This is a genomic window from Caballeronia pedi (genome assembly GCF_001544915.2).
GTDB lineage: Bacteria > Pseudomonadota > Gammaproteobacteria > Burkholderiales > Burkholderiaceae > Caballeronia > Caballeronia pedi.
Genome location: NZ_FCOE02000019.1, coordinates 1 through 57,671, shown reverse-complemented (window position 1 = coordinate 57,671; position 57,671 = coordinate 1). Strand labels below are relative to the sequence as shown.

Here is a 57,671-nt window from a genome sequence, read left to right as displayed (position 1 = left end):
GCTGCACGCGCCGCGCGCACCGCGACGAGTTCGCCCGAGCCATCCGCTTTCGCCGACACGATCGAACTCGCGCGGATATACACCGGGCGAATGTCGCGCTTCGCCGCGAATGCCTCGGAGCAGATGAACACGGCCGCGCCGCCATCGCCGATCGACGAGCACATGAAAAGCGTCAGCGGCTCGCTGACCATGCGGCTCGTCAGCACTTCCTCGACACTCGTTTCCTTGCGGAACTGCGCGTGCGGATTGAGCGATCCCGCATGCCGGCTCTTCACGACGACGCGCGCGAAATCGCTCGCCTCGGCGCCGGTCTTTTCCATCCACTTGCGCGCCTTCGCCGCGTACAGATCCATGAAGAGCGAGCCGGTTCCCGTCGTCACGCCTTCGGGCAGCGGCTCTTCGAGATCGACGGCCTTGGCGAACGCGCCGAACGATACGGCCTTGTCCTCATGCGACAGCTTTTCCACGCCGACGACCAGCGCCGTCTCCGCCTGACCCGACGCCACCGCGAGCCACGCGAGATTCAACGCCGAACTGCCGGACGCGCAGGCGTTCTCGACGTTGAACATGGGTTTGCCGTCGAGGCCGGTGTTACGCAGCGACGACTGCGCGCGAATCATCTCCTGTCCGGTGACGACGCCCGCCGCCGCATTGCCGAAAAACACGCGGTCGACGTCGTTCACGGTGACGTGCGCGTCCTTCAACGCGAGCGACACTGCTTCCTCCGCGAGCGACTTCAGATTGCGTTCGAGAAACTTGCCGAAGGGCGTCATGCCGACGCCGCCGATCACTACCTTGCGCATGATTGTCTCCATTGCATGTAAAAGAAGAAAGTCTCAGTCGAGCGTCTTGCCGCGCGTTTCCGGCATGCGTGCATAGACGATGCAGCTCGCCGCGCACACGGCGGCCACGTAGATCCAGAGGTATTGCGAGAGACCGGCGCTGTTCATCGCGGTGACGATGGTCGGCAGCGTGCCGCCGAAGAGCGCAGCCGAAATCGCGTAGGGCAGCGCGACGCCCGTCGCCCGCACATGCGCGGGGAACTGCTCGGCCATGACCGTCGCGCAGGTCGCGGCGAACCCGGACGACAGCAGCATGCCGATGGTGACGATGACCGTCGCGCTCCAGTAATCGTTGTTGAGAAAGTGCAGCGCGGGATACGCGAAAAGCGCGGAGCCAGCGGCGAACGCGATCAGCACCGGCTTGCGGCCGATGCGGTCCGACAGCATGCCGAGCAGCGGAATCGCCACGAGCGACACGACGATGGACACCACGCTCGCGCTGAACGCATCGCGCAACGGCAGGCCGCGCATGTGGGCGAGCGTCGGGAACATCACGAGCCAGAGATAGATGCAGAGATTGCCCGCCATCGCGATGCCGATCACACGCAGCGCCGCGCGGCGATGCTCACGCACGATCGTGACGAACGGATGCCGCGTGTGCCGACGCGCCGACGCGCTACGTTTGAAGGCATCGGTTTCGGCGACGGCCAGGCGAAACCAGAGCGCGACGAAGCCCATCAGGCCAGCGATCGTGAAAGCGACGCGCCAGCCCCATGCGGCCATCGCGGGCGCATCGATCATCGATGTGAGCAGCGCGCCGATCGATGCCGCCACGAGCACGCCCGCGTTCACCGCGAAGTGCTGCCACGATCCCGCGAAGCCGCGCCGCGAGGGCGACGCCGATTCCATCAGGAACGTCGATGCCGAGCCGAACTCGCCGCCCGCCGCGAACCCCTGCACGAGCCGCGCGGCCACGAGCACGAGCGGCGCCGCGACGCCGATCGACGCATACGCCGGACACGCCGCGATCACGAGCGAGCTGCCCGCCATCAGCGCGACGGACAGCGCGAGGCCGTTCTTGCGGCCGTGACGGTCGGCATAGGCGCCGAGCAGCGCGCCGCCGATGGGCCGCATCACGAAGCCGACCGCGAACACCGCGAAGGTCGCGAGCAGCGCGATGCTGGCGTTGTTCGCCGGGAAGAACTGCCGCGAGAACAGCGACGCGAACGTCGCATAGATGATCCAGTCCGTGAACTCGACGATGGTGCCGAGCGTCGCCGCGACGATGGCTTTTTTCTGCGTGCGGCTGAGTGGCGTCGCGGCGGGTTCCGCGACGTTGGGAAGCGTGGTGTCCATGATGTCGTCTCCGTGTGTGTTCGTGATGGACGCATCGTAGGTTTGGCTTTTCGCGCGCTCAAACGACTTTTTCTGCGTTCTCGATTGACTTCTGATCAATCGAAACCGCGCGCACAAAAACTCAATCGATGCCGCAAAAAATGTCGTTTGAGCAGACGTGACGAGGCGGCCTAGCATCGGGGCATTCGTTCAAGGAGACAGCAATGAATGCTTCATCAACGGAAGTCGCGATCGTCACGGGCGGCGCGAAGGGCATTGGATTCGGCATTGCACAGGCGCTTGCACGCGATGGCAAAAGCATCACGCTCTTCGATCTCGATCGCGCGGCGCTCGACGAAGCCGCGACGAGACTCGCAGCATCCGGCGCGGACGTGATCGCGCTCGCCGTCGATGTGACCAAAAGCGAATCGGTGAATCGCGCGGTCGAGGCGGTGATCGAACGCTACGGACGTATCGACGTGCTCGTGAACAACGCGGGCATCGTGCGCGACAAGCGCATCACGCGCATGAGCGATGACGACTGGGACGCTGTCATCGACGTGAATCTCAAGTCGCAGTTTCTGTGCTGCCGCGCGGTGCTTGCGCATATGAGCGCGGCGAAGCACGGGCGCATCGTGAACATCTCGTCGCGCGCGTGGCTCGGCGGCGTGGGGCAGGCGAACTATTCGGCGGCGAAGGGCGGCGTGGTGAGTCTCACGCGCAGTCTCGCGCTCGAATGGGCGAAGGACGGCGTGACGGTGAACGCGGTCGCGCCGGGCATCGTCGATACGCCGCTTTTTCAGGCCTTCGATCCCGAGTTGCAGGAGAAGCTGAAGAAGTCGGTGCCGGTGCAGCGCATCGGTACGCCGGAGGATATCGCGGAGGCGGTGCGCTTTTTCGCGCGGCGGGAGGCGTCGTACATCACCGGGCAGACGCTTTATGTGTGCGGCGGGCGCTCGCTTGCGTCGCCGAGCGTCTGAGTCGCGGAGAAGATCATGACCATTCGCTACAGCGTGACCGATCACATCGCCGTCGTGACACTCGATCGGCCCGAAGCGCTCAACGCGCTCGATATCGATACGCTCGTCGAACTGCGTTCGCGTCTTTCCGAAGCACGCGATGACGACGATGTTCGCGTGATCGTCATCACCGGCGCGGGCGCGAAGTCGTTTTGCGTCGGCGCGGATTTGAAGCGCACGTTGCCGCCCTCGACATCGTTCGGGTCGTCGTTCGTGAAGTCTCTCGATCGCGCGGGCGCCGAAGGCATTTACGTGCGTTTGATGGAGCTGAGTTCGTTGCGCATCTTCAAGCCGATGATTGCTGCGGTCAATGGTTATTGCCTGGGCGGCGGCCTCGAACTCGCGTTGCAATGCGATCTGCGCATCGCGTCGAAGAGCGCGGTGTTTGGCTTGCCGGAAGCGATTGTCGCGAGCATTCCCGCTGTGTGCGGCATTCAGGCGTTGCAGCGCGCGGTGCCTTCCGCCATCGCGATGAAGATGCTGCTCACGGGGTGCAAGATCGATGCGGAGTATGCGCATCGCGTTGGTTTGATATCCGATCTCGCGGAGCCCGAAGCGTTGATGGACGAGGCGATGAAACTCGCGCGGGCGATCGCGGCGAACGGGCCGCTCGCGGTGCAGATGATCAAGAAAGTCATCGAGACGAGTGCGAACGTGCCGCTTGCGCAGGCGCTCGAATTTACCGAGCTGGCTTGGGGGGCGATGCGGGAATCGGAGGATCGGGTGGAGGGGCGTAAGGCGTTTGCGGAGAAGCGCATTCCGCGGTATTGCGGGCGTTAGATTTTTTGGCTTCTTCTATGGAATCCTGAATTCGCGTCGGTCTATTAGTGTTGCCCCTGTGCGGGGCGGCAGTCACTTTCTTTGCTGCTGCAAAGAAAGTAACCAAAGAAAGCAGCTCGAGACGCCCGCGGTCACACGCAATATGGGTGTTCTTCTCGTCGATCGTGGCGCTTGTAGCGAGTGCCCTCATAGGCCCCATCGGGCTTGGACCGCACACGGTCTGACTAGCTAGAGCTTCTAGCGCGCTGGTTCAGCGCGAAATAGCTTCGGCACAGCGCTACGCGCTGCCATTGGGTATGCAAGGGAAACCGACGAGAAAAGAGAAGCGCAGAAGCACATGCAAACCCGATGGACCCATCGGCCGCGCAGCGGGCCGGAGCCATTTCGTGCTGAACCGGCTACGCACGTGGCGCGATATGGCAGACCGTGCGCGGTCCAAGCCCGGTGTGGCCTTTGAGGGCACTCGCTACTGCTGTGCCCTAGCCTTTCGCCTGTGCCGGGGCCGGCATGAAGTACTTTGGATGGGGAAAGCTGCTTTCTTTGGTTACTTTCTTTGCAGCAGCAAAGAAAGTGACCCCCGCCCCGGGGAGGGGCAACACTAATAGACCGACACGAAATCAGGCTTCCACGAAAGCACTAGCGAAGGACCTGCAGGAGAACCCAAATGCATACCGCATCACCCCGAAGCTTCGCCGGTGGAAAGCAACCACGTTCGAAACGCTACGAACTCCGCACTCGAAAGATGCTCAGGCGGATAGATCAGGTAATACGTGAACGCCCCAAGATCGAGCACGAAGGAAAACGGCATGACGAGCGTGCCTGCGCTCAACTGATCCGCGACGAGCACCCGTTGCGCCATCGCGATGCCATGCCCTTGCGTCGCCGCGAAATACGCGAGGATCGAGCTCTCGTAGCTCAGCCCGCCGAGCGGATTCACGCCCTGAACGCCGGCCGCATCGAGCCACTTCGCCCAGTCCTCGCGGCGCGCGAGCGAATGCAACAGCGGTACGTCGCGCAACGCCTCGGGCGTCGCATCGCCGAGATCCGGATGCGCACGCAGAAACTCGGGACTGCATACCGGCACAAGCTCATTCGGCACGAGCCGGTCGAAGCCGAGATCGGAGGAAGGCGCATGCGACAGACGAATCGCCGCATCGACGTCTTCGGTGTTGAAGTCGACCGGTTGCAGCGATGTGGTCAAACTCACTTCGATATCCGGATGGTCACGATGAAACGTCGAGAGACGCGGCAGCAGCCAGTTCATCGAAAACGTGGTGTACGCGCGAATCTTCAGCGTGCGGCGCTTGCGGGCTTCGGTGAGATTGACGGTCGCGGTGCGCAAGGTGTCGAAGCTGCGGATCACATCGGCGAGATAGCGCGAGCCCATCGGCGTCAATGTGATCGCCCGATGTCCGCGTTCGAAAAGCAGCATGCCGAGCTGGTCTTCCAGCAGCTTGATCTGGCGGCTGACGGCGGCGGGCGTGACGTTCAGCTCATCGGCGGCGAGCTGGATGCTGAGCAGACGCCCGCAGACTTCGAAGGCGCGCAGCGCGTTGAGTGACGGAAGGGTTCGCATCGGACGATGGTAGCAACGCGGGCGCGGGCGCGCCAGCCGTGTAGATACGAAGGAAGGAGACGAAAATGCTGGAAGGTTTGCGAGTATTGGCCTGCGGCGCGCGCGACGCGGTGAAGCTGTGCGCGACGCTGCTCGAACGGGCGGGCGCCAGAGTCGATTCCGCCGCGACAGACGGCGCGGATTACGAAGTCATCGTCGTATCGTCCGATATGGACATCGCGCAGTGGAAGGCATCGGGCGCGCATATCGTGTGCGACATCACCGCGACCGGCGCGCAGGACTCGCGCTCGGGCACGCCCTGGACCGATGCGCAAATCCAGGCGATGAGCGGCCTCATGGACACCACAGGCTTTTCGAACGGCGCGCCGGTGCGCATCGGCATTGCGTTCGCGGAGATATCGGCGGCGCTCTATGCGGCGTCGGCGATCGCGTCGGCGGTGCGCGTCAAGCGCCAGCGCGGCATCGTGCAGAACATCGACGTGACGCTGATGGGCTGCGCGGCCAGCGCGCTCACGACCTTCCTGCCCGCCGCTTTCGCGCGACGCACGGCCGCGCGCGTGGGCAACCGCCATCCGGCGTGCGCGCCGTGGAACGCGTACCGCACGCGCGACGGCTGGATTCTCATCTGCACGAGCACCGAGGAACAATGGCGCAAGCTCAGGCAGGAAGCGCGCGTGCCGCAACTGGACGACGCGCGTTTCGCGACGCTCGCCGCTCGCGTGCGTCATGTCGATGAACTCGACGCGCTCATCGAAACCTGGACGACGACCCTCGCCACCGACGATTGCACGCGCCTGTGCGAGCGCATCGGCGTGGCGGCGGGACCGATCGTCGGCATCGCGGAGTTGCACGGCGAGCCGAATTTCCGTATGCGCCACGCGCAGGCAGCGCGCGCGATCGAATCGAACGGCATCGGCGCGCACACGTATCGGCAGGTTTCGATATTCGAAACGTTCGCGTTGAGCGAAGCGCGTGACGTCGTGAAGCCGCAAACGCGCAAAATCGACGACCACGCCGCGCCGCTCGCGGGCGTGAAGGTGATCGAAATAGGCCAGTACACGACCGCGCCGCTCGTCGGCAAGCACCTCGCCGCGCTCGGGGCGCAAGTCGTGAAGATCGAGCCGCCCGACGGTGAAGTCGCGCGTTCGTGGCAGCCGGGGCAGGGCGGCACGAGCTATTTCTTCGCGCTCAACAACACCGACAAGCAGACGATCGAGCTCGATCTCAAGCACGAAGCCGATCGCGCCCATCTGCGCGCGCTGCTGAAAGACGCCGACGTGCTCGTCGAAAACCTGCGCCCCGGCGCGCTAGCGAAACTCGGCTTCACGCGCGAGACGCTGGGCGCGATCAATCCGCGTCTCGTCTATTGCTCGATATCGGGTTTCGGCATCGCGTCGGCGTATCCGTCGCGGCCCGCGTTCGATACCGTCATTCAGGCGATGGGCGGCCTCATGGACCTCACCAGAAGCGACGGCGCACCGGTCAAGATCGGCGCATCGGGCGCGGACATTCTCGGCGGCCAGGCGGCGCTGTTCGCGATCGTCGCGCGCCTTGCATCGCCCGCGACCGAAGGCACGTTCATCGAGATTTCGATGCAGGACGTGGCCGCGTGGTGCGCGCTGTTCGCGGCGGGCCAGGACGCGCCGCGCGGCGAGGCGCTCGCCTGTCTCGACGGTCATGTGTGGATCGAAGGCGAGGTGTCCGACGCCGAGCGCGCACGCTGCATCACGTTGCCTAAAGCCGCGGCGGCAGCGAGCATCGCGGGCGCGGTCGCGGTGATGCGCGTGGACGAACTGCTCGAAGACCGCGACTTCCTCGCGGACGTGCTCTCCGCCGCGCGCGATGCGAACGGCGCGTTCTGGCCGGTCTTGAAGGTGCCGTATCGGCTGAGCAGAACGCCCGCCAGCGTGCGTGCGGTGCCCGGCGCGCCCGAATCCGTCAGACGCGCCCCGCCAGCGCCAGCACGCGCTCCAGTTCCGGAAGATCGACCGGTTTGACGAGATGTGCGTCGAAGCCGGCGGCGCGCGTGCGGGCCATGTCTTCGTCGGAGCCGAGGCCGGTCATCGCCGCGACGATCACGCGCTTCCGATCGTCGCGCATGCGGCGGATCACGTCGAAGCCGGTCATGCCGGGCATCGACAGATCCAGCAGCACGACCTGCGGCCGCGACGCCTCGAATGAATCGAGCGCGCCCGCGCCATCGTAGACGGCGCGCGCGCGATGGCCGAGCATGTCGACGAGCAGCGTCATGCTGTCGGCGGAATCGCGGTTGTCGTCGACGACGAGCACGTCGAGCGCACGCGTCGCGGCGGCGGACGGCGCCGCATCCGCCGGTGCGCCGCGCGCGGGCGCTTCGGCGAGCGGCAGCCACAGCGAGAACGCGCTGCCCTGTCCCGCGCCGCCGCTCTTCGCCTCGACATGTCCGCCGTGCAGTTCCGCGATCGCGCGCACCAGCGTGAGGCCGATGCCGAGGCCGCCTTCGTCGAGATGCGCGCCCGGCGGATGCTCCTGCACGAACAGATCGAACACCATGCCGAGCGCGTCGGAAGAGATGCCGCGGCCCTGATCGCTCACGCGCACGAGCACGGAACCGCCGCGCGGGCCGACTTCGAGCGTGATGGTCGAATCGGGCGGGCTGAACTTCGACGCGTTGTTGAGCAGATTGTTGAGCGCCTGCACGAGCCGCGTCGAATCGCCGTTGACGAAGAGCGGCTGGCCGCCGTCCAGCACGTCGATGCGCTGCCCGCGCTCGTCGCACAGAGGCTGGCTCGCTTCGACGCTCAGATGCACGACATCGGCGATATCGACGATGCCGGTCGCGAGACGTATCTTGCCCGAGCTTACGCGCCCGGCGTCGAGCAGATCGTCGACGAGCTTGGTCAGATGCGCAAGCTGACGATCGACGATCTGGCGGCTGCGGATCACGTCGGCGTCGTCGGATGATGTCAGCTTCAGGATGCTCACCGCGTTGCGGATCGGCGCGAGCGGATTGCGCAACTCGTGGCCGAGCAGCGCGAGAAACTCGTTCATGCGCCGGCTCGACGCTTCCAGTTCTTCGAGACGCCGCCGCGCGGTCATGTCGCGCGTGATCCTGACGAAGCTTTGCGCGCCGCCGTCCGGATTCGGCAACGCGCTCAGGATCACGTGCGCCCAGAACTCGGAGCCGTCCTTGCGCACGTGCCAGTCCTCGTGCTCGACGCGGCCACTTTGGGCCGCGCGCGCGAGATCGTCGCCGGGGCGGTCGCGGCCGTGTTCGTCGGAGGTGTAGAAGAGCGCGACGTGCCGGCCGATCGCTTCATGCGCCGCGAAGCCGTAAATGGCGTGCGCGCCTTCGTTCCACGAGCGCACGTGGCCGTTCTGGTCGAGCATGCAGATCGCGTAGTCGCTCACCGAGTCGATGAGCAGGCGCAGGCGCTCGTTCGCCTCGGTCGCGGTGCGCCGGTCGGTGATGTCGTGCACGAAACACGCGAACTGGCGCTGGCCTTCGTACCAGACTTCGCTGATCGTCAGTTCGGCCGCGAACTCGCTGCCGTCGCGGCGCAGCGCGGGCAGCTCGACGCGCTGGTTGATCATGCGCGCCTCGCCGGTCGCGAGATAGCGCGTGAGCCCGGCGCGATGCGCGTCGCGCAGGCGCTCGGGCACCACGAACGACGCCAGTTCGCGGCCCGCCACGTCCTGCTGCTTCCAGCCGAACAGCAGCGTCGCGGCCTCGTTCCAGTCGACGACCATGCCGGCTTCGTCCATCGATACGAACGCGACGTGCGCGTTGTCGAGCACGGTCTGACGGCGGCGCATGGCGTCGGCGAGCTTCTTTTCGAATTCGATCCGCAGCGACGACTCGACCGACAGATGCGCGGCGACGCTGGCGTTCTCCTTCAGAAGCGCGCGATTTTCCTGCCCGATTTGCTCGCGCGCGATGGTTTCGGCGATGCACGCGCAGAACGCATCGAGAATGCTGATATCCGATTGCCCGAAGTGATCGACTTCGCCGGAAATGAGCTTCAGCACCGCGACCGAGCGGCCTTCGTAGATGACGGGTGCGACGACCATCGACACCGCGCCGACGGCCTCGCACGCGGCGCGATCCACGCGATGGTCGGTCGCCGAATTGCGGCAGATGAGCGGCTGCTGGCGCGTGATGCACAGGCCGGACAGACTGCCGGATGTAGGCAGCCGAACGCCGATGTGCACCGCCGCCGCGCCGCTCGCCGCGCGATAGACGAGTTCCTCGCCCTCGATCCATTCGACCACGGCGGACCCGACGCCGGCGACTTCACGCAGGGTGTCGGTGACTTTCTGCAGATACTCGGGCAGCGGAAGCCGCGAATGGGCGAGGCTGGCGAAGGTGGCGAACCATCGCTGGAAGTGCGCCTGACGCTTGTGTTCCGCCTTGTTATGCTGGTCCGGCGTCGACGCCTCGAATTGAGTCCGCATGGGCCATTTCCAATTGATCGATCGCGAGGGTGGGTGGTGCGACCGATGATGGAGTCAATTGGAACACAAATGCGGGGGCAATCGTTTGCGCGGGATCGATTTCACGCTCACTCAATACGCATACCGCCCCACCACCTCCGCCACCCTTCCCAACGCTTCCCCCAACGTCCCCACATCCACCGACCCCAACGCCAGCCGCAACGCATGCGGCACATGCGTCGCGGTGCAAAACGGCTCGGCCGTCGATACAGAGATGCGCTCGTCCATCAGCGCGGCCGCGATGCGGTCCGCGCGGACTTCCTCGGGCATCGGCAGCCACACGAAGTACGACGCCGGGTGCGCCACGCGTTTCAGGCGACCCAACGCGCGACTCGCGATGACCTGCCGCATCGACGCATCCGCGCGCTTCTCCGCTTCGAGCCGCTCGACCGTGCCGTCCTCGAGCCAGCCGCACGCGATCGCTGTCATCACGCCAGGCGTGTTCCACGTCGTCACTCTGATCGCGCGCTCGATCTTCGGCACCCATTCCAGCGGCGCGGCGACATAGCCGACGCGCAATCCCGTCGCGACATTCTTCGAAAAGCCCGACACGTATACCGTCAGCTCAGGCGCGATCGCGGCGATGGGCGGCGGTGCATCGTCGGCGAGAAAGGCGTACGCGGCATCCTCGATGATGAAGAGGCCATGCTTGCGCGCAATCGACGCCAGTTGCCTGCGTCGCGTCGCCGTCATTACCCAGCCGAGCGGATTGTGCAGCGTCGGCATCGTGTAGATCGCGCGCACGCGGCGGCGCTTGCATAACGCGTCGAGCGCATCGGGATCGGGGCCCGCGCCCGACGCCGGCAAAGGCGCGAGTTCGAGCCGATGCGCCTCTGCCAGCAACTTGAAGCCGGGATAGGTCAGCGTGTCCACGGCGACCACATCGCCGGGCTTCAGAAGCGCCATTACGGTCGTCGCGAGGCCGTGTTGCGCGCCATCGACGAGCATCACGCGATCCGCGCTCACATCGAGCCCACGGCGCACCAGATGGCGCGCGACCGTCGCCCGGTCGCGCGCGCGTCCGCCATGCGGCTGATAGCGCAGCAGCGCTTCGAGATCGCCCGCCGATGACAACTGCCGCAACGCATTGCGCAGCAGCTCCGCCTGACCGGCCAGCGCGGGATAGTTGAAGTTGAGATCGACCATATCCGCTGCGATGGCGACCTGATCGATGCCGAGTTCACGCGCCAGCGTCGTTTCCTTCACGAAGGTGCCGCGTCCCGTTTCGCCGCTGACGAGCCCCATCGCGTTCAATTCCGCATAGACGCGCGTCGCGGTCACGATGCCGAGTCCCTCGCGCGCGGCCAGCTCGCGATGCGTCGGCAGGCGCGTGCCCGGCTTGAGTCGACCGGAACGGATATCCTCGACGAATCGGTCGACGATCTGTTTGTAGCGCGGCGGTTTCGGCATGAGCGGGCGTATCGGATGTATCCATGACAATGATTTGATTGTATTCGTTCCGGGCCCTAGCATGCGCAGATGTGATTCATGCGCTGAAAGGAGGACATCATGCACATCGCCATTCTCACCTTCGAGGGCTTCAACGAACTGGATTCGCTGATCGCGCTCGGCATTCTCAATCGCGTGAAGAAGCCGGACTGGAAGGTGTCGATCGCGTGTCCATCGGCGGAAGTGCGTTCGATGAACGGCCTCGTGCTGAAGGCGCAAGCGACGCTCGAAGACGCCGCGAGCGCCGACGCCGTGATCGTCGGCAGCGGCATGCTGACGCGCGAAGTCGTCGCCGATGCGGCATTGATGGCGCGCATCAGGCTCGATCCCGCACGCCAGTTGCTGGCCGCGCAATGCTCGGGCACGCTCATTCTCGCGAAGCTCGGTTTGCTTCAGGACGTTCCCGCCTGCACGGACCTGACGACGAAACCGTGGGTCGAGGAAGCGGGCGTGCGCACGCTCGATCAACCATTCGTCGCGAATGGCAACGTAGCCACGGCGGGCGGCTGTCTCGCGTCGCAATATCTCGCCGCGTGGGTGATCGCGCGGCTCGAAGGCGTCGAAGCGGCGCGCAGCGCGATGCATTACGTCGCGCCGGTCGGCGAGAAAGAGACTTACGTCGAGCGCGCGATGAAAAATATTTCGCCGTATCTCGACGTGGCCACACTCGCGTAACAACGAAAAAATCGTGCACTGCAAAGCCCGTCGCATTGCGCGTGACGGGCGTTTTCTTGCTGCATCCGCGTAACGAAAACGCGCACCGTAAAGCATTAAACGCTTCGGGAAAGTCCTTAGAGAAACATCAGACGTCTGATGTATATTTCAGGGACTGTCATCCGAGAGACCCTCATGCGCCTGAGCGTCGAGCGATCGATGAGCGACAAGATCCAGGAGTCGCTCCTCACCATGATCCGTGAGCGCAAGCTCAAGCCCGGCGACCAGATTCCCACTGAAATAGAGCTTTGCGAGTTGCTCGGCGTCGGCCGGTCCAGCTTGCGCGAAGCCGTCGCGCAGATGATCTCGCATGGCTTGCTGTCGCGTCAGCAAGGCAAAGGCACCTTCATCAGACAAATTTCGCTGACGCTGCATGGCGGACTCGATGATCTGATGTCGGTGACGGACATGATTCGCAGCGTGGGCGCGGTGCCATCGACGAGCCGCATGCAGATGGAGCACGTCGCGGCTTCGGAGAGCCTCGCGGAAAAGCTCGCCATCGAGCCCGGCGCGCCCTGCGTGAGGATCGAGCGCGTGCGGCGCGCGAACGACGCGATCGCCGCATATTGCATCGATACGATTCCGCAGCGCGTGTTCGACGCCGCCGAGGGCGAACTGGGCGAATCGCTCTTCGGCATGTTCGCGCGTACGGGGCGTCGCTTGTCGCATACGCATACGTCGATACAGCCGACCATCCTCACGCCGCGCGATCTGCCGGAACTGGGCGACGGCTTCGGTCTGTTTCTGCTGCTGGACGAAGTGGATTTCGATCAGAGCGGCGAGCCGCTTTGCTATAGCAACGACTACTACAACACGAGCATCTTCAAGTTCGATCTGGTGCGCAAACGTCGCTGAAAGACATGCGTGCCGTCGCTCATCGGAGGAGACACCGATGGAGTTTGAAGCTTTCACCGCGCAGGAACTCGCCGCGTATCTGGGCGGTGTGCCCGACGTGCGCGCGCTGCTGGGCAACCCGGACGATCTCGAAGTCGCCGAAGTCGGCGACGGCAATCTGAACTACGTGTACTTCGTGACCAATGCGAAGGCGCGCGAACGCAGTGTCGTGGTCAAGCAGGCGCCGCCGTTTCTGCGGCTCGTCGGCAAGGCGTGGCCGCTTTCGTGTCAGCGCATGGAACACGAAGTCGCCGCGCTGCGGCGCTTCGGCGCGCTGTGCCCGCAACATGTGCCGAAGGTCTATCACGCCGACAGCAAGCGCTTTCTGATGGTGATGCAGCACCTCGCGTCGCATCGCATCCTGCGGCAAGGTCTGATCGACGGCATGACCTATCCGCGCCTCGCGGATCATCTTTCGACTTATCTCGCGCACACGCTGTTCTACGGCTCCGATCTGTTTCTCGCGCCCGACATCAAGAAGCAGGCCGCGAGCGTGGCGGTCAATGCCGAACTGTGCAAGATCACCGAAGACCTCGTTTTCACGTTTCCGTTCGAGGATCATCCATCGAACGTGTATAGCCCCGCGTTGCCGAAGGCGGCGATCGAACGGCTCAGAACCTGCGAGCCGTTGCGCATCGCGGCGGCCGACATGAAGTGGGCCTTCATGAATCACGCCGAGACGCTGTTGCATGGCGACCTGCATACCGGTTCGATCATGGTCAACGAAGACGAGACGTTCGTGATCGATCCGGAGTTCGCGTTCTATGGACCGATGGGCTTCGATGTCGGCGCGGTGATCGCGAACCTGTTGCTCGCGTACTTTTCGCGCGACTGGCACGGCCGCATCGACGGGCGCGATCCGGTTGCGTATCGGGAATGGCTGCTCGAACAGATGATGCGCATCTGGACCGGCTTCAGCACGCAGTTTCTCGAACTGTGGCGCGACCACGAAAACCGCAGCAAGCGCCGCTTCATCGGCGGGGAGGCGGAAAGCGGCGCGCTCACGGCGTATCGCGCGCATTTCATGCGGCGTTTGCTGGCCGATACCCTGGGTTTCGCGGGCTGCAAGATGATTCGCCGCATCGTCGGCATGGCGAAGGTCGCGGAGATCACGCGCATCGCGGATGCCGACGCCCGGGCCCGCATCGAAGTGCGTTGTCTGCGATGCGCGGAAGCCTTGCTCGTCGGGCGCGCGTCGCTCGGCGATATCGAACAGGTGGCGCTGCTCGCGCGCGACATTCAACGCGACACCGCGACGATGTGACAGGAGACCTCATGGCTTCACGCACGCTTCCCCCGACGATCGAATGGCGCGACGGCGACCTGCTCCTGCTCGATCAGACGCGCTTGCCGCATGAGATCGTGGTGGAGAACATCGCCGATGTTCAAGCGGTGTGGCGCGCCATTCGCGAGTTGCGCGTGCGTGGCGCGCCGGCGATCGGCGTCGCGGCGGCGTATGGGCTATGCATCGCGATGCGCGCATCGACGGCGCTGCCCATCGCGCAGTTTCGTGCGGAACTCGTACGTCATGCAGAATATCTGGAAACGGCGCGGCCCACGGCGGTCAACCTGAGCTGGGGCGTGCGGCGCATGCTGCGTCATTCACGCGATATCGACGCCAGCGATGCCGCGACGCTCTACGCTGCGCTCGTCGACGAAGCCACGCGGATACACGAAGAGGATCGCGCGTTGTGCGAAGGCATCGGCGAGTACGGCATGCCGCTCATCACGGAAGGCTGCGGCGTGCTCACGCACTGCAATGCGGGCGCGCTCGCGACGACCGGCCTCGGCACCGCCACCGCCCCGATCTATGCGGCGCATCGCGCGGGCATCGCGTTCCGGGTTTATGCCGACGAAACGCGGCCGCTTTTGCAAGGCGCGCGTCTGACGGCGTTCGAACTGCAGCAGGCGGGCGTCGATGTCACGCTCATCATCGATAGCGCGGCTGCGTCGATCATGTCGCAGGGGCTCGTGGATGTCGTCATCGTCGGGACGGATCGCGTCGCTGCGAACGGCGACTTCGCCAACAAGATCGGCACGCTCGGGCTCGCCATCGCCGCGCATCATTACGGCATACCGTTCTATGTCGCCTGTCCTTCATCGACGCTGGATCTGCAGACGCCGGGCGGCGCGCGCATCGAAATAGAAGAGCGCAACGCGGAAGAAGTGACGCATCTCGCCGGACGGCGCATCGCGCCCGAGGCGATGAAAGCGCGCAATCCCGCCTTCGATGTGACGCCGCATGCGCTCGTCAGCGGCTTCATCACGGAGCGCGGCATCGTGCGGGCGCCGTTCGAGCGCTCGTTGCGAAGCCTGTTCGCCGCAGAGGGGAACGCCGCATGATCGCGGCAGATGAAGGCGCGCTGCGCCGCGCGATCGTCGAGACGTCGCTCGAGATGGAGCGGCTCGGCATCAATCAGGGCACATCGGGCAACGTGAGCGCGCGGTATCGGGAAGGCCTGCTCATCACGCCGAGCGGCACGAGCGCGCGTGAACTCGACGAGAAGGACATCGTGTGGCTGCCGCTCGACATCAGCGACGACGCCGAGCTTTTGCGGCTGGAACGGCCATCGTCGGAATGGCGCATTCATCGCGACATCCTGCGCGCTCGCGCCGATGTCGACGCGGTCGTGCACACCCATTCGATCGCTGCGACCGCGCTCGCCATTCACGGTCGAGATATTCCCGCACTGCACTACATGGTCGCAGCGGCGGGCGGCAAGTCGATACGCTGCGCGCCCTATGCCGTCTTCGGCAGTCAGCAGTTATCCGATCATGCGCTCGCGGCGCTCGACGATCGGCGCGCGTGTCTGCTCGCGCATCATGGCGTGATCGCGCTTGGCGAAAATCTCGCGCGTGCCGTGTGGCTCGCGCACGAAGTGGAAGTGCTTGCGAAGCAGTATCTGCTTGCGCTGCAGATCGGCGCACCGCCTTTGCTTTCCGATCAACAGATGGATGAAGTGCTGGAGAGGTTCAAGACTTACGGCAGGCGAAATTCGCTTTGAACAACGCGTACAACGGAGACAGTCATGGCCTGGAGCTCGACAAGATTCGACAGTTGGGGAATGTTCGGAAAGTCAACAAGCGCGGTGTTGCTATGCGCAGCGGCCGCGTTGAGCGGATGCTCGAAGAGCGACAACTCATCGTCGACGAGCAGCACGAGTTCGGCGGCGAGCGCGAGCGCGCCCGCCAGCGCACCGGCGAGCGCGCCTGCCACCGCAGCGGGCGGCAAGCCCAAGATCGGCTTCTCGATCGCTACGTTGAACAACGCATTCTTCGTCGGCCTGAAGGCGGGCGTCGAGCGCGGTTCGAAAGATCAGGGCTTCGAGCTCGTGCAGACCAACGCAAACGGCGACGCGCAGCAGCAGGTCAACGATGCGATCAATCTGCTGAGTCAGGGCGTGACCGCGCTCGTGCTCAATCCGATCGATTCGAAAGCGATTATTCCCGCTGTCGAAAAGGCCAACTCGATGAACATCCCGGTCTTCACGCTCGATCGCGGCTCGGACGGCGGCAAGGTGACCTCGTTCGTCGCATCGGATAACGTCGCGCTCGGGCAGACAGGGGCGAAGTGGATCGCCGAGCAACTGAAGAAGCGCTATGGCGAAGAGAAAGGCAATGTCGTCGATCTGATCGGTCTGGTCGGCACGACGGCCGCGACGGATCGGGAAAAGGGCTTCAGCGAAGAGATCGCGAAGTATCCGAACATCAAGGTCGTCGCTCGTCAGGAAGGCGCGTTCGATCAGGAGAAGTCGCTCAACGCGATGACCAGCATCCTGCAGAAATATCCGCAGATCGATGCGGTGTTCGGCGCGAACGACGACAACACCGTGGGCGCGGAAAAGGCCATCGACAATGCGGGCCGTTATAAGCCGCTCGGCGACAAGGAGCATATTCTCGTGATCGGCGCGGATGGCACCGCGCAGGCGCTGTCCGCGATCCGCGCGGGCAAGCAGGACGCGACGATCTCGCAGAACCCGATCCAGATGGCGGCGAAGTCGCTGCAGTTCATCGCGGACTACAACGCTAAGAAGGACGTGCCCGCGAACTACGCGTGGCCGACGATGCTCATCGACAAGTCGAACATCGATTCGGATGAAGTGAAGAAATACGGCCTGTGGTCCGAGGAAGTGAAGCAGTAAGGGCAACCGGCGGCCGCGTGTTTCCTGAAACGCGCGGCCCGCATACGGAATGCACGACATGAAAGTGGAAACCGAAGCGCAGGCGCGTACGGCCACGCACGCCGAAGCGCCGCTGTTGCGCATGCAGGGCATCGTCAAGAGCTTTCCCGGCGTGAAGGCGCTGCGCGGCGTGAGCCTCGACCTGCACGCGCGTCATGTGATGGCGATCGTCGGCGAGAACGGCGCGGGCAAGTCGTCGCTCGTGAAGGTGCTGTCGGGCGCGTATGAACCCGACGAAGGCACGATCGAGATCGACGGCATGCCGCTCGCGCGCGGCACCAACGCGGCGATCGATGCGGGCGTCGCCGTCATCTATCAGGAGCTGTCGCTGATCAGTGACATGACGGTCGCGGAGAATCTGTTCCTCGGCCGCATGCCTTCGCGCAACGGCTTCGTGCGCATGCGTGAGGCCAACACCATGGCGCGTGAGGCATTGGCACGCGTCGGCCTGGACAACGTGCCGCCGTGGATGCGGCTCGGCGATCTGCCGTTGAACAAACGTCAACTCGTCGAAGTGGCGAAGGCGATCGCGCGCGACGCGCGCATCCTCGTGATGGACGAGCCGACCGCCGCGCTGCAAAGCCACGACATCGCCAATCTGTATGCGGTGGTGCGGCGGCTACGCGCGGAAGGCATGGGCATCATCTTCATCTCGCATCATCTGGAAGAGGTGTTCGAGCTTGCCGATTCCGCAGTCGTGATGCGCGACGGCGCGACTGTCGGCGCGCGTCCGATGGCCGAATGGACCGAAGCCGATCTCGTGCAGGCGATGGTCGCGCGCAATCTCGAATCGTTCTATCCGTGGGAGCCGCGCGAGTATGGTCCTGTCGTGCTCGAAGTGCGCGGTCTCGCGAGCGCGCCGCTGTTGCGCAACGCGAGCTTTTCGGTGCGCGCGGGCGAGATCGTCGGGATTGCGGGCATCGCGGGCGCGGGGCGCACGGAGTTGCTGAAGACGATCTTTGGCGCGTTGCCCGTGACGGGCGGCGAGATTCTCGTGCGCGGCCGAACGGTCAGCAATCATTCGCCGACGCAAGGCGTGCGCCACGGGCTCGTCTATACATCGGAGGACCGCAAGCTCGAAGGGCTCGTGCTGGAGGCGAACATCGAGGAGAACATCGCGCTGTCGAGCCTGAAGGCGCTCGCGAGCGGCGGTTTCGTGAGCCGCGCGAAGAAGCGCAAACTTGCGCAGGAAGCGAGCGCGCGCTTCGGCGTGCGTGCTTCGTCGGTGTTGCAGATGACGGGCACGCTGTCGGGCGGCAATCAGCAGAAGGTGATTCTGGGCCGCGCGACCGCGACGAGTCCTGTCGTCATCATGCTCGATGAACCGACGCGCGGCATCGACGTGGGCGCGAAGTCCGAGATCTACGCGCACATGGTGACGATGGCGCGCGCGGGCGCGGCTGTCGTCATGGTGAGTTCGGAGCTGCCGGAGTTGCTCGGCATGTCGGATCGCGTGCTGGTGATGTATCGCGGCAGCATCGTGACCGAGATCGCGCGCGACAAGGCGGATTCGGAAACGGTCATTCAGTGGGCAACGACAGGAGCAGGCGCATGACCTCCACGGCAGCCAATCGTTCGGATTCGGAGGCGCTGTCGCGCCGTGTGATCCGTCAGTTGAGGAGCGGCATCGGGCCATTGTTCGCGGCGCTCGTCATCATATGCATTGCGTTGTCGATCGCATCGCCCGAGTTTCTTACCACGAGCACGCTCACCAACATCATGGTGCAGGTGTCCGTGGTGGGCATCGCGGCGGTGGGCGGCACGTTCGTCATCATCACATCGGGGATCGACTTGTCGGTCGGGTCGCTGGTGGCGCTGAGCGGCATGGTCGCTGCGACCGTGATGGCGGGGTCGAGTCCGGGTGCGGTCGGGTTGGGCGTGGCGGGGTTATGCGTGGCGCTCGCAGTCGGCGCGTCGGCGGGCGCGCTCAACGGGTTCGCAGTGTCGTGGTTGAGGCTCGTGCCCTTCATCGTCACGCTGGCTGCGATGGCCATGGCGCGAGGCCTCACGCTCGCCATTTCCGATGGCCGAACCAAGTTCGATTTTCCGAACGCGTTCACGTTGTTCGGTGCGAAGACTGTTGCTGGCTTGCCGATGCCGATGATCGTAATGCTCGTGGTTTTTGTCGTCGGGCATGTGCTGTTGCGCAAGACGACGTTTGGGCATCAGGTGTTCGCCGTCGGCGGGAATCAGGAAGCGGCGCGATTGGCCGGCATTCCGGTGCGGCGGGTCGTGTTCTTCACTTACATGCTGGCGGGGGTCACTGCGGCGATTGCGGGCATCGTGCTCGCCGGGCGGTTGAATTCTGCTTTGCCTTCGGCGGCCAATGGGCTCGAGTTGCAGGTCATCGCGGCTATTGTGATTGGGGGGACTTCGCTTGCAGGCGGACGGGGCTCTATTGTGGGGACCTTCATCGGGGTGGTGTTGATCGGTGTGATCAACGTCGGTCTTTCGTTGCTCGGCGTAAATCCGTTCTGGACGCAGTTCATTCAAGGTGGGGTTATTTTTGCTGCGGTTTTGCTTGATGCGCTCAGTCAGCGTAAGAAGGTTTGACGTAATTTTTTTCGCCGGATCCCGTTGGCGTGTCGGTTTATTAGCGTTGCCCCTGTGCGGGGCGGCAGTCACTTTCTTTGCTGCTGCAAAGAAAGTAACCAAAGAAAGCAGCTTTCCCCAGCCGGAACGCCTCATACCGGCCGCGGCACAGGCGAACGGCTAGGGTACAGCTGTAGCGAGTGCCCTCGTAGGTCTAACCGGGCGTGGACCGCGCACGGTCTGACAAGCTAGAACGTTTAGGGCGCTGGTTCAGCACGAAAGAGTTCCGGCCCAGCGCTACGCGCTGCCGTGGGGTCTGCAAGGGAAACCAACGAAAAATTGGATACGCACAAGCACACGCAGCCCCGAAGGACCCATCGGCCGCGAAGCGGGCCGGAGCCATTTGGTGCTGAACCAGCTTTTGTTGTGGTGTGATGAGCCAGACCGTGCGCGGTCCACGCCCGAGGTGGCCTATGAGGGCACTCGCTACTGCTGTGCCCTAGCCGTTCGCCTGTGCCGGGGCCGGCATGAAGTACTTTGGATGGGGAAAGCTGCTTTCTTTGGTTACTTTCTTTGCAGCAGCAAAGAAAGTGACCCCCGCCCCGGGGAGGGGCAACACTAATAGACCGACACGAAATCAGGCTTCCATAGAGGCTCAGTCCAACAAAATTCACGGAGACAATCAAACATGAAGAAGATCATTAACCACCCGGAAGCATTCGTCGATGAGATCATCGAATCCCTTCTGCTCGCACATCCGCATTGGATCAAACCCGCAACAGCGGACCACCGCGCGCTAGTCCGCGCCGACGCCCCAAACTCTGACCGAGTAGGCATCGTTACCGGCGGCGGCTCGGGCCACATGCCGGGCTTCCTCGGCTACGTAGGCGAGGGCTTGTGCAGTGGCGTAGCGGTAGGCAACGTCTTCTCTTCTCCCTCATCGGAACAGATCTTCGGAGCGACGAAAGCCGTGAACGGTGGCGCAGGCGTGCTCTACGTCTACGGCAACTACGGCGGCGACGTACTCAACTTCGACCTCGCCGCCGACCTCGCGGAAGCCGAAGGCATCGACATCAGAACCGTTGTGCTGACCGACGATGTCGCCTCCGCTCCGAAGGAACGCGCTGCCGACCGTCGCGGCGTCGCCGGCATGGTGTTCGCATTCAAATGCGCGGGCGCCGCCGCCGAACGCGGCGATTCGCTCGATGAAGTCGCGCGCATCTGCGCCAAGGCGAACGCCAACTGCCGCACGATGGGCGTCGGCCTGTCACCGACGATCCTCCCCGCCGCTGGCAAGCCCACCTTCACGCTGCCCGACGGCGAGATGGAAATCGGCATCGGCATTCACGGTGAACCGGGCACGCATCGCGGCAAGCTTGAATCCGCCGATGCCATCGCCGAACGTCTCACCGGACAGATCATCGGCGATCTCGCCGCGCCCAAAGGCTCGCGCGTCGCGCTGCTCGTGAACGGCCTCGGCGCGACGCCGCTCGAAGAGCTCTATCTGCTGTATCGGCGCTCGGCGAAACTCATCGCCGATGAAGGACTGAAGGTCGCTCGCTCGTACGTCGGCGAATATGTCACGAGCCTGGAGATGGCCGGCGCATCGATCACCGTGATGCTGCTCGACGACGAACTCGATGCGCTCCTCGACGCGCCCGCGCGTTCGCCGTTCTTCCGCGACGGCACCCCATCCTGAAAGGAGCGTGCGATGAGTGTGACGAGCAAGGAACTGCGGGACATCCTCACGCGCGCGCTGAGCGCGCTTCCCGCACACGCCGATGAACTGCGCGACCTCGACGCCGCACTCGGCGACGGCGATCTCGGCATCACCGTGCAGGCGGGCTCGGCGGCTGTCGTGAAGGCGTTGAACGCGCTGCCCGAAGAGGCCACGCTGAACGAAGTCATGCTGGCCGCGGCCAAGGCGTTCTCGACGGCGAATCCATCGACGTTCGCGGCGCTCGTCGGCGGTGGCTTGCTCGCCGCGGCGAAAACGGTGAACGGCAAGGACGCGATCGGGCATGAGGAAGCGCTCGCGATCGGGCAGGCGGTGGCGACGCGCATCATCGAGCGCGGCAAGAGTCGGGTCGGCGACAAGACCGTGCTCGATGCACTCGTGCCAAGTCTCGACATACTGGCCGCCTCGCAGGGCAGCGCAACGGACAGCCTCGACGCGATGATCGCGAAAGCGCGCGAGCAGGTCAGCGCGACTGCCGCGATGCAATCGAAGAAAGGCCGCGCTGCGTGGGTACAGGAACGCAGCATCGGCCACGCGGACCCTGGCGCGACCGCCTATGTCAGGTTTCTCGAAGCGCTGAGAAATGCGCTGACGGCATGAATGGCGCCCGATTCATGCGCGCTTCTTTTGCGGAACGACTTCGCGCTCGCGTCTGCCCGAATGAACGACCTTCAGCTTCTTGCGCGCGAGGGCGAGCGCCTCTGCCTTCGTGGCGACGCACGGTCCCGAGCCCAGCAACGGCTGGCGCGCGGTTTCGCGCAGCGCGAGCACGGACACCACGCCTATCGCCGATGCCGCCATCAGATAGTACGCGGGCATCATCAGATTGCCGGTCGCATCGACGAGCCAGGCGGTCACGAGCGGCGTCGTGCCGCCGAACAGCGAAACCGAAACGTTGAATCCGATGGCGAGCGCGCTATAACGTATGCGCGTCGGGAAGAGCGCGGGCAGCGCCGAAGGCATGACGCCGGTGAACGTCGAAAGCAATGCGCCGAGAATGAGTAGGCCGAGGAACACCGGCAGCAGCGCGCCCGTGCGCACCAGCAACAGCGCGGGAATCGACAGCGCGAAGAGGCCGATGCAGCCGGCCATCATCACCGGCTTGCGGCCGATCAGGTCGGAGAGGTGACCCGCGAAGAGCGTCATCGGGATCATCAGCACCATCACGAGCAGCACGAGAAAGAGGCCGTGCGTTTCATCGAAATGCAGGGTCGCCGACAGAAAGCTCGGCAGGTACGACAGCGCCATGTAATCGGTGACGTTGAAGATCAGCACGAGCCCGACGCACTGCATCATCGGCTTGAACTGCTGCGAGAGCAGCGCTGTGAACGCTTGCTTCGGACGAGAACGTTCATGCGCCTCGCGCGTCTCGGCTTCCTTCTTGAAAGCCGGCGTTTCTTCGAGCTTCACGCGAATATACAGACCGACGAGTCCGAGCGGGCCCGCGATCATGAACGGCACGCGCCATCCCCACGAAAGCAGCGCGTCGTGCGAGAGCGTCGCGGTCAGCAATGCAACCGTGCCCGCGCCGAGTATGTAACCCACCAGCGTGCCGACTTCCAGAAAGCTGCCGTAGAAGCCGCGCCGCGCATCGGTCGAGAACTCGGCGATGAACGTAGCCGCGCCGCCGTACTCGCCGCCCGTGGAGAAGCCCTGCACGAGCCGCGCGACGAGCAGCAGCACGGGCGCGAGGATGCCGATCGAGCCATAGCTCGGAATCAGGCCGATACAGAAGGTGCCGACGGCCATCATGATCATCGTCATCGCGAGCACGCGCTGACGGCCGATCCTGTCGCCGAGCGGACCGAAGACCATGCCGCCGATCGGCCGTACCAGGAACGCGGCGGCGAACGTGCCGAAGGTCGCGATCAATTGCGCGGACGGACTGCTCGACGGAAAGAACACCTTGCCGAGCACGACGGCGATGTAGCTATACACGCCGAAGTCGAACCATTCCATGGCGTTGCCGAGCGCCATCGCGCCGACGGCACGTTTCAGCAGGGCATGATCGACGACGGTGATATCGCCTGCCGTGAGATGCGGCGACGATTCGATGCGGGCATTGCGCTCGTGCGAGAGGCTCAATTGTCTCACTCCTGATTTGCCGATGAGGCGCGCGGCCCTCGGCATGATGGTTCGATAGAGTGTGCGGATCGAGCGGCGCGCGTGCCTTCGCTCACGCGTCCGGAAATCGGCAGAAAACGACACCCGCACAGTCGTGCTGTCGGATTGCGTCGGACACGCATGGCGAAAGCGTTGGCGTCATCCCGACATGTGCGCGTTTTCGGCGCGACCGTGCGTCACGCTGAATCCCTTTGTTTGCAGGGCTCTCAGCGAGTCCGAACCATTCCCGGCACAGGCCATGCATCTGTCGCATCGACACGTTCACGGGGATCGCCATGAAAGCGAAGACCATTGCCGTTCTATTGGCCGCGAGCGCGGCGTTCTCAGCCGTTCACGCCTACGCCGACGATTGCGCCACGGCAAACATGAATTGCCGTGGCGCGGTCGCGCCGGTCTCGCACGACGCGCGCGCCGTTCATGCGCTGAGTCCCAAGCCTGTCAAGCACGCCATGCCTGACGTGGCGACCAGCGCGGTCGGCGGCGCCGATACGTACAGGATGCAGGCGGGCAAGCGCGAGCAGCGCGACAGCATCGATGCGTGGTATCGCGGAGGCTGATCAATCGAACGTGATGCCGTCGAAACGATGCCCGCCGAGCGGGCTGATCAGATAGCCGTGCACGCGCTTCGAGATCGGCTGAAAGATATTGGCGTGCGCGAGGGGCGTGTACGGCACCTGATCCTTGAACACCACTTGCGCCTCCTCATAGAGCTTCGTGCGCGCGTTCTGATCGGTGACGAGGCGCGCCTTCGCGAGCAGATCGTCGAACTGCTTGTTGCACCACTTCGCCATGTTGCTGCCGTGCACCGCATCGCAACCGAGCGTCGTGCCGAGCCAGTTGTCCGGATCGCCGTTATCGCCGAGCCAGCCATAAAGAATCGCGTCGTGCTCGCCGTTGGTCTTCGCGCGCTTGTTGTACTCGGCCCATTCGTACGTGACGATATTCGCCTTCACGCCGATCTTCGCCCAGTCCGACTGAATGAGTTGCGCCATCAGACGCGCGTTCGGGTTATAGCCGCGCTGTACGGGCATGGCCCATAGCGTGATCGTGAAGCCGTCCGGGAAGCCCGCGTCCTTCAGCAGCGCCTTCGCCTTCGCGGGATCGTGCGGCGCGTCCTTCAATGCCTTGTTATACGACCATTGCGAAGGCGGCATCGGGTTGGTCGCGACGGTGGCCGCGCCTTCGTACACCGTCTTGATGATCGCCTGCTTGTCGATCGCCATGTCGAGCGCGCGGCGCACGTTCACGTTGTCGAGCGGCTTGTGCGTGGTGTTGTAGCCCACGTACGCGACGTTGAAGCCCACGCCCGACAGCACCGTGAGCTTCGGGTCCTGCTTCGACGCCGCGATGTCGGCGGGGCGCGGAAACGACGTCACCTGGCATTCGCCGCCCGAGAGTTTTTGCTGACGCACGGCGGCATCGGGCGTGATCGAGAAGATGAGCTTGTCGATATGCACGTCCTTGCGATTCCAGTAAGTCGGGTTCGCGTCGTAGCGGATCGTCGCATCCTTCTGATAGTCGCGGAATACGAACGCGCCCGTGCCCACAGGCTTCTGATTGAAGTCTTCCGGCTTGCCCTGCTTGAGCAGTTGCGCCGCATATTCCGCCGAGACGATCGACGCGAATTCCATCGCGATGTTGCGCACGAACACGACATCGGCGGTCTTCAGCGTGAAGCGCACGGTGTAATCGTCGAGCTTGTCGACGGATGCGATGTTCTTGTCGTAGCCGAGATCGGTCAGATACGGAAAGCTGACCGGATGCGCCTTCTGAAACGGCTCGTTCGGATCGATCATGCGTTTGAACGTGAACACGACATCGTCCGCATTGAAGTCGCGCGTGGGCTTGAACCATGAAGTAGATTGAAACTTCACGCCGCGCCGCAGATGAAACGTGAAGGTCTTCGCGTCCGGTGACTCGTCCCATTTCTCCGCGAGGCCCGGCACGAGATCGAGCGTGCCGCGCTTGAATTCGACCAACTCGTCATAGACGACGTGAGCGCCCGCGTCGAAGTCCGTGCTGGTGGTGTATTGCGCGGAATCGAAGCCGGCGGGACTGCCTTCGGAGCAGAACACGAGCGTCTTGCTCGCGGCCGATGCGGCCTGTGAGGTCAATGCAAATGCAGCAAAGAGGGAGACGGCGAGGAGTCGGTGCGTCGAAGCCATTTTTCTTGTTTGCTCGGAAGAGTGGGCAAGCCGCCTCGCGGCGGGCGTGAGCCATACTCTACCAAGCAAACGTTTTGCGAGCTTGCTACATCGAACGCAAGGCGAAGCGCTTGAGCTTGCCGGTCTCCGTGCGCGGCAGCGCGTCGAGAAACGCCACGACGCGCGGATACTTGTACGGTGCGACATTGCGCTTGACGAAGTCCTGCAAGTGCGAAATGAGCGCATCGTCACCGGTGAAGCCGGGATTGAGCACGACGAACGCTTTCACGATCTGTCCGCGCGTTTCGTCGGGTACGCCGATCACGCCGCATTCCGCAACGGCTTCGTGCTGCATCAGCACGCTTTCCACTTCCGGCCCCGAGATGTTGTAGCCCGCCGATACGATCATGTCGTCGGCGCGCGCCTGATAGAACACATAGCCGTCTTCATCGATCACGACGGAATCGCCGGGCAGGTTCCAGCCGTCGCGCACGAACTTCGACTGGCGCTCGTCGGCGAGATAGCGGCAACCCGTCGGACCGCGCACCGCGAGCTTGCCGATCGTGCCGGGCGGCACGGGCTGCATCGCATCGTCGACGGCCTGCACGACATAGCCCGGCACCGCGCGGCCGATCGCATGTTCGCGCACGTCCGCACCCGCCGACGAAATGAAGATATGGATCATCTCCGTGCCGCCGATGCCGTCGATCATCTCGATGCCGCTCGCTTCGCGCCATAGCGCGCGCGTCGAATCGGGCAAGGCCTCGCCCGCCGATACGGTCTTCGTCAGGCTCGACAGGTCGAAGCGCCCGACGAGCGGCGCCATCTGCCGGTAGAACGTCGGCGCGGTGAACATGATCGTCGCGTGAAAGCGTTCGACGGTTTGCAGCAGCGTTTCGGGCGTGAGCCTTTCGAGCAGCACCGTCGATGCGCCCACGCGCAGCGGAAAGCACAACAGGCCGCCGAGGCCGAACGTGAATGCGAGGGGCGGCGTGCCGCAGAATACATCGCGTGAGGTGGGCTTGAGGATATGGCGCGGAAAGAGATCGCACATCGCGAGCACGTCGCGATGAAACTGCATGCAGCCCTTCGGCGCGCCTGTCGTGCCGCTCGTGAATGCGATCAGGCATACGTCATCGGCGGCGGTGTCGCAGGCATCGAATTGATCGGGCTTCGTTGCAGCGAGCGATTCGAGCGAATCGGCTGCATCGTCGTGAAACGTGCAGACTTGCGCGAGCGTTTCGCAATGGAATTCGTCGCCCTTCGTTTCGCAGCGTTTCAGTTCGTCAGTCAGACGCACATCGCATAGCGCCGCTGAAATATTCGCCTTGTCGATGATCTGCTTCAGCTCTTTCGCGCGCAGCAGCGGCATGGTCGGCACGACGACGAGACCCGCCTTCAGCGCCGCGAAAAAAGCGACGGCCATCTGCAACGTATTCGGCCCGCGCAGCAGCACGCGATTGCCCGGACGCAAGCCCATCTCATCGACGAGCACATGCGCGCTGCGATTCACGAGCGCGCGCAACGCGCGATAGCTCGTTGCATGCGGCTTGCCATCGACATCGGACCAGATCGCGGGACGATCGCCGTGTCCGCTTTCGATCGCGCGATCCAGCAATTCGGTCGCGCAATTGATGCGCGCGGGGTAGGCGACATTCGCGTCGTCGAGCATGAAGACCGGCCATTGCTCCTCTGGCGGCAGATGATCGCGCGCGAATGTATCGACGTGGGCTGACCGTTCCATCGTGCTCTCCGCTTAGTCGGGGATGACAGCGGTGGCTTCGATTTCCACCAGCGCTTCGTCTTCGATGAGCGCGACCACCTGCACCGCGCTCATGGCGATGTCGTAATCGCCGATCACCTCGCGAAACGCCGCGCCGATTTCCTTGGCCGCCGCGAGATAGGCGCGCTTGTCGGTCACGTACCACGTCATGCGCACGAGATGTTCGGGCTTGCCGCCTGCTTCGCGCAGAATCGCCACGACGTTGCGCAACGCCTGCACGGCCTGCGCGCCGAACTCCGTGCTGACGAAACGCGCCTCTTCGTCCCAGCCGATCTGTCCGGCGATATACACCTGCGTGCCGCGCGCCGCGACGCCGTTCGCGTAGCCGCGCGGCTTGATCCAGCCCGAAGGCAGAAGGGTTCTTTTCATGAGCGTGTCTCCTCTTGCAATGTGCGGCTCGTGCCCGGCGCGAACTGCTCGATGGCGCGGGCGATGTCGCCGGGAATGTCGATCGAGCGTCCATCGTCGAGCGATGTCGTCACCAGAACCTGCTTCGCGCGAAAGCGCACTTCGCCATCGCAATGACAGACGATGTCGATGCGGACCGAGCGCTGTCCCACGGAATCGACCGATAGCGTGAGCGTCACCGTTTCGCCCATGCGGCTCGGCCGGGAGAAATCGCAACCGAGCTTGACGATCGGCAGCCCGACACGGCGCGCGGAGATCATTTGCGCATAGTCGATGCCGAGCGCGTCGTTGAACCAGTCCTCGACGAGTGCGTTCGTCATCACGAGGTACTGCGGAAAATAGACGATGCCCGCCGGGTCGCAATGTGAGAAGCGGATGCGCACCGGCATGTCGAAGGTTCGGCTCATCGTTGACGTTCTCCGTGCGCTTTGAGCAAGTCTCGTCCGACGATCAGTTGCTGTACTTCCGTCGCGCCTTCGTAGATGCGCAGCGCGCGAATCTCGCGATACAGCGATTCCACCGCCGTGCCGCTTTTCACGCCGAGGCCGCCCCACAACTGCACGGCCGCGTCGATCACCTGTTGCGCGCCTTCGCTCGCGTGCCACTTCGCCATCGCCGCTTCGCGCGTCACGTTCTCGCCCTGATCGCGCAGCCACGCGGCGCGATAGACGAGCAGCGCGCTCGTGTCGATGGTCAATGCCATCTGCGCGAGCTTCGCTTGCGTGAGCTGAAAATCGCCGAGCGTCTGGCCGAACATCTTGCGCGATGCGGCGCGGTCGAGCCCTTCCTGCATCGCACGGCGCGCAAAGCCCAGCGACGCGGCGGCAACCGACGTGCGGAAGATATCGAGCGTGCGCATCGCGATCTTGAAGCCCTCGCCGGGTGCGCCGAGCATCTGGCTGCGCGGTACGCGCGCGTTATCGAAATGCAGGCGCGCGAGCGGATGTGGCGCGATCACGTCGATGCGTTCGGCGATCTGCAGACCCGGCGTATCCGCATCGACGATGAACGCGCTGATGCCGCGTGCACCCGGCGCTTCTCCCGTGCGCGCGAACACGACGTAGAAATCCGCGATGCCGCCGTTCGAGATCCACGTCTTGTCGCCGTTCAGCACGTAAGCATCGCCGTCGGCGCGCGCATCGAGCGACATCGCCGCCACATCCGAACCCGCTTCGGGCTCGGACAGGGCAAACGCGGCGAGTGCCGTGCCGTTCGCGACGCGCGGCAAGTAGCGCGCCTTTTGCTCTTGCGTGCCCGCGAGCGAGATCGCGCCGGAGCCGAGTCCCTGCATCGCGAACGCGAAGTCCGCGAGGCCATCGTGCCTGGCGAGCGTCTCGCGCAGCAGGCACACGGCGCGCGTATCGATCGTGTCGTTCGTTGCGCCGTATTGCGTGCCGCCGATGCAGTGCCTGAGCCACCCCGCTTCGCCGAGCGTGCGCACGAGGCGCTTGCAGGTCGCGTCCGTATCGGCGTGATCGATGTGCTGCAGATGCTCCGTGGCCCACGCATCGACATCGCGTGCGAGTTCGCGATGCCGCGCATCGAAGAAGGGCCATGCGAGCGCGCTGTGTGGATCGACGTTCAACTCAGTCTCCTTCGAACACGGGCCGCGCTTTTGCCGCGAACGCGCGATAGGCGCGCTCGAAGTCACGCGTGCTCATGCAGATGGCTTGCGCCTGCGCTTCCGATTCGATCGCTTCGTCGATGCTCATGCTCCATTCCTGATGCAGCATCTTCTTCGTGATGCCATGCGCGAAGGTCGGGCCCGCGACGAGTTCGGAAGCCAGCTTCGCGGTTTCGTCGAGCAGGGTTTCGGGCGTGCAGAGCCGGTTGTAGAAGCCCCAGGCATGGCCTTCGTCGCCCGTTGCCGAGCGGCCCGTGAAGAGCAGTTCCGCCGCGCGTCCCTGACCGATGATGCGCGGCAGGATCGAACACGCGCCCATGTCGCAGCCCGCGAGGCCGACACGCGCAAACAGGAACGCGAGCTTGCTGCGCGCGGTGCCGAGACGCATGTCGGAGGCCATCGCGAGAATCGCGCCCGCGCCCGCGCACACGCCATCGACAGCGGCGATGATCGGCTGCGGGCAATGGCGCATCGCCTTGACGAGATCGCCCGTCATGCGCGTGAAGAGCAGCAGTTCCGGCATCGGCAGATCGATCAGCGGCGCGATGATTTCATGCACGTCGCCGCCGGAACAGAAGTTGTCGCCCGCACCGTGCATCACGACGGCTTTGACGTCGCTCGCGTAGGCAAGCTGGCGAAACAGATCGCGCAACTCCGCATACGATTCGAACGTCAGCGGGTTCTTGCGCTCGGGCCGATTCAGCGTGATGGTCGCGACGCCGTTCGTCACAGACCAGAGAAAATGCTTCGCGCGATAGTCCGCGAGCGTGGTGCGGTTGCCGGCGAGAAGCGCGTCGGCGGAGGATTGGGGCATCGCCATCTCCTTAGTCCTTCAATGTATTCATCAGATGCTGCTTGAGCTTGCCGAGCCGCTGGTGCGTCTGCGATTTCTCATTGAGTTCGAGACCGCCGAACATTTCGACGACCCATTGCTCATGCGCGGTCGCCATTCGGTCGAACGCGGCGCGGCCCTGCGGCGTGAGGCGCACGCTGATCGAGCGGCGATCGTTCGGATCGGTATAACGCGACACCAAGCCTTCCTTTTCGAGCTGATCCGTGATGCCCGTCACATTGCCGCCCGTGACCATCATGCGGCGCGAAAGCTCGGTCATCTTCAGGCCTTCCGGATGGCGTTCGAGTTGCGCCATCAGATCGAAGCGCGGCAAGGTTGTATCGAACTCGGCGCGCAGGCGCTTGCGCAATTCGGTCTGCACGAGGTTCGTCGTGGTCAGCATGCGCAGCCACAGACGCAAGCCCATGTGGCTGTCGGCGCCCGTGCTCATTTCCAGATCGACGACGTTTTCCGCCGGCTTCTCGATGCCCTTGCGCGGCGCTTTGGGCTCCGTCGCGGCGGTCGTCTTTTTGTTGCGTGCGGCTTGGGTCACGTTACTTCTCCACCGGATACGGAAATGGATTGGCCGTTCATCGCTTCGGAACCGGGCGCGCACAGCCACAGCACGGCGCTGGCGACTTCTTCCGGCTGCACGAAACGGCGTTGCGGGTTGTGGCGCACGAGCGCATCGCGCGCGTCCTGTTCGCTGCGCGAAGTCTTCGACATGATCTGGTCGAGCGATGCGCGCAGCAGTTCGGTTTCGGTGTAGCCGGGACAGACTGCGTTGACTGTCACGCCTTTCGTCGCGACTTCGGCGGCCAGCGCGCGCGTGAGGCCGATCACGCCATGCTTCGCCGCGCAATACGCCGCGACATACGCGTAGCCGATTTGTCCGGCCGTGCTCGCGACATTCACGATACGGCCGTGACCGCGTTCGAGCATCGAAGGCAGCACGGCGCGCGTGCAGAGAAATACGCCGGTGAGGTTCACATCGAGCATGCGTTGCCAGAGCGCTGCATCGGTATGCGTGAAGGGCGCGGCTTGCGCGTGGCCTGCGTTGTTCACGAGGATATCGACGGGGCCGGCATGCGCGAATGCTTCATCGACGGCGGCTTCATTTGTTACGTCGACGCTGATGCAAGCGACATCGCCATGCGCGCGCATCGCGTCGCGCTGCGCTTCGAGGCGTGCGATATCGCGGCCCATCAGCGTGATGCGCGCACCGGCGCGCGCGAGCGCTTGCGCACACGCGGCGCCGATGCCGCTGCCTCCGCCTGTGACGACCGCGTGCTTACCAACAAGCGTTGACATGATCAGACCGTTCCTTCGGCGCGTTGCGCACGTTCTTGCGGCGTGAGGCGCGCGTTGTCGGCGGCCATCGCGCGCTCGCGTTCCAGATTGCGTTCGAGTTGCGATTTGGCGGCGGCGTATTGCTTCGGCCACGCGATATCGAAGTAGCCGATCTTCGCGGCTTCGTTCAAGGTCCACGATGGATTCGCGAGATGCGGACGCGCCACCGCGCACAGATCCGCGCGCCCCGCCGCGATGATGCTGTTCACGTGATCCGCTTCCGATATCGCACCGACCGCGATCGTCGCGATGCCCGCTTCGTTGCGGATACGATCGGCGAACGGCGTCTGGAACATGCGGCCGTACACGGGCTTCTCCTGCTTGCTGACTTGCCCCGATGAGACGTCGATCATGTCCGCGCCCGCAGCCTTGAATGCGCGCGCGATCTCGACGGCATCGTCGGGTGTGGTGCCGCCATCGACCCAGTCGTGCGCGGAGATGCGGACCGACATCGGCTTGTCTTGCGGCCAGGCGGCGCGCATCGCCTTGAAGACTTCGAGCGGATAGCGCAGACGGTTTGCGAGCGAGCCGCCGTATTCGTCGGTGCGATGATTCGTCAGCGGCGACAGGAAGCTCGACAGAAAATAGCCGTGCGCGCAGTGCAGTTCGAGCCAGTCGAAGCCTGCAAGCGCGGCCATTTCCGTGGCGCGCACGAATTGCGCCTCGATCTCGCGCAATGCTTCGTGCGAGGCCTCGCGCGACCATTGGCTCACGCCCTGCACATACTGCTGCGGCGAAGCGGAAACGAGCGGCCAGTTGTCACTGGGAAGCGGCTGATCGATGCCTTCCCAACTCACGCGCGTCGACGCCTTCGCGCCTGCGTGACCGACTTGCATGCCGATCTTCGCGTCCGATTGCGCATGCACGAAATCGACGATGCGCGTCCACGCCACGAGATGCTCTGGCGCGTACATGCCTGGACATCCCGGCGTGATGCGCGCTTCGGGCGACACGCAGGTCATCTCCGTCATCACGAGCGCGGCGCCGCCCATCGCGCGCGCGCCGAGATGCATCAGGTGATAGTCGCCCGCGATGCCGTCGACGGCGGAGTACTGCGCCATCGGCGAGACGACCACGCGGTTCTTCAACGTGACGCCGCGCAGCGTGAATGGCGTGAACATCGGCGGAACGGAACGTTGCTGCGCGATGCGTTCGATGCCCGCGCGCGCGGCCAGCCAGTCTTCGAACGAGGCGAGATAGCGTGCGTCGCGTTCGCGCAGGTTTTCATGCGAAATGCGCTGCGAGCGCGTGAGCAGGGAATAAGCGAACTGCTCGGGTTCGAACGACGCGTAACGGTCGACGTTTTCGAACCATTCCGTCGAATTGCGCGCGGCATTCTGGATGCGCAGCACACCGACGCTGCGTACTTGCGCGTAGTGCGCGAGTGCGCCATCGAGATCGCCGTCCTGCTTCGCAAAGGCCGTGTCGATGCTGTTCGCGAGTTCGATCGAATCTTCGAGCGCGAGCTTCGTGCCCGAGCCGATGGAAAAATGCGCCGTATGCGCGGCATCGCCCATCAACACGATCGGAGTGCGCTTGCCGTTCGCGCCGTCACGCCAGTGCACCCATTCGCGATTCACGACGCGCGGAAAGCGGATCCATTGTGCCGAGCCGCGCAGATGCGTGGCGTTCGACATCAGCGCGTGGCCGTCGAGATACTTCGCGAAGAGCTTTTCACAGAACGCGATGCCTTCTTCCTTGCTCATGTCGGCGAGGCCCGCCGCGTGCCATACGCGCTCCGGCGCTTCGACAATGAAGGTCGACGTGTTCTCGTCGAAACGATAGGCATGCGCCTGGAACCAGCCCCATTCGGTTTTCTCGAAGGCGAACGTGAACGCGTCGAAGCACTTGTTCGTGCCGAGCCAGACGAAGCGGCAATCGCGCAGATCGATATCCGGCTGATACGTCGACGCGTATTTCTGACGGATCACGCTGTTCGCGCCATCGCTCGCGATGATGAGATCGGCGTCGTAATCTTCGTCGTTCAGGACGTGCGTTTCGAACACGAGCTTCACGCCGAGTTCTTCGCAACGCGCTTGCAGAATGTTGAGCAGACGCTTACGGCCGATACCGCAGAAACCGTGACCCGATGAGCGGATCCTGCGGCCGTCGATATGCACTTCGATGTCGTCCCAGTGATTGAAGGCATCGAGAATGGCGTCGGCGCTTTGCGGGTCTGCCGCGCGCAGGTTGCCGAGCGTCTGATCGGAGAACACGACGCCCCAGCCGAAGGTGTCGTAGGGGCGGTTGCGTTCCACCACGGTGATGTCGTACGTGGGGTGGCGGTGCTTCATCAAAAGCCCGAAATACAGGCCTGCCGGGCCTCCACCGATGCAGACGATGCGCATGCTTGCTCTCCGACTGATGTCTCCTTGAGATGGTAATTTAGGTTTAGATAATTTAGATGTCAAGTAAATAGTTTAGATATGAAGAATCGGGGCGCAACCTGCGCCCCTATATGATCACGCCAGCGCGTAGATCGAACTACCCAGCGTTAGCGAAGTGGCGCTGCTCGCCGAAGCGAAGCGGATCTCGTAGAGATCGCGGCCGAAGTTGCCGGGCACCTTCACCGACATGCCGCCGCGATCGTCCGAGAGCGGCACGAAGAGTTGATAGCGAAGGTCGGTATTGCCATACAGGACATAGCCCGGAAGCTCGGACAAAGTGGTGAGATAAGCCGGTTCGTTGCCCAGAATGACGATCGGCACGGCTGTCGGTGAATCGTTGGTCAAGGTCCATTGCGTGCCGAGACGCTGCTGCCACGCGCTGTCGAGGGGCGCAAGCGGCGCGAGTTGCTGACCGATCGCCAGCGTGAGAAAGGCATAGCCTGCGCCGGGCACGACGCGCTTCATCAGATAGCGATAGCTGAACGCGTTGCCGGCGCTGTCGGTTCCGGACACGACGGTAAAGCGATATGACGCAGGATCGCTGTTGCTCCACCACCAGCCGTCGCTGCGGTACTGGTATGCGCCGAGTTGCGTCCAGACACGCTTCGGTCCGTTCCACTGATTGAGTTGCACACTGCCGTCCGGATTGGCGACGACTTGCAGCGGAGAATCGGAGTTGCCGTAGATGCCGCCAGCATTCGCGATAGCCGGACCCGACGCGGCGGGTGGCGCCGTGCCGCCGACCTGCGCCGGCAGCGCGGCGATCGTGCCGTCCTCTTTCAGTGCGGACAATACGAGCGTTTCGGCGAGTTTGCGGGCGTCGTAGCCTGAATTGCCCGTCACCATCAACGCGAATTGCGCCTGCGGCACGACGAAGAATTCGCTCGAATAGAACGCGGTCCCGCCGTCCTTTTCCCATCCGAGGACGCCGGCGGCCGCGAGCGCCGGCTGCTGGACCGAATCCCAGCCGAGCCCCCAGCGCCATTCGGGCGACGGGTTGATCAGGAGTCCGGTGGACTGGTCCGTGCCCATCTGAGCGATGCCCGCAGCGGATATCACACGTTGTCCCTGAAACACGCCGCCGCCGAGAATCATCTGCGCAAGATTCATCATGTCGCCGGGCGTGGAACTCAATCCGCCGGTCGCGTAAGCATTCACGAATTCCTGATACTGCGTGCCATCCGCGAACGGATACGAGAACGAGCCGCTGGTGGGCACGCTCGTCAGATAGCTGGAGTTCGTCATCTTCAACGGTGCGAGGATGTTCGTTTCGACGAAACTCGCAAAGCTTTGCCCGGTCAGCGCGAGGACGATCTGTTCGATCATCGTGAAGCCGTCGTTGCAATACACGGCCAGCTCGCCCGGCAGATGCTTCAGATGCGTATTCGCCAGTTCGGCTTGCGTATCGGCGGCGTAGCCGGGAACCGGCGCGAACGTGAACAGGTTGCGCGAATTGGTGCCCGGCAGCCCTGATGCGTGCGACAGCAGATGACGCGTGGTGATCCGCGCGTACTCGGGCGAGAGCATCGTGAATGTCGGCAGGTAATGGACGATCGGCGTATCGAGTTCGATCAGTCCACGATCCTGAAGAATCGCAGCCGCGAGCGCCGCGAAGAGCTTGCTGACCGAGCCGATATTGAAGCGGGTCTGAGGCGTAGCCTTGGTCTGACTCGGCACCGACGATACGCCGAACGCCTCCTGCCAGACCACGCTGTTGCCCTTGAGCATGGCGATGGAAATGCCCGCGACGGGCTGTGCCGTATTGCTGACGGCCTGCTGGATCATCTGCTGACCCATCGCGATGGTCTGGGGATAGGGCGAATCGTTGTCGTCGCTGCCGCTGCAACCGGGCAATAGCGTCGCGAGCATGCCCGCGCCGGTGACGCCGAGAAATTGCCGGCGACCGGCGCGGAAAGGGTCTGGGTAATTGCGCTTGATTCTGGACACGGCCGTTCTCCTTGTTATTGTTTCTGAATCTGCGGTGTGCGGTCCCTGCGTTGCGGCGAGCGTTGTTCCTGAGTCGCCGTAGCGAAATATACGACGGGAATTGCAAGGATAGGTAACTGCTCCTTACAAAGCAAAATCATCCGTGACGATCAGCGATCCGCGGGCATCACTTGCAGAAGGGGTTCGGGCGTGAGGGCGATCTCGCCCGTGAAAGGCCGGTCGTGCGCGAGGATCAGCAGGACGGTCGTCGCGAGTGCCGCCGAGAATAAACCGATCGCCACGGCTGATGTCAGACGGTTCTCGCCATGAACCAGCGCGATCGCACATAGCAGGCAGACGGCCAGAAATGACAGGCATGCCCATTTGACACCACTCACTTCCGAGCGGCTGATCAGAATGCGCTCGCGTCGCGCGGCGAGCGCCTGCTCCAGCGATGCAGCGACGTCGCGCTGCGCGGTCTGCTGTCCGGGCGTTTCGACCTTGAGGGACAGCGTGAACTGGATCGCCTTGTTGAGCGCCGGGGGGCTGATGTTCAGCGTCACGACGCCTTGCGCCATCAATGGCCATTCGGTGCCGGCGACTTCCTGAATGTAGTCTCGAATCAGCTTGCGCAATTCGGTCTGCGCTTCCGGTGGAAGAACGGCAGACATGACGACGACCGATCTTAGCGCGCCGGCTTCCGAATCGATGGCGGCGTCGGCGCGCGACGTGTCGTTCCAGACTTGAGCGGCAGTGAACGCGATGAACAAGCCAAAGATGACGCCGATCGGAGAGAGCAGGCCCGGCGATATCGCCTTGTATGACGCTCCGTGCCTGCCGGCGGCGAGCCAGCCGGTGATGACATGAATCACCGCGCCCGCGAGAAATGTCGCGCCGAAGACGACGAATGCCATGAGTCCGATCGGCAGATTGTGCAGCCATGTACTCGTCATTGCGGCTTGCTCCCCATTCGGCGCACTCATTGGAAGCTAATTCTCGGGCATTAATCTGCTTCACATCGGCGGTGCACATAGAACGATCAACCAACGGTTTCATGTGCGATGAGGCATACCGCGAACGCCGCCGCCTTTTCACGACAAGGAGCACATCATGTTTGCAATTCTCTCCCATCTCCTCGGCAAACTGGTTTCCCGCGGCGACCTTCCTTCGAGCCGCGCTTATCTTGCGTCGTCATCGGATATGGCGGATCTCGAACGGCGCATGCGTCAGGTCGATAACGACGATCGCGCGTACAGCATGGCATTTGCGGTGCGATAACGCGCGATCGGAAGGCACTTGCGCAATGAGGGGATCGCGATGCCGACCCAATCTAGCAGAACGGTCGCACCGCGTCATCCGATATGGAGGCGCATACTCTCGGGATCACGGAGGTGTCGTCATGACTACGCTTTCAGATTTCCGGCTCGGCAGATTGCAGCTCGCACACGACAGCGGCGCGATGCCCGCCGTCGGATTCGGCACGCTCATCGCCGATGCGTCCACGACGAAGAGCGCGACGCGCGATGCGCTGAAGGTCGGATACCGGCATTTCGATTGTGCCGAGCGATATCGAAACGAGCGTGAGGTGGGCGAGACACTGCAGGCGGGTCTATCGACCGAAGGAATCGCGCGCGATGAAATTTTCGTGACCACCAAGCTGTGGAACTCGAATCATCGGCCAGAGCGCGTCGGGCCGGCTTTTGAGGCGAGTTGCGAAAGGCTTCGGCTCGATTATGTGGACCTCTATCTCATGCATACGCCGTTCGCGTTTCGACCAGGCGACGAGCAGGACCCGCGCGATGAACACGGCAACATCGTTTATGACGATGGTGTGACGCTGCTCGACACGTGGACGGCGATGGAAGACCTCGTCGAGCATGGCCGATGCCGCGCCATCGGACTGTCCGACATCGGCCTGGACGAACTGCGGCCGCTGTACGAAGCCGCACGAATCAAACCGGCGGTGGTTCAGGTGGAGGCGCATCCTTATCTTCCGGAAACTGAACTGCTGGATTTCTGCAAGGCGCACGACATCGTACTTCTCGCGTTCGCACCGCTCGGCCACGGGATCAAGCCCGGGCCGCTGGACGATCCGGTCGTAACAGCTCTCGCCAAGCGATTGCAACGCACGCCTGCCCAAGTGCTGCTCGCGTGGGCCGTGCAGCGCGGCACTGCTTTGCTGACCACCCCGAAGAGCGCGCAGCGCGCCCAGGAAAATTTCGATATTTCCGCATTGCCAGATGACGCGTTCGACGCGATCAACGCGATTCAGACTCGCCTCAGGTTCAACGAAGTCGTGAAAACCGGCAGTCCCGGCTTCATTCCGCGCAGCGCCTAAGGACTGCGATCCAGCCGAGAAACGCATTCGCAAGGCGCGCCGTCTCTCTGATCCGACAATTCGGAGAATTATTGATTGACGTATCCATGCTGAAGGGGACAAGCTTCGGCAATACTCCGTAATAAAGCTTCCAGTTTGGTTACACGCTGAAAATACACTTCCTTCCGCCATGCGCGCATGGTTCGCATGGTCTCGATACACGGAGACGAAAATGAGAAGGATACGAGGGCTGGTACTGGCGATATCGTCAGGAGTATTGATCAGTGGATGTGGCGGCGACTCAGGCTCGGATTCACTGGGCTCGAACGCGAAGACCACCACGGGGCAGTCCGCGTCACAGGAAGCGGCCACGACCAAGGGTTACGCGTTATCTACCGTGATCTGGGACCGCGTACCCATCGGCGTGTGCTGGGACATGAACAACGCCGATTTCGCGCGCTACGCGACGCAGCGCAACTGGAGCCGTCTCGCGGTCCAGGAAACCTGGGAGCAGCATTCGGGCGCACGGTTCTCGGGCTGGCAGCAATGCACGAACGATCCGAAGTACTACGGCATACGGGTCAAGGTCGAGGACAATGCCGAGACCGGACCGCATACCTTCGGCCTCGGCGCAATGCTGAACAACGCTGTGGGTGGAATGACGCTCGATTTCACGTTCAAGAACTGGAGTCCGAGTTGCCAGGGGCGCGAGGAGTACTGCATTCGCCGGATTGCCGCGCATGAATTCGGTCATGCGCTGGGCTTCGCGCATGAGCAGAACCGGCCCGATACGCCTTCGACCTGCAAGGAGCCCGTGCAAGGCAATTCGGGCGACACGATGATCGGCGAGTGGGATCTCGCATCGATCATGAACTACTGCAATCCAAACTGGAATGGCGACGGTAAGCTGAGTGCTACCGACATCGAGATGGCGCAGAAGTACTACGGGCTGCCGAGGACCGACGAAACCGTCTATGCGTTGACACGCGCGCAGGCCCCGGCGCAGGTGACCGCGTACGATTTCGCTTCGCGCGCCGTGAAGGCATCGATCGATTTGACGCTGACGGGCGATTACAGGCAGGTCGATCAGATGTTCGCCAGTATCGATGGAAAACGTCTGCATGTGCTGCTGGAAAGAAGTCCGACCTCGATCGATCTCGCCACTATCGACACCGCGAGCAATAAGGTGTTGCACGTCACGCCCATCGCTCCGTTGTTGACGGCTTCCACCGGCTATAGCCTTCTTCCCGCGCCGGGTGGAAAGCAGGTCTATTTGTCCAGCAAAGGCTTCGTCGGCATCATCGACGCGGACTCGGGGACACTGCTCAGGAAGATCGCGGTGCCCGAAGGCTACGCCATCATCAAGTTGGCGACGGCCAGCAACGATGCCGGAACCCTGTTCGCGCTGACGAACGCGTCGGGGACGAACCTGGAAGTTCTTCGCATCGACATCGCCAGTGCGTTGATCACGGGTGGCTATCCGGCGGGCTCGGTGCCGAGCGTGATCCGTGATCAGTTTGCCGTGACGCCCGACGCAAAGAAGGCCTACTTCGTCAGTTTCGCGTCGTCGCTTGCAGAAGGCAGGTTGACGGAAATGGATCTGGAAAGCGGCATCACGCGCGTGCTGTCGGATCTGCCGGAAAAGCAGCCGACATCGCTCACGGCCATCAGCAATCAGCAAATCCTCTTTGCCGATGACCATGCTACGAGCCCGAGTCCAGTCATTCTCTATGACGTGACGACACGAGCCAAGTCGACCTTGCTGACTGCATCGAAACCGATCGACTTTATCCAGTACGAGCCAACGACCAAGTCCATCTTTTTCGAACAGGAAGGCACGTGGTCCGTCAGTCAGTTGAAGCAGATGGCTAACGGAAAGTACCGGAGCGTAGATCTCGGGCTGCGCTCGTTCACGAGCGGTTCGGTGTACAGCAGCGTTGCGCCTTTCGTGGTCGTGGCGCGTTGAAAGTTCTAGGCGCTGTTCGCCGTGTGCCTGCCGATCTGCCGCGTCATGTACTCGCTCGAATCGACATGTTCCGGCGTCAGCGAAAAGCCGCACACGGCACACGCAGGCGTGTTTTCAGCGAAGAGCCGATCGGCTCCGTCGTAGTGACCGGAGTGCGACAGGTCGTTTAGGGTGGCCTGATACCAGTGAGACTGTCCATCATCGTAGATGCTCTCGACAATCGAGCCGCGATGACCGCAGGGGCAGTTCACGTAGGTGATGAAGCGGACTTTCATGCATACCTCGGAATCGTTGGCATAGTGTTGAGGGGTGCGATGACAGCGACACTTGTCGCCTTTGTCGTGATCACGCGAAGAAGGCGCGAATTCTCGCGAAGGTCTGGCGCGTGAATGGCGCGCAATGCATGTACCCAAGCATGACGCGAGCATTGCGCACGCGGCGAACGAGGAAGAGTAGATATCGTCTACCGAGCCGGGCCGGGCTGCAAGGCAAAATTTCGCTATACAAAACCTGCAAACCGCGTAGGATGGGTCTATCACGCGAGCCGCGAACACATTCGCCACTCGCTGGCGCTCATGCGCCTGCCCTGAATGGGATCAGTCTCAGATCGGAGACCGTGCAACGCGGTCGTGAGTCAGCTTTGCCGATACTGCTCCACGTACCCTTACTTAATTGCCGCCTGCATGCGGCGCGAGATCATCTGATGACAGCCGAAATCCGCCTCTATCGTGGTCTGGAAATCTATCCGCTCGTTTTTGCGCATCGGCCTGCAGGGTCCGGCCATGGACCCAACCCGGACGAAGGATACGACGCCGCCGTGCGCATCCAGGAACCGCCCGTGCCGATGGGCGTAGCGCGAAGCCGCGTCTTCAAGGTCCGTGACGAGCCGTTTCAGAGCGCCGGCGACGCGCGTCGCGCTTCGACTGCCTATGCCGAGCAGATGATCGATACGTGTCCGCAGGCGAGGTCGTTCCTCGATTAGCGATACGCGTCCTCTTCGCAACTCGCGGTCATCAGAGAGACAACGATATGCAACCCAGCACCACCAGCTTTCGCATCGATCCAACGCCGCGCCGGGCCGACGGCGAGTATATGGCGCATGCGCGCATCAGCACCAACGGTGCGGACGGCAGCGAAACGGATGTTTTCATCAGCGGCGATCTTGCCGGTTTCGATCGGCGTGATGAAGCTGTCGCGTTTGCGAGGAACTGGGCGCAGGAATGGCTCCATGTTCGTTTCGGTTGAATCGACTTCTTTTTCCATCGATTGAAACGCCTGCTGGCTAACGTCTCAGATTGGCAATGCAGCTTGCTGCGGAGAGAGAATGGCCGGTCCCCATCGAAAAGAAGCAGCTGAAGACTCGCGCTCACAGGCGCCGAAGGTCCGCGTCGCAACGGCGAAGAAGGGCAAGCTCGTCATCGCGGCCGCACCACTCGATACGTTGCAGACGGAACAGCATCAGGCAGTGCGCGCCTTGATCCATTTGGGTAAAGATCAGGGCTTTGTCACGCATGCGCAGATCAACGATCATCTGCCGGGCGATCTCGCGCAACCCGCCGTGCTCGACGACATTTCGCGCACCTTCCGCGACATGGGCGTGGCGGTCTACGAACACATGCCCAACCCCGACACGCTGCTGCTCGATGACACGGTCCCGATCGTCACGCTCGACGATCAGTCGGACGAGGATGCCGAAAGCGCGCTGTCCACTGTCGATGCAGAACTCGGCCGCACGACCGATCCAGTACGCATGTACATGCGCGAGATGGGCGCGAAGCAATTGCTGACGCGCACGGCCGAGTTGCAGATTGCGCGGCGTATCGAAGAGAGTCTCAATGAGATGATTCAGGCCATCGCGGCCTGCCCGCCGATCATCTCGATGATCCTTGCAAGCGCGCGCCAGGTCGCGGACGGCGAACTCGGCATCGACGAACTGATCGACGGTATCGATGACGACAGCATGCCGGCAGCGCCGGAGGTCGCGAAATCCGCGCACGACGATGACGAAAGCGATCCCGATTCAGAGGACGAGGCCAGTCGCCTGCGGCTCGCGCAACTCAAGGACGGCGCACTCATTCTGTTTGCGCGCGTGAGCGAGTCCGTCGACCGAATGCGCGAAGACCCGCAAGCGCACGACGCCATTCGCAACGAACTTGCGCGCGTGCGCTTCACCGCACGCACCGTCGATCGGCTTTGCAACGACATGCAGCAGCGCCTCGCGCATGTGCGCCAGATCGAGCGGCGGATCGGCGGCATTGCCATCGACCGTTGCGGCATGCCGCGTGAGCACTTCATTGCATCGTTTCCGGGCCATGAGACCGACCTCGACTGGACGACGAAAGCCGCCGCGAAATCGCATGAATACGGCGCATCGCTGGAACGCGGCCTGCCCGATATCCAGGCCGAGCAGCACAGTCTGATCGATCTCGAACGGCATGCGTCCATGCCGATTCAACAACTGAAGCAAATCAGCCGGCAGTTGCTCGCGGCCGAGTCGCGCATGCGGCGCGCGAAGAACGACATGATCGAGGCCAATCTGCGCCTCGTGATTTCGATCGCCAAGAAGTATGTGAACCGCGGCGTGCACTTTCTGGATCTGGTTCAGGAAGGCAATATCGGCTTGATGAAGGCCGTAGACAAATTCGAATACCGGCGCGGCTGGAAATTCTCGACGTATGCGACGTGGTGGGTCCGTCAGGCGGTGACGCGCGCGGTCGCGGATCAGGCGCGCACGATCCGCGTTCCGGTGCATATGGTCGAGACGATCAACAAGCTGAATCGCATTTCGAGCGAGATTCTGCAGCAGACCGGCAAGCCTGCGCTTTCGGCAGCCCTGGCCGAACGCATGGAATTGCCCGAGGCGCGCATCAGCAGCATTCAGAAGATGGCGATGCACCTGATCTCACTGGACGCGCCAGCCAACGACGAAGCCGAGACGACTCTCGGCGACATGATCGAGGATTCGAACGAGGCCTCGCCGCTCCAGGCCGCCGAGCACGCGGACATGCGTATCGCCATTAACGATGCGTTGAGTGTGCTGTTGCCGCGTGAAGCGAAAGTGCTGCGCATGCGCTTCGGAATCGATATGCCCAGCGAATTCACGCTTGGCGAGCTGGGCACGCAACTGGGTGTGTCGCGCGAGCGTGTGCGGCAGATCGAAAGCCAGGCCATCCGCAAGCTGATGCATCCCAGCCGCGCGGACAAGCTTCGTTCGTTTCTGGATCGTTAGCTAGACGAATCAGTTGTCGGTGAGGCGCATCAGCACGTCGGCGTACCAGGCGCTGTTGAGGCCGAGCGTTTCATCCACATGCAGATCGCGCTGGGTCATGTCGATGGTCGAGGAATGGATGCCCAAGAGCCGCCAGGGAAGCGCGCCCGCTGCGCCGTTGGCATCGGCCGACACGTGACTGATCACGACGGGCGCGCCGCTCGTGCCGCGGTGTGTGCGTGCATCGGTGATGAAGCAGCCTTTGCCCTGAAACCGCAGCCCGAACGCGGACGCGATGACGCCCTGCCTCACTACCGGCAGATGATGCAGCGAATCGTGAAAGCCCAGCGGAAAGCCGACGATCAGCACCGAAGCGCCGATCGGCATTGCATCGCTCGACGTGGGCAGATGTTCAGGACGAAACGCGGCGAACACCGCCGTGGGCGGCAACTGATCCCGTGGCACTTCGAGTACGGCGACGTCGATCTCTCCGCCGGTATCCGATGCCTGCCGCCACAGACTCATGCCTGTGGCATAGAGCGGCAGCGACACCCACGCCGACGCGCCCAGATTGCCGCGATCCACGTGTAATTCGATCTCGACGTGATCCGGAAAATGCTGGCTTGGCGCGTCCACGAGCACATGACGGCTCGTGACAAGAAAGAGTCGCTGTTCGCGCGCGAAAAAGAAACCACTTGCGTTGGTCAGATGGCGCGCTTGTGCAAATGTGCGAACGCGCACGGCAGTCAGCAAGACTGCTTCCACCGTGGGCTTGCGTGCTGTGTCAGGCTCGTTGAGCAAAGTGGAAATGGCGGTGGTTCCTGCAAGGAAGACACGCCAGAACGGAAATCCGGGCGGAGTGATTCATGGTACGCGCTTCAGAACGTGTACAAAATGAATCTTTCGCTTCTCATCCCCGAGTGTCGATCCAGTCCCTCGCCCAGCGGCGTGCGTAGGAGATGGCCTCGCCTTCCTTCGAGAAATAACCGATGGAATAAAAGGTGTACTGCGATTCAGGAAAATGTTGGTTCGAACGGTCGACGGACACATTGGCCGAAAAGGTTCGATCGGGTAGGCGATGTGCGGATGCCTTTACCGCATAGCCGCGGTAGCTTTGAATGGATGTCATTTGAATTTTATATTTTTGAGCGTCGACGCTTACGGTCGAACGCGGAAATGGAAGAGTGCGTGCGTAGGCACCGACCGTTGTCGGGACTCGCTGCGGTGAAGCGGGGGGGCGGGGAAAGGACCTGAAGGGACGGGATCCGGACGCCGGATCCCGGAGACTACGCTTACAGCGGCTTGATGTTCGACGCTTGCATGCCCTTCGGGCCGCGCTTCGTTTCGAAGCTTACTTTCTGACCTTCGACGAGGGTCTTGAAACCATCGGCGCGAATTTCGGAGAAATGGGCGAACAGGTCGTCGCCGCCGTTATCGGGCGTAATGAAGCCGAAGCCCTTGGTGTCGTTGAACCACTTGACGGTGCCGTTATCCATGAGAAACCTTGAAAAATATGATGTGCCTGTTGAGCGGGAGAAGAATCAAGGAGGGAGTGGACAACGAATTCCGGCAACGGACGGACGATTGATGAGCAGCAGTCGACTTCTTGAACTTCGCCTTAGAGTATATCAGAGTCCAACGGATTTGATCAAGTATTGGGTAAAGCTCGCTCGGGGCGCGCGAAATTCCAAATGCGCGCCCCGGACTTCGAACAGTCCCGATAATCAACGCCCCGTGCGGGTGACGAGCGCTTCGTCTCGTTCGTTCGCACGCGCCGACGCCTCGCCTTCATCAAGATATTTGCAGACGATATCGACGACCTGTTCCGGGTGGGTGCCGATGAAGTAGTGCTGCCCTTCCGGGATTATCGCCAGCGCGGCCCGATCCGACAGCGCGGACCACGCGCGGAAACGAAGCGCATGGCCGCGCGTCAGAGGATCGTCGCGGCTGACGATGCAGAGTATCGGCGCAGCGACCTTTTCGTCGGCCCGACGTCGCTCGTATTCGAACGTCAGTTGAGCGTTTCTGCGGAAATTGCCCATCATGAAGGCGATGACGTCCGGCTCCATCTCTTCGGCCGTGCCGCCCCAGCGTTTTATCAGCGCGTGCAGCCTGCTGTCGCTGGTGAAGCTCCAGGGCGCGGGCATCGGCATTTTGCGCAGAAGCCAGGGAAGCGGAAACGCCGCCGCAACCGTGAGCAGGGCGACTTTCCGCCCACGCCGTTCGAGCTGGCGAACCAGTTCGAACGCCAGAAAACTGCCCACGCAATGGCCGTATACCGCGATCTCGCCGGTGTCCGTGGCGACGAGTTCGTCGGCGCAGGCTTGCGCCATCTTCTCCACCGATACGTAGTCTCGTGGATCACTGCCGAGCTCGTTGCCCGGCAGCGCGATCGCGCGCACGGCGAGCGTCGGGTCGCGCGAACAGAGCGCATCGGCGAAAGGCCGGAACACCGTGGCCGATGCGCCCGCATACGGCGCGCATACGACCGTCAGCCGTGTGGGCGCGGCACCGCGCGCGATCAGCGGGACCAGTGCGTTGGTCACGTCCGCCGCGTGGGTTTCGCGAGCAAGCAGGGCGGCGACGCCCGCGACCGTCGGCTGGCGATAGAAATCGAGCTGAGCGATCTTTTTATCGAACACGCTGGCGAGACGCGCCAGCGACGTGATCACTTTCAGCGAATGGCCTCCGAGCGCGAAGAAGTCATCGTGACGGCCGACTCGTTCGACACCCAGAAGCTCCTGCCAGATCCGCGCGATCGTGATTTCCGCTTCGCCTTGCGGCGCTTCGTAGTTCTTCGTCACCACGGAGGACCGATCCGGTGCCGGCAGCGCGCGCCGGTCCAGTTTGCCATTCTGCGTCAGCGGCAACGCATCCAGCTTCACGAAAGCGCTCGGCACCATGTAGTCGGCCAGTACTGTCGAGAGCTGTTCACGCAGATCGGCCGCCGATGGTCCGGTTCCGTCATGGCCCACCACATATCCGACCAATTGTTTGTCATCCGAACTATCCTGTCGAACGACTACGACGGCATCGCGCACTCCTTTGCATCCCAGCAGCTTCGCCTCGATTTCGCCCAGTTCGATCCGGAAGCCCCGGATTTTCACCTGGTCATCGTTGCGGCCGAGATATTCGAGCGTGCCGTCGGCGAGCCAGCGTCCGAGATCACCGGACTTGTACATGCGCGCCTGCGGGTCGCTGCTGAAGGGATCGTGCACGAATCGCTGCGCGGTGAGTTCTGCGCGGTTCAGGTAGCCGCGCGCCACGCCCGCGCCGCCGACATGAATCTCGCCGGTCACGCCCTCGGGCACCGGTTGGCCTTGAGCGTCGAGCACATAGACGCGCAGATCCGGAATCCGCCCGCCGATCGGACTGCGGCCCGTGCGCTGTGCATCCTCGGCGCTCAGCGCGCGATAGGTCACGTGGACCGTGGTTTCCGTGATCCCATACATGTTCACCAGTTGCGTAGCCGCGTTCTGACCGCGTGCATACCACGGCTGCAGGATCGCTGGCTCGAGCGCTTCGCCGCCGAAGACGATCTGGCGCAACCGATGAGTCAGACGGCTTTCACCCTGAGCCGCGATCAGTTGCCGGAACGCGCTCGGCGTCTGGTTCAGGATCGTCACCTCTTCGTCGCACAGCAGACGATAGAAGTCCTGCGGCGAGCGGCTCACCAGCTTCGGCACCACCACCAGCCGGCCGCCGTACAGCAGCGCGCCCCAGATCTCCCACACAGAGAAATCGAATGCGAACGAGTGGAACAGTGTCCAGACATCGTTCGCACCGAATTCGAACCAGTGGGCCGTGGCGGAGAACAGCCGCACCACGTTGCGATGCTCGATCATCACGCCTTTGGGTTGACCCGTCGAGCCGGAGGTGTAGATCACGTAGGCGAGGCGCTGCGCGTTCAGCTTCGCCACCACCGGATTGTGCGTCGGTTGCGCGTCGAAGTCGCGACCATTCAGTTCGATGACCAGCGCCGACGGTTCGCCCAGCACGTCACGCACGCTTGCCTGCGCGAGCACGGCCACCGGCGCGCAATCGTCCAGCATGTAAGTGAGCCGCTCGACAGGGTACGCCGGGTCGAGCGGAACATAGCCTGCGCCCGCCTTCAGAATCCCCAGCACGCCGATCATCATCTCGAGCCCACGTTCCGCGCAGATCGCCACGCGATCATCGGGCTGGACGCCCTCGGCGATCAGGTGATGCGCCAGTTGATTGGCGCGGGCGTTCAGCTCGCCGTATGTCAGTCGCTGTGCTTCGTACACTACGGCGACAGCCTCAGGCGACTTCGAGACCTGCGCTTCGAACATCGCCGTCAGCGTGGTTTCGGGCATGTCCATCGCGGTTTCGTTGCGCTTCACCAGCAGGCGTTCGCGCTCGGCGAGCGGCAACATCTCGAGCGCGCGTACGGGAAGTGATGGGCTTTGCGCGAGCGCCGCGGCCAGTGCGTCGAGCGTGCAATTCATATAGCCCGCGACGCGTGACGCATCGACACGCGTGTCGGCCTGCACGACCAGTTCGAAATCGTCGCTGAAGTCGTTCACCGACAGCAGCAGCGGATAGTTGGTACGCTCATCGCCTCGCAGCACTGTCACGCCGCTCTCGATCGCCTTGTTGGCCGCGCGCCCATGCCGGTAATTCAGCAGCGCGCTGAAAAGCGGCGACGGCGCGGCCACGCCGCTGCAACGCTGCGCCAGCGCCAGCGAAGCGTGCTCATGGTGCAGCAGCGTCGACAATGCCGCATGCGTGTGCCGCACGGCATCGCCGACACTGACATCGTGGAGGTCGATTCGAATCGGCAACGTGTTGATGAACATACCGAGCACGCGGTCCGCGCCTTCGCCACCCTGCATGCGGCCGAGCAGCACCGTGCCGAACACCACGTCCTCACGGCCCGACACCCGCCCCAGCACATGCGCCCACGCAAGGTGAAACAGGCTCGCGACACTCACGCCCAGCGAACGCGCCTCCTCGCGCAACTGCCGGCTCAGTCCCGCCGCGAGCATCGTCCTGAACTCCGCGATGCCCGAGCCATCGGATTGAACCTCGCTCAAGCCATACGGCAGCGTGGGTTCGTCCACGTCGCCGAGCGCTTCGCGGAAGTAAGCCTCGTGTTCGTCCCGGCCGATGCCCAGCCGCGCCTGCGCGACGAAGTTGCGGTACGGAAGCGGAGTGGGGAGGCGCTCCGTCTCGCCACGCAGGATCGATTCGATCTCCTGCAGCATCATCTCGAGCGCCGTGTAGTCCATCACCATGTGATGGCCCAGGAGTTGCAGCAGCCAGCGGCCGTTGGCCTCATCGTGAGCCGCATGAAGGCGCATCATCGGCGCCTGCCGAACGTCGAGCCGATGATGCCGCGAATCGAAGCGCTGCGCCAATTGTGCTTCGATCTCGCCATCCTGCGGCGACAGCGTGACTTCTTCGACGATCACTCGCGCCTCGCGCCAAACCACCTGAACCGGCTCGGGCAGGTCTTCCCAAAGCACCGCGGTGCGCAGGATGTCATGGCGTGCGATCACCGTTTGCAGCGCCTCTACGAAGCGCGCGAGTTCCACGCGCTCGGGCAGGGCCAGCATCATGCTTTGCAGATACGGATCGCTGTCGGCGTCCGCGATATGGTGGAACAGCATCCCCTCGTGCAGCGGCGCAAGAGGATAGATATCCTGAACATTGCGAGCGCCGCCTTCGACCTTTTTCACTACCGCCTCGATTTGCTGCTCGTTCAGCTTCACGAGCGTCAGCATCTCCGGCGAGATCGCTTCGCAGCCGGCGGGAATGCCGTTCGGCGGTACAGCGACCGCGTGGCGCACGTCCTGTGCCGCGGCCGCGAGCGCGGCGACGCTCGGCTGACTGAACAGCACGCGCACATCCGCGTGCACGCCCGCCTGGCGCAACCTTTCGATCAGCGTCACCGCCAGCAGCGAATGGCCGCCTAGTTCGAAAAAGTTGTCGTGCCGGCCCACGCGCTCGCGCCCGAGCACCTCGGCCCAGATCGCGGCGATGTGCGTTTCCGAATCGCCGACCGGCGCTTCGTAATCACGGCGCGTGAACGCTTCGTCGTCCGGCGCCGGCAACGCACGCCGATCCAGCTTGCCGTTCGGCGTGAGCGGCAGCGCTTCCAGCATCACGTAAGCCGCGGGCACCATGTATTCGGGCAACGTCTGCATCAGATGCGCGCGCAACTGCTGGTTCTGCGGCGCTTCGTGCGCTTCGGACGGCGTGTAATAGGCCACGAGATGCTTGTTTGCCCCGCCAGTCTCGCGCGCCATCACGACCGCCTCGCGGATGCCTTCATGCGCCGCCAGCCGCGCCTCGATCTCGCCGAGTTCGATGCGAAAGCCCCGTATCTTGACCTGATGATCGTTGCGGCCAAGAAAGTCGATGTTGCCATCGGGGAGCCAGCGGGCGAGGTCGCCGGTGCGGTACATGCGCGCGCCGGGCACGTTGCTGAAGGGATCGTGCAGGAAGCGTTCGGCACTGAGATCCGGCCGATTCAGATAGCCACGCGCGACGCCGCCACCGCCGATGAACATCTCCCCGACCGCACCGGGCGGCATCAACTGGCCGTGCACGTCGAGCAGATAGATCCGCGTGTTGGGAAGCGGCCGGCCGATGGGCACGGTGTAACCGTCGAATCCGTCCGGCCTGCGCCATGCCGTTGCGCACACCGTGCTCTCGGTCGGGCCATAGGCGTTGAAGATCCTGATTTCGGGTTGCACCGTACGCATCAGTGAGGCGCCCGGCGATTCGCCACCCAGCACGAGAACCTGAAGCCTCGGCAGCAGGGCCAGTGAATTCTGTCCCTGCAGCAGCGCGGGTGGCAATTGCGCATGCGTGATGGCGTGCCGTCGCATGTACTCGATCAACGAAGGGGCCGCGAGGCAGTCGTCACGAATCGGGAGATAGAGCGCAGCGCCCGCGGCCAGCGTCATGAATACATCGGCGACGCTGACATCGAAGCCGGGGGAAACGAACTGCACGACGCGACTCTCTGGACCAACGCCGTAAAGCTCGACCTGTGCTTCGGTGAGATTGACGATGTTGCGATGCTCGACCATGACGCCCTTCGGCGTGCCCGTCGAGCCGGATGTATAGATCACGTAGGCGAGGTTGCGAGGACTGAGACCCGGAACCTGCGGAACGTGATCGGGCAGGGTGTCATCGAAAGCTTGGGGGTCGAGTGTCGGCAGATCGCCAGTAGGACCGATGGCCTCGCGTCCGGCGGCATCAGCGATGAGCAGTATGGGGCTTGCGTCCCGCAGCATGTACGCCAGTCGCTCGCCCGGATAGGCCGGATCGAGTGGTACATAGGCGGCGCCCGCCTTTAGAATCGCCAGCAGCGCGATCACGAAGTCAGGACCGCGCTTCACGCACAGCGCCACGCGCGCTTCGGGCCCGACGCCTGACGCGATCAACTGATGCGCAAGTTGATTGGCCCGCACATCGAGCTGCGCATAGGTAAGAGACTGATTTTCAGAGGCGAGCGCGATGGCATCGGGTGTGCGCACGACTTGCCGCTCGACCAGTTGATGGATGCATTGCTCATCGGAGAACGAAGCGTTGGTGTCGGTCCAGCCGTCGAGTTGGGCACGCTCACCAGGCAACAGCAGCGGGAGCGTATGCAACGGGGCATCAGGCTCGGCGATCGCATGCTCCAGAAACTGCGTGAAGCGCTGCAAATGCGTTTGAACCGATTCGGCGGTATAGAGCGCGGCGTTCGCATCGAACACGAGCCTCAGTCCCGCATCCTCTCCTTCATCGTGTACGTGCAGCGTCAGGTCATCTGGCGTGACCGAAAAGGTACGGGTCGAAGCAACCTCGCAGTCCGTGAAGGCGATTGCATTGTTGAAGCCGGGCATGATATTCACGATCGGCCCGAACAACCGCTGGCCAATGTCGAGGCGTTCCAGATCGCGCCGGATATCCTTGATGCGATAGCGTTGATGACGCAATACGCGCAGGCTCTGAGCCGAAACCCGCTTCACCAGGTCGATCATGCTCGACTGCTGATCGACGGGCACGCGCAGCGGCAGGACGTTGGACATCATGGCTGGCACGTTCTTGGCGGTTCGTCCGACCCGCGCGGTGACGGGCATGCCAAGCACCACTTCATCGGGTTGGCCACTGACGCGCGCCAGATAGGCTGCCATCGCAGCGGTGATGAACTGTGACCACGAGGTGCCATTCTGTTGAGCGGTCTTGCGCAGGGATACGGCCGTTTCCCGCGCAATCCTGATTCTGGCCTTGACTGTCGACGCGTCGGGGGATGCGTTCTGCACGTCCCCGGCGAGGATGGGAGGCTCAGCGCAATCCGCCAGATATTCGCCCCAGAAATGCTGGTCCTTCTGAAAGGTGCTGGATGCGCGATAAGCCTCGTCATCGGCGAGCAGATCGCTCAGGCGGCTCCAACTGGCCGGCGCGGGCTGCGAGCCGCTTTTCAACGCCGAATATATCTCCGCAAGCCGCTCGATGAAGAGAAGAAACGAGTAGCCGTCGAACACGACGTGATGAAAGCACAGGAACAGAAAATATCGGTCAGGGGCCGTTCGCAGCAGTGCGATGTTGAACAATGGCCACGCATTGAGATCGATCGCGGTGGAGCGCCTGGCCTGTACGTGGTCCTCGACTGCCTGCAGCGGATCGGCAGCGCCACTGACGTCGAGCACTGGAAGCCTGAAATCGACGCGCTCCAGTACCTGATGCGGCAGGCCGTCCGTGCCGCGCAGGCGGACCTGTATCGCATCGGCCTCCGCGATGGTCTGCCGCAAAGCCGCTTCCAGTACGTCGATATCGAGTGGCCCGACTATCTCGGTCAGATGCGCCAGGTTGTATCGGGGATCCTGCAAATCGACTTGCTGTCGAAAGAAGATGCCCAACTGGGCGGGCGTGAGAGGAAAGCTGAGCATGGTTTTACTCGATAAAAAGTATTACCCACACGCGCCGGGTTGTTGTTCTTCTCATGAGGCACGCACGCACTTCGATGACACTGCCGCATCACTCGGCCACCGTCGAGCCATTGCGTCTTGCATACAAGCCTGCTTTCAGTGCTTCGGCGGACACGTCGACGAGACGTCCCTGCGCGACCTGCACGAGCCGGTCGGCACACTCGAAATAGGCATCGTCGTGAGAGATGACGATGACCGTCTTGCCCCGGCGCTTGAGATCGGGAATCAACTCCGTGTAGAACACGCGCCGGAACACGGGATCCTGATCGGCCGCCCATTCATCGAAGAGATAGATCGGACGGTCTTCCAGATACGACGCAATGAGCGCCATGCGCTTGCGTTGTCCCGACGACAAACTGGTTGTGCTGAACCGGTTCCCTTTGATGCTTACTTTGTGATCGAGCTCGAGCGTACGCAGATAATGCGTCGCCTGTTTCGCGATCTGCGCCTGATCGTGACAGAGGATCTCGTCGAACAGATGAAAGTCGGCGAACACGGCGGAAAATCGCTGACGATATTGCGTCAGGTTATGTCTATCGACCTTGATGCCGTTCAGTTCGACATGACCTTGCTCGGGTTCGTAGAGCCCGAGCAGCAGCATCGCGAGCGTGGTCTTGCCGCTGCCGTTCCCGCCGATCAGATAGATCACTTCGCCCTGTCCGATCGACAGGTCGATCGGCCCGAGCGTGAAGGGGCGATCTTCGGTCAGTCCCGGATAGCGATGCGATACACCAGCGAACCTGAGCAGCGGAGCGCCTTCGACCGTGGCCGCAAAGGGATCGTCTTTTGTCACTCTGGCGTCGTCGTTCGTCGCTTGCGTCAGTTCCGCATCGAGCACGCGGATTCGCGTCAACGCAATGGACGCCTGACGCAGAATCGGCAGGGTGGTCATCACTTCGCTGACAGGCTGAATCAGAAAGAGCAGCAAGAGCGTGAGGGTTACGAGAACGCCCGGCGATTGCGGAAACCAGTGCGGCATGACGAGCAGGATCAGACCGATGGCCACATAGAACAACATGCCGCCCGCATTGGCGACGAGCGAATAGATGAGCATCGCCCGCGTGAAGGAGCGCCGGAAGTTATGCGCCGTCGGATGCACCACGTGATCGGTGAAATACGCGGCCCGCGACGTGTTGAGCTGCAATTCACGCGTGCCTTCCAGCAGCGAGCGGAAATGCCGGAATATGATGTCGAGTTGATCGCGAACCGCCTGCATCTCGCGCAGCGGCCAGCGCTCCACGCAGTGATAAATGACGGCCGCGGTGACCAGAAAGAGAAAGAAGCACGCGAATGCCTGCCACGAGAGCCACGCCATGTATCCGAGACACACCGCGATCAGAACAAGATGCCCGAATGTGACCGGAAGCATCTGCGCAGCCTGTGCGAACGTGCCGACGTCGGTCGTGAGAATGGCGAGCAGACGCGGCTTGCCGAGCGCTTCCAGCTTCTTGTACGGCGTGTGCAGAATCTTCCGGCATAACTCGATGCGCAAGCTGCATATTACCTGCTGCCCGAAGTCCATGATGAGTATCTGCGAACTCGTTCTGAAGAGCAGTTGCGCGGCGCAGACGCCGAAGAAAGCGATCGCCAGTCCGCGCGTCGGTATGTGCCCTCCGGCGACGCTGCTGATCAGCCGTGCTATTTCTGCGCTGCAAATGGCTCCGGCGAAGCCGGCGACGATGGCAATCGTGATGCGCGGCAGGGATTGACGCCGGATCTCGGCAGGAATCAACGAGAACATGACAGGCCTCCGTTCGCGACGGGCGACAGGGAAGCGAGAAATGTTTGAATCGTCCGGTTGAATTCGTCAGGATTGTCGGTCATCACGGAGTGACCGGCGCCCGAAATGGTCGCAAGACGGCCTTGGGGCAATGCCTGATGCGCCATGCGCAATGCCACCTGAGGTTTGAGAATGGCGGAGCCGATGCCTCTCACGACGAGGCTCGGGCATCGCACGGATTTGAGCATGTCCCAGAGATGCGCTTCGCGTGATCCTTCGTTCAGCAGCGAGTCGTCGGCGACGGCGCGATCCACCTTCGGCTCGAAAGCGCCCGTTTGGGTGCGGCGCAACGCATGCGACGCCAGATGATGCAGTGCACGACCGCTCGCGAGCGGACGACGTTCCTGCAGCCACTGCGCATACTCATTGATCGAATTGAACTGCACGGGCGTTTCGCGAATTTCGGCAACGACTCTTTGCGAACCGGCGGCATCGGAATCCGGTCCAAAGTCGACGAGGACGAGTCCGGAGGTAAACTGTTCGAGCATCCCGGTCAAATGCAACGCAACGCTGCCGCCGAGCGAATGACCGATCAGTACCGGCTTTCGTATGTTCAATGCCAGCAGAACTTCGAGCACGTCGCCCGCGAGGGTTCTGGCATCGTAGGCGCGATCCGGGTCCCAGCTCGAATCGCCATGCCCGCGAAGATCGATAGAGATGAAACGGTGATCGGCGCAAGCGCCTTCCGTCAGAGTGCGCCATACGCCGCTGCACTCGCCGCGACCGTGAAGCAGCACGCACGGTGTTCCGGCACTACCTGAATCTTCGACGGAAATTTCGAAACGCCCGTTACGAATTCTGACGCTGCGTCGTTGCACGAAAGAAGGTCGTTTCATCATGTCACCTGTCGAGAATCGAACGGAGACAGCTTGGCGGTCGAGAGTTACAGGCAAATTAGGGATCTCGACGCGACCGCATCCGGTCAGGCTAACCGGATGCTAATTTTCGACGCATAACCTACGGTCACATTTACGATGGAGGCGACGAAAATGTGCACGATCATGGAAAGTACAAGAAACGAAGCGCGCGAGGAAGTGCTGCGCACCATTTCGGACGAAGTGCTTGGAATCGATTCCTTCGAGCCAGCGGGCATTCCGTCTGCTGGCTTTCGAACCGTGAGCGTGCGCGAACTCAGACGCGCGCTCGATGCCGCCTACGAGGCGGGACTCTTTGTCGGGCGTGCAGCAGGATACAGCCCCTTTTGACTGGACCCGATGTCGTCGGCATGACGACGCATGTTCAAATCTTTCGCTGGATATCCACATGAAAAATTCGGAACCTGTATTCGAAGACCAATACCCCGAGCTTGAGCTTGCCGTCACGCCGGATTCCCTCAATTCACCAGAAGAACTCGCGATGATGGTCGCCGACGCGCTGGACGCGAAGCGATGTGTCGTTTCGATGACGTCCGATGAGCGGATCGCCGCTGTGTGTTCCGGTCATTACGCGTCGTTCGGCGAGGTGCATTTGAGCGCGACCACGGCGATCGTCGAATACTCGGACGCGCGCGACAAGATGTTTTCGGTGCTCGAACTGGGCGGGAAAGCGATCGGTGTCGTGCAGGTTTCGGGTCCGCGAGACAAGCGGCAATTCAACGAGCATGACCTGAAGCTGCTGCGCATTTTCGCTGCGTTCATTGCGAAAGCCGTCGAGGCTGACCGGTTGCAAAAGCTCGTCGCTTCGCCCTTCGCGCGAATGACGCTGAAGCGCGCATCGGATCAGACGATCGGCGATATCGTCGCTCAGTCGGTCCAGAATCCGGGCCAGCTTTCGAAGATGCTCGCGCGATCGTTCTATCGCGAGATGACGCGCGCGGGTTTTGATTTCAATCAGATCATCGGCGCGGCGACTGAGATCATTTCCGAACTTGCGAGTAACGTGCGCAAGCACAGCGATCGAAAGACGCGGCGAGGAAGCTAACGTATCGCATCGGGTATCGGACGGCGGCGCGTTGTGCGCCGCCGTTTTGCTTTTCGTCATCCGATTTCTCCCTTTCGGTCAGTGCCATCGGTCTTTCGACCGATGGCGATTCGCGCGGCATGTCAATCGTTCGCGACTTTCGATTCTTCGAAGACGTTCAATGATGCGAGGTGCGTTCCAATCTTTGCGAGTGAGGAAGGCTGGCACATATCGGCGTGGGCGCAATCGACGTCGACATTCACGATCGAACCATCGACCCGATCGCGCCATTCGGCGACATGGCGGGGCTTGCCGGGCTCTTCGGATCGAGTGGCCGTGAAGTAGACGATATCGCCGCCGAATCGCTTCGGCGCGAACGTGGCTTGAAGATGCATGTTTCGCTGCGTTGCATCGATCAGGGTCATGACGTGTCGGTCCGTGATATAGGCTGGAATGAGGCGGTTTGCGCGCAGGGCATCGACACGCTCCGAAGTCGTCTGCATGTCTCGAAGCGCGATGGTGAGTTCGTCGGACATGTTCGGGAACGCGGCTGTCATGAGCGTGCATTCGTCGACTTCGTGCGTTTGGTGGCCATCAGGAAGACGCGAATCCAGCAGTACGAGCTGATCGATTGTTTCGCCGAGCGTCTGAAGTTGTGTCGCCATTTCATAGGCCACCAATCCCCCAAACGACCAGCCAAGCAGGCGATACGGCCCTTCAGGCTGAATGCTGCGGATGCGCGCGATGTAGTCGCTCGCCATCTCTGCGATGGTAGCTGGGTCGTAGTCGGGTTGCTGGAGCGCTGGAGTCTGCACGGCGTAAATAGGCCGATTTCCCTCGATGCTCTGGGCAAGACCCGCATAACTCCAAGCCAGTCCGCCGACCGGGTGAATGCAGAACAACGGAGCGCCTTCGCCCGGAGCGCGCATCGGCAGGATGGTGTCGAATTCCATGTCAGACGGCGTAGTGTTCAGATGGTCGGCAAGTTCGGCCACTGAGGGCGCCTTGAACAGTTCGCGGATGGAAATGTTCTGGCCGAGTTTAGCGTCGATATGTGCCGTCAGTTGTACGGCGAGCAGCGAGTGCCCGCCGAGCGCGAAGAAGTTATCGAACACGCTCACGCGTTCGAGGCCGAGCACACTGGCGAAGCACTGCGCGAGGGTTGCTTCGAGCGCGTTGCGCGGGGCGACGTATTCATCGAGGCTTTGCCACTGCGGATCGGGCAATGCACGACGATCGAGCTTGCCGTTCGGTGTGAGAGGCAGCGCATCGAGCACGACGAAGGCCGAGGGGACCATATAGTCCGGCAAACGCGAACTCAAATGCTCGCGCAACGCGCTCGCGTCGATCTGTGCAACCAGCGTGACATAGGCGACAAGCTGTTGATCCAGCGTCTTCTCATGCCGTGCCCGCGCGATGACCACCGCTTCGCGCACCGCCGGATGACTGGCGATCTGCGCTTCGATCTCACCCAGCTCGATCCGAAAGCCACGAATCTTGAC

47 protein-coding genes and 1 pseudogene (1 of these 48 running past the window's edge) are annotated in these 57,671 nt (G+C 62.8%); 22 read left to right on the top strand and 26 right to left on the bottom strand.

Translation table 11 applies throughout. The features are described 5' to 3' along the window. Positions 1–803 carry the 5' portion of a thiolase family protein gene (locus AWB80_RS25170; RefSeq protein ID WP_061177449.1) on the bottom strand. Its footprint begins 370 nt before the window's first position, so 803 of the gene's 1,173 nt are visible here — the first part of the coding sequence; its start codon is at positions 801–803; the stop codon falls past the left edge of the window. 33 nt (positions 804–836) lie between these two features. Then, positions 837–2,138 carry an MFS transporter gene (locus tag AWB80_RS25165; protein WP_061177447.1) on the bottom strand — a complete coding sequence of 434 codons (1,302 nt, stop codon included), beginning with the start codon at positions 2,136–2,138 and terminating at the stop codon, positions 837–839. 203 nt (positions 2,139–2,341) lie between these two features. On the opposite strand from AWB80_RS25165, the gene AWB80_RS25160 reads away from it, so the two are divergent. Then, a complete protein-coding gene (locus AWB80_RS25160; protein WP_061177378.1) occupies positions 2,342–3,097 on the top strand; it encodes an SDR family NAD(P)-dependent oxidoreductase in 756 nt (251 codons plus the stop codon). 15 nt (positions 3,098–3,112) lie between these two features. After that, entirely contained in the window at positions 3,113–3,916 is an 804-nt protein-coding gene (locus tag AWB80_RS25155; protein WP_061177377.1) for an enoyl-CoA hydratase/isomerase family protein, read from the top strand. A 676-nt stretch (positions 3,917–4,592) separates the two neighbouring features. On the opposite strand, the gene AWB80_RS25150 is transcribed toward AWB80_RS25155, so the two are convergent. Beyond that, the gene (locus AWB80_RS25150; RefSeq protein ID WP_061177376.1) at positions 4,593–5,492 is read right to left on the bottom strand and encodes a LysR substrate-binding domain-containing protein; all 900 of its coding nucleotides are present in this window, start codon (positions 5,490–5,492) and stop codon (positions 4,593–4,595) included. A 65-nt stretch (positions 5,493–5,557) separates the two neighbouring features. Here AWB80_RS25150 and AWB80_RS25145 point away from each other — a divergent pair, with 65 nt between their 5' ends. After that, positions 5,558–7,489: a CaiB/BaiF CoA-transferase family protein gene (locus AWB80_RS25145; RefSeq protein ID WP_061177375.1), complete on the top strand. Its 1,932-nt coding sequence runs from the start codon at positions 5,558–5,560 to the stop codon at positions 7,487–7,489. Here AWB80_RS25145 and AWB80_RS25140 read toward each other — a convergent pair. Together AWB80_RS25140 and AWB80_RS25135 are read right to left on the bottom strand one after the other, a co-directional pair. Beyond that, the gene (locus AWB80_RS25140; protein ID WP_061177374.1) at positions 7,431–9,926 is read right to left on the bottom strand and encodes a hybrid sensor histidine kinase/response regulator; all 2,496 of its coding nucleotides are present in this window, start codon (positions 9,924–9,926) and stop codon (positions 7,431–7,433) included. The genes AWB80_RS25145 and AWB80_RS25140 overlap by 59 nt on opposite strands. Positions 9,927–10,037: 111 nt before the next feature. Further along, positions 10,038–11,375, bottom strand: a complete 1,338-nt coding sequence (locus tag AWB80_RS25135; protein WP_061177373.1) for an aminotransferase-like domain-containing protein — start codon at positions 11,373–11,375, stop codon at positions 10,038–10,040. A 99-nt stretch (positions 11,376–11,474) separates the two neighbouring features. Between AWB80_RS25135 and AWB80_RS25130 the strand changes: the two genes are divergently transcribed. The 10 genes from AWB80_RS25130 (at position 11,475) to AWB80_RS25085 (ending at position 22,073) form a co-directional block, all read left to right on the top strand. Next, positions 11,475–12,089: a DJ-1/PfpI family protein gene (locus AWB80_RS25130; protein WP_061177372.1), complete on the top strand. Its 615-nt coding sequence runs from the start codon at positions 11,475–11,477 to the stop codon at positions 12,087–12,089. A 198-nt stretch (positions 12,090–12,287) separates the two neighbouring features. Beyond that, a complete protein-coding gene (locus AWB80_RS25125) occupies positions 12,288–12,983 on the top strand; it encodes a GntR family transcriptional regulator (protein ID WP_225936475.1) in 696 nt (231 codons plus the stop codon). Between the two features lie 37 nt (positions 12,984–13,020). Further along, a complete protein-coding gene (gene mtnK / locus AWB80_RS25120; RefSeq protein ID WP_061177370.1) occupies positions 13,021–14,286 on the top strand; it encodes an S-methyl-5-thioribose kinase in 1,266 nt (421 codons plus the stop codon). Between the two features lie 11 nt (positions 14,287–14,297). After that, a complete protein-coding gene (gene mtnA / locus AWB80_RS25115) occupies positions 14,298–15,365 on the top strand; it encodes an S-methyl-5-thioribose-1-phosphate isomerase (RefSeq protein WP_061177369.1) in 1,068 nt (355 codons plus the stop codon). Next, entirely contained in the window at positions 15,362–16,027 is a 666-nt protein-coding gene (locus AWB80_RS25110; RefSeq protein WP_061177368.1) for an L-fuculose-phosphate aldolase, read from the top strand. Before mtnA ends, AWB80_RS25110 begins: the two co-directional genes overlap by 4 nt. 24 nt (positions 16,028–16,051) lie before the next feature. Then, positions 16,052–17,164 (top strand): sugar ABC transporter substrate-binding protein, encoded by a 1,113-nt coding sequence (locus tag AWB80_RS25105; protein WP_061177367.1) that lies wholly within the window; start codon positions 16,052–16,054, stop codon positions 17,162–17,164. Between the two features lie 58 nt (positions 17,165–17,222). Then, on the top strand, positions 17,223–18,758 hold the full coding sequence (locus tag AWB80_RS25100) for a sugar ABC transporter ATP-binding protein (RefSeq protein WP_061177446.1): 1,536 nt from the start codon (positions 17,223–17,225) through the stop codon (positions 18,756–18,758). Continuing rightward, on the top strand, positions 18,755–19,756 hold the full coding sequence (locus AWB80_RS25095) for an ABC transporter permease (protein WP_061177366.1): 1,002 nt from the start codon (positions 18,755–18,757) through the stop codon (positions 19,754–19,756). Before AWB80_RS25100 ends, AWB80_RS25095 begins: the two co-directional genes overlap by 4 nt. A 667-nt stretch (positions 19,757–20,423) precedes the next feature. Next, positions 20,424–21,434, top strand: a complete 1,011-nt coding sequence (locus tag AWB80_RS25090; RefSeq protein ID WP_061177365.1) for a dihydroxyacetone kinase subunit DhaK — start codon at positions 20,424–20,426, stop codon at positions 21,432–21,434. A 12-nt stretch (positions 21,435–21,446) separates the two neighbouring features. Beyond that, on the top strand, positions 21,447–22,073 hold the full coding sequence (locus tag AWB80_RS25085; protein ID WP_061177364.1) for a DAK2 domain-containing protein: 627 nt from the start codon (positions 21,447–21,449) through the stop codon (positions 22,071–22,073). A 12-nt stretch (positions 22,074–22,085) separates the two neighbouring features. On the opposite strand, the gene proP is transcribed toward AWB80_RS25085, so the two are convergent. After that, positions 22,086–23,558 carry a glycine betaine/L-proline transporter ProP gene (gene proP / locus AWB80_RS25080; RefSeq protein WP_061177363.1) on the bottom strand — a complete coding sequence of 491 codons (1,473 nt, stop codon included), beginning with the start codon at positions 23,556–23,558 and terminating at the stop codon, positions 22,086–22,088. Between the two features lie 314 nt (positions 23,559–23,872). On the opposite strand from proP, the gene AWB80_RS25075 reads away from it, so the two are divergent. Then, complete coding sequence (locus AWB80_RS25075; RefSeq protein ID WP_061177362.1) at positions 23,873–24,154, top strand: hypothetical protein; 282 nt, start codon at positions 23,873–23,875, stop codon at positions 24,152–24,154. Here the strand turns inward: AWB80_RS25075 and AWB80_RS25070 are convergent, their stop codons facing one another. The 11 genes from AWB80_RS25070 to AWB80_RS25020 form a co-directional block, all read right to left on the bottom strand. Continuing rightward, positions 24,155–25,762 (bottom strand): ABC transporter substrate-binding protein, encoded by a 1,608-nt coding sequence (locus tag AWB80_RS25070; protein WP_061177361.1) that lies wholly within the window; start codon positions 25,760–25,762, stop codon positions 24,155–24,157. It lies immediately after the preceding gene. Positions 25,763–25,847: 85 nt separating this feature from the next. Next, positions 25,848–27,485, bottom strand: a complete 1,638-nt coding sequence (locus tag AWB80_RS25065; protein WP_061177360.1) for an AMP-binding protein — start codon at positions 27,483–27,485, stop codon at positions 25,848–25,850. Between the two features lie 12 nt (positions 27,486–27,497). Further along, the gene (locus AWB80_RS25060) at positions 27,498–27,893 is read right to left on the bottom strand and encodes a RidA family protein (protein WP_061177359.1); all 396 of its coding nucleotides are present in this window, start codon (positions 27,891–27,893) and stop codon (positions 27,498–27,500) included. Then, positions 27,890–28,339 carry an acyl-CoA thioesterase gene (locus tag AWB80_RS25055; protein WP_061177358.1) on the bottom strand — a complete coding sequence of 150 codons (450 nt, stop codon included), beginning with the start codon at positions 28,337–28,339 and terminating at the stop codon, positions 27,890–27,892. Before AWB80_RS25055 ends, AWB80_RS25060 begins: the two co-directional genes overlap by 4 nt. Next, complete coding sequence (locus tag AWB80_RS25050) at positions 28,336–29,517, bottom strand: acyl-CoA dehydrogenase family protein (protein ID WP_061177357.1); 1,182 nt, start codon at positions 29,515–29,517, stop codon at positions 28,336–28,338. Before AWB80_RS25050 ends, AWB80_RS25055 begins: the two co-directional genes overlap by 4 nt. Before the next feature lies 1 nt (position 29,518). Continuing rightward, the gene (locus tag AWB80_RS25045; protein WP_061177445.1) at positions 29,519–30,370 is read right to left on the bottom strand and encodes an enoyl-CoA hydratase family protein; all 852 of its coding nucleotides are present in this window, start codon (positions 30,368–30,370) and stop codon (positions 29,519–29,521) included. Positions 30,371–30,380: 10 nt separating this feature from the next. Next, positions 30,381–30,941: a MarR family winged helix-turn-helix transcriptional regulator gene (locus tag AWB80_RS25040; RefSeq protein ID WP_061177356.1), complete on the bottom strand. Its 561-nt coding sequence runs from the start codon at positions 30,939–30,941 to the stop codon at positions 30,381–30,383. After that, the gene (locus AWB80_RS25035) at positions 30,938–31,699 is read right to left on the bottom strand and encodes an SDR family NAD(P)-dependent oxidoreductase (protein ID WP_061177355.1); all 762 of its coding nucleotides are present in this window, start codon (positions 31,697–31,699) and stop codon (positions 30,938–30,940) included. The genes AWB80_RS25040 and AWB80_RS25035 overlap by 4 nt, the downstream gene beginning before the upstream one ends. Before the next feature lie 2 nt (positions 31,700–31,701). Beyond that, positions 31,702–34,086 carry a bifunctional salicylyl-CoA 5-hydroxylase/oxidoreductase gene (locus AWB80_RS25030; protein WP_061177354.1) on the bottom strand — a complete coding sequence of 795 codons (2,385 nt, stop codon included), beginning with the start codon at positions 34,084–34,086 and terminating at the stop codon, positions 31,702–31,704. Between the two features lie 114 nt (positions 34,087–34,200). Beyond that, positions 34,201–36,072 carry a serine hydrolase domain-containing protein gene (locus AWB80_RS25025; RefSeq protein ID WP_061177353.1) on the bottom strand — a complete coding sequence of 624 codons (1,872 nt, stop codon included), beginning with the start codon at positions 36,070–36,072 and terminating at the stop codon, positions 34,201–34,203. Positions 36,073–36,221: 149 nt separating this feature from the next. Beyond that, positions 36,222–37,004, bottom strand: coding sequence for a bestrophin-like domain (locus tag AWB80_RS25020; protein ID WP_061177352.1), 783 nt, complete (start codon positions 37,002–37,004; stop codon positions 36,222–36,224). A 157-nt stretch (positions 37,005–37,161) separates the two neighbouring features. Between AWB80_RS25020 and AWB80_RS25015 the strand changes: the two genes are divergently transcribed. The 3 genes from AWB80_RS25015 to AWB80_RS25005 all read left to right on the top strand — a co-directional run bounded on the left by AWB80_RS25015 (position 37,162) and on the right by AWB80_RS25005 (position 40,334). Then, entirely contained in the window at positions 37,162–37,329 is a 168-nt protein-coding gene (locus AWB80_RS25015) for a DUF3563 family protein (protein WP_061177351.1), read from the top strand. 121 nt (positions 37,330–37,450) lie between these two features. Further along, on the top strand, positions 37,451–38,389 hold the full coding sequence (locus tag AWB80_RS25010) for an aldo/keto reductase (protein WP_061177350.1): 939 nt from the start codon (positions 37,451–37,453) through the stop codon (positions 38,387–38,389). Positions 38,390–38,600: 211 nt separating this feature from the next. After that, a complete protein-coding gene (locus tag AWB80_RS25005) occupies positions 38,601–40,334 on the top strand; it encodes a zinc metalloprotease (RefSeq protein WP_244206714.1) in 1,734 nt (577 codons plus the stop codon). A 5-nt stretch (positions 40,335–40,339) separates the two neighbouring features. Here AWB80_RS25005 and AWB80_RS25000 read toward each other — a convergent pair whose 3' ends face one another. Then, positions 40,340–40,609 (bottom strand): hypothetical protein, encoded by a 270-nt coding sequence (locus AWB80_RS25000; RefSeq protein WP_061177348.1) that lies wholly within the window; start codon positions 40,607–40,609, stop codon positions 40,340–40,342. 428 nt (positions 40,610–41,037) lie between these two features. Here AWB80_RS25000 and AWB80_RS24995 point away from each other — a divergent pair, with 428 nt between their 5' ends. From AWB80_RS24995 to rpoD, 3 genes are all read left to right on the top strand, one after another. After that, positions 41,038–41,316 carry a hypothetical protein gene (locus AWB80_RS24995; protein WP_061177347.1) on the top strand — a complete coding sequence of 93 codons (279 nt, stop codon included), beginning with the start codon at positions 41,038–41,040 and terminating at the stop codon, positions 41,314–41,316. 47 nt (positions 41,317–41,363) lie between these two features. Beyond that, positions 41,364–41,579: a hypothetical protein gene (locus tag AWB80_RS45000; protein WP_061177346.1), complete on the top strand. Its 216-nt coding sequence runs from the start codon at positions 41,364–41,366 to the stop codon at positions 41,577–41,579. A gap of 79 nt (positions 41,580–41,658) precedes the next feature. Beyond that, the gene (gene rpoD / locus AWB80_RS24985; protein WP_061177345.1) at positions 41,659–43,563 is read left to right on the top strand and encodes an RNA polymerase sigma factor RpoD; all 1,905 of its coding nucleotides are present in this window, start codon (positions 41,659–41,661) and stop codon (positions 43,561–43,563) included. A 9-nt stretch (positions 43,564–43,572) separates the two neighbouring features. Here rpoD and AWB80_RS24980 read toward each other — a convergent pair whose 3' ends face one another. The 6 genes from AWB80_RS24980 to AWB80_RS24955 form a co-directional block, all read right to left on the bottom strand. Next, positions 43,573–44,307 carry a S1 family peptidase gene (locus AWB80_RS24980; RefSeq protein ID WP_087131586.1) on the bottom strand — a complete coding sequence of 245 codons (735 nt, stop codon included), beginning with the start codon at positions 44,305–44,307 and terminating at the stop codon, positions 43,573–43,575. Positions 44,308–44,452: 145 nt separating this feature from the next. Then, positions 44,453–44,671, bottom strand: a complete 219-nt coding sequence (locus AWB80_RS24975) for a hypothetical protein (RefSeq protein WP_208635687.1) — start codon at positions 44,669–44,671, stop codon at positions 44,453–44,455. A 163-nt stretch (positions 44,672–44,834) separates the two neighbouring features. Then, on the bottom strand, positions 44,835–45,038 hold the full coding sequence (locus tag AWB80_RS24970) for a cold-shock protein (RefSeq protein ID WP_061177343.1): 204 nt from the start codon (positions 45,036–45,038) through the stop codon (positions 44,835–44,837). Between the two features lie 228 nt (positions 45,039–45,266). Further along, complete coding sequence (locus tag AWB80_RS24965) at positions 45,267–52,451, bottom strand: non-ribosomal peptide synthetase (RefSeq protein WP_061177342.1); 7,185 nt, start codon at positions 52,449–52,451, stop codon at positions 45,267–45,269. Between the two features lie 88 nt (positions 52,452–52,539). Beyond that, positions 52,540–54,231: a cyclic peptide export ABC transporter gene (locus tag AWB80_RS24960; RefSeq protein ID WP_061177341.1), complete on the bottom strand. Its 1,692-nt coding sequence runs from the start codon at positions 54,229–54,231 to the stop codon at positions 52,540–52,542. Then, complete coding sequence (locus AWB80_RS24955; RefSeq protein WP_244206713.1) at positions 54,219–55,007, bottom strand: alpha/beta fold hydrolase; 789 nt, start codon at positions 55,005–55,007, stop codon at positions 54,219–54,221. The genes AWB80_RS24960 and AWB80_RS24955 overlap by 13 nt, the downstream gene beginning before the upstream one ends. Positions 55,008–55,271: 264 nt before the next feature. Between AWB80_RS24955 and AWB80_RS24950 the strand changes: the two genes are divergently transcribed. After that, the gene (locus AWB80_RS24950; RefSeq protein WP_061177443.1) at positions 55,272–55,475 is read left to right on the top strand and encodes a DUF6900 domain-containing protein; all 204 of its coding nucleotides are present in this window, start codon (positions 55,272–55,274) and stop codon (positions 55,473–55,475) included. Between the two features lie 58 nt (positions 55,476–55,533). Next, a complete protein-coding gene (locus AWB80_RS24945; RefSeq protein WP_061177340.1) occupies positions 55,534–56,190 on the top strand; it encodes a GAF domain-containing protein in 657 nt (218 codons plus the stop codon). 122 nt (positions 56,191–56,312) lie between these two features. Here AWB80_RS24945 and AWB80_RS24940 read toward each other — a convergent pair whose 3' ends face one another. Beyond that, positions 56,313–57,284, bottom strand: coding sequence for a thioesterase domain-containing protein (locus AWB80_RS24940; protein WP_244206711.1), 972 nt, complete (start codon positions 57,282–57,284; stop codon positions 56,313–56,315). A 186-nt stretch (positions 57,285–57,470) separates the two neighbouring features. Further along, a pseudogene (locus AWB80_RS45605) lies at positions 57,471–57,593 on the bottom strand (hypothetical protein); the annotation flags it as partial. Positions 57,594–57,671 lie beyond the last annotated feature (78 nt).

What these genes read in the sequence shown, in the direction of transcription:
- AWB80_RS25165 (WP_061177447.1), bottom strand. Translation starts at nt 2,138, where the DNA reads ATGGACACCACGCTTCCCAACGTCGCGGAACCCGCCGCGACGCCACTC.
- AWB80_RS25160 (WP_061177378.1), top strand. Translation starts at nt 2,342, where the DNA reads ATGAATGCTTCATCAACGGAAGTCGCGATCGTCACGGGCGGCGCGAAG.
- AWB80_RS25155 (WP_061177377.1), top strand. Translation starts at nt 3,113, where the DNA reads ATGACCATTCGCTACAGCGTGACCGATCACATCGCCGTCGTGACACTC.
- AWB80_RS25150 (WP_061177376.1), bottom strand. Translation starts at nt 5,492, where the DNA reads ATGCGAACCCTTCCGTCACTCAACGCGCTGCGCGCCTTCGAAGTCTGC.
- AWB80_RS25145 (WP_061177375.1), top strand. Translation starts at nt 5,558, where the DNA reads ATGCTGGAAGGTTTGCGAGTATTGGCCTGCGGCGCGCGCGACGCGGTG.
- AWB80_RS25140 (WP_061177374.1), bottom strand. Translation starts at nt 9,926, where the DNA reads ATGCGGACTCAATTCGAGGCGTCGACGCCGGACCAGCATAACAAGGCG.
- AWB80_RS25135 (WP_061177373.1), bottom strand. Translation starts at nt 11,375, where the DNA reads ATGCCGAAACCGCCGCGCTACAAACAGATCGTCGACCGATTCGTCGAG.
- AWB80_RS25130 (WP_061177372.1), top strand. Translation starts at nt 11,475, where the DNA reads ATGCACATCGCCATTCTCACCTTCGAGGGCTTCAACGAACTGGATTCG.
- AWB80_RS25125 (WP_225936475.1), top strand. Translation starts at nt 12,288, where the DNA reads ATGAGCGACAAGATCCAGGAGTCGCTCCTCACCATGATCCGTGAGCGC.
- mtnK (WP_061177370.1), top strand. Translation starts at nt 13,021, where the DNA reads ATGGAGTTTGAAGCTTTCACCGCGCAGGAACTCGCCGCGTATCTGGGC.
- mtnA (WP_061177369.1), top strand. Translation starts at nt 14,298, where the DNA reads ATGGCTTCACGCACGCTTCCCCCGACGATCGAATGGCGCGACGGCGAC.
- AWB80_RS25110 (WP_061177368.1), top strand. Translation starts at nt 15,362, where the DNA reads ATGATCGCGGCAGATGAAGGCGCGCTGCGCCGCGCGATCGTCGAGACG.
- AWB80_RS25105 (WP_061177367.1), top strand. Translation starts at nt 16,052, where the DNA reads ATGGCCTGGAGCTCGACAAGATTCGACAGTTGGGGAATGTTCGGAAAG.
- AWB80_RS25100 (WP_061177446.1), top strand. Translation starts at nt 17,223, where the DNA reads ATGAAAGTGGAAACCGAAGCGCAGGCGCGTACGGCCACGCACGCCGAA.
- AWB80_RS25095 (WP_061177366.1), top strand. Translation starts at nt 18,755, where the DNA reads ATGACCTCCACGGCAGCCAATCGTTCGGATTCGGAGGCGCTGTCGCGC.
- AWB80_RS25090 (WP_061177365.1), top strand. Translation starts at nt 20,424, where the DNA reads ATGAAGAAGATCATTAACCACCCGGAAGCATTCGTCGATGAGATCATC.
- AWB80_RS25085 (WP_061177364.1), top strand. Translation starts at nt 21,447, where the DNA reads ATGAGTGTGACGAGCAAGGAACTGCGGGACATCCTCACGCGCGCGCTG.
- AWB80_RS25075 (WP_061177362.1), top strand. Translation starts at nt 23,873, where the DNA reads ATGAAAGCGAAGACCATTGCCGTTCTATTGGCCGCGAGCGCGGCGTTC.
- AWB80_RS25070 (WP_061177361.1), bottom strand. Translation starts at nt 25,762, where the DNA reads ATGGCTTCGACGCACCGACTCCTCGCCGTCTCCCTCTTTGCTGCATTT.
- AWB80_RS25065 (WP_061177360.1), bottom strand. Translation starts at nt 27,485, where the DNA reads ATGGAACGGTCAGCCCACGTCGATACATTCGCGCGCGATCATCTGCCG.
- AWB80_RS25060 (WP_061177359.1), bottom strand. Translation starts at nt 27,893, where the DNA reads ATGAAAAGAACCCTTCTGCCTTCGGGCTGGATCAAGCCGCGCGGCTAC.
- AWB80_RS25055 (WP_061177358.1), bottom strand. Translation starts at nt 28,339, where the DNA reads ATGAGCCGAACCTTCGACATGCCGGTGCGCATCCGCTTCTCACATTGC.
- AWB80_RS25045 (WP_061177445.1), bottom strand. Translation starts at nt 30,370, where the DNA reads ATGCCCCAATCCTCCGCCGACGCGCTTCTCGCCGGCAACCGCACCACG.
- AWB80_RS25035 (WP_061177355.1), bottom strand. Translation starts at nt 31,699, where the DNA reads ATGTCAACGCTTGTTGGTAAGCACGCGGTCGTCACAGGCGGAGGCAGC.
- AWB80_RS25030 (WP_061177354.1), bottom strand. Translation starts at nt 34,086, where the DNA reads ATGCGCATCGTCTGCATCGGTGGAGGCCCGGCAGGCCTGTATTTCGGG.
- AWB80_RS25020 (WP_061177352.1), bottom strand. Translation starts at nt 37,004, where the DNA reads ATGACGAGTACATGGCTGCACAATCTGCCGATCGGACTCATGGCATTC.
- AWB80_RS25015 (WP_061177351.1), top strand. Translation starts at nt 37,162, where the DNA reads ATGTTTGCAATTCTCTCCCATCTCCTCGGCAAACTGGTTTCCCGCGGC.
- AWB80_RS25010 (WP_061177350.1), top strand. Translation starts at nt 37,451, where the DNA reads ATGACTACGCTTTCAGATTTCCGGCTCGGCAGATTGCAGCTCGCACAC.
- AWB80_RS25005 (WP_244206714.1), top strand. Translation starts at nt 38,601, where the DNA reads ATGAGAAGGATACGAGGGCTGGTACTGGCGATATCGTCAGGAGTATTG.
- AWB80_RS25000 (WP_061177348.1), bottom strand. Translation starts at nt 40,609, where the DNA reads ATGAAAGTCCGCTTCATCACCTACGTGAACTGCCCCTGCGGTCATCGC.
- AWB80_RS24995 (WP_061177347.1), top strand. Translation starts at nt 41,038, where the DNA reads ATGACAGCCGAAATCCGCCTCTATCGTGGTCTGGAAATCTATCCGCTC.
- AWB80_RS45000 (WP_061177346.1), top strand. Translation starts at nt 41,364, where the DNA reads ATGCAACCCAGCACCACCAGCTTTCGCATCGATCCAACGCCGCGCCGG.
- rpoD (WP_061177345.1), top strand. Translation starts at nt 41,659, where the DNA reads ATGGCCGGTCCCCATCGAAAAGAAGCAGCTGAAGACTCGCGCTCACAG.
- AWB80_RS24975 (WP_208635687.1), bottom strand. Translation starts at nt 44,671, where the DNA reads ATGACATCCATTCAAAGCTACCGCGGCTATGCGGTAAAGGCATCCGCA.
- AWB80_RS24970 (WP_061177343.1), bottom strand. Translation starts at nt 45,038, where the DNA reads ATGGATAACGGCACCGTCAAGTGGTTCAACGACACCAAGGGCTTCGGC.
- AWB80_RS24965 (WP_061177342.1), bottom strand. Translation starts at nt 52,451, where the DNA reads ATGCTCAGCTTTCCTCTCACGCCCGCCCAGTTGGGCATCTTCTTTCGA.
- AWB80_RS24960 (WP_061177341.1), bottom strand. Translation starts at nt 54,231, where the DNA reads ATGTTCTCGTTGATTCCTGCCGAGATCCGGCGTCAATCCCTGCCGCGC.
- AWB80_RS24950 (WP_061177443.1), top strand. Translation starts at nt 55,272, where the DNA reads ATGGAAAGTACAAGAAACGAAGCGCGCGAGGAAGTGCTGCGCACCATT.
- AWB80_RS24945 (WP_061177340.1), top strand. Translation starts at nt 55,534, where the DNA reads ATGAAAAATTCGGAACCTGTATTCGAAGACCAATACCCCGAGCTTGAG.